Raw genomic sequence first — 53,701 nt, 5'->3', positions numbered from 1 at the left:
TGCGCTGTTCGACACCCTCGCGCAGGACGGAGACTTCCTTGGCACCGAGCTCGAGCAGGGCACGCAGGGCGGCACCGGCGCGTCGCTTGGAGCGTGCTTCGAAGTAGCGGCCGGCGAGGATGAAGGTGGTGACTCCGGCTGCGGCCTCGAGGTAGATGTTGCCGGCCCCGTCGGAGCGGGAGATGGTCAGCTCGAACGGGTGTGTCATGCCGGCCGTTCCGGCGGTGCCCCAGAACAGGGCATACAACGACCACCCCAGTGCTGCGATGGTGCCCATCGAGATCAGGGTGTCCATCGTTGAGGTGGCGTGCCGCAGATTGGTGAAGGCGGCCTTGTGGAACGGCCATGCCCCCCACACCACCACGGGTGCGGCGAGGGTCAAGGAAAGCCACTGCCAGTTGGTGAACTGCAGTACCGGAACCATAGCCATCGCGATCACCGGCACGCTGAGCACCAGCGATATGAGCAGGCGTTGGCGCAGCGAGGCGGTGGGGTCGATCTCGGCTGGCCCGGCCGCGTCGGGGTCGGTGGAGGAGGCGGCGGGCGCGGGGACCGTGGCGGTGTAGCCGGCCTGCTCGACGGTGCCCACGAGATCCTCGGTCGAGACATCACCGACGTAGTCGACGCGTGCTTTTTCGGTGGCGTAGTTCACCGTCGCGGTGACACCGTCGAGCTTGTTGAGCTTTTTCTCGATCCGGTTCGCGCAGGAGGCGCAGGTCATACCACCGATGTCGAGTTCGACCCGGCCGTCGGCGGTGGGGTGGTGCGTGACGGGATTCATCGTCGCTCCTCTCGGGGTGTGGTGGTGTGTCAGTGTCCGTGCCCGGCGGGCATCGGCTCCGAGGCGGCGGGCACCGCGGCGTATCTGCTGTCGGTGACCATCAATCCTCCAGGTCTCTGATTGGCGACGGGCCCGCCCGCAGTGGACACCGCGGCGGCGTCGTGAGTCGAGGTGTCGTGTGTGTCGGGTGGTGCGGCACCTTCGGGGCCGAAGGCGTCCCCGGCTCCGAAGGCGAGCCCGAAGACCGCGGCTAGGGCGATGGTGAATCCGACGAACTTCGATGATGCGTTCATCGTGCGAATCTCCTGTCCGGGTCTGGTGTCGATCAGGAGGCGAGCTGGTAGCCGGCCTCGTCGACTGCGTGGGCGATGGCCGTCTGCTCGATCGGGGTGTCCGAGTCGATATCGACTCGGCCGCTCGCGAGGTCGACATTCACGGCGGTCACACCGGGGATGCCGCTGATCTCCTCTCGGACCGAGGAGACGCAGTGCCCGCAGGTCATTCCGGTGACGGTGACGGTGGTGTTCATCGATGCCCTTCTTTCTTCGATTCGGAATGTGATCGAGGTCGTCGCGACCCACTTACAGATTTACCATACCCCCCTACGGTATGCAACGAGATGTGCCGCACCGGTGCTACGGCATGACCCTGGGCACTGACCGGAACACCGCCCTCGGATGCGGGAGCGGCACCCAGAATCGAACGTCGCACCAGAGCCTGCATCGGCGGGCGTCCTCGACTCCGGCTACTACGAACGCGGATTACGCGCGCGCAGAGATGCCCACAATCTTCTCGATGATGTCGCTTCCGTCCTTGCCGACGTCGAATCTCGTGCGGACAGAGTGTTCTTTGGGTGATGATCATCGTCATCGCCATACTGGCCACGATCATGCTCTTCGCATACGAGCGTTCGGCCATCACACCGGTAGTCGGTGCGCAGGCAATCCATCGGCGTTCTGTCCTGGCTGCGGTCGGCGTCGCCGCGTTGACCGTACTGGCTTTCGACCTCGGGATGGGTGGTTGGATGCTGCTGCTGCACTACACCGAGACCATGCCACCGGCCACCGATGCTGCGTTCTGGATGCTCATGCAAATCGGTATCGTCCTCGGGGTGGTCACGGGTTACCCCGTCGTCCGTCGCCTCCAACGTCACCGCAGTACCCCCGCCTGAGGTGTGGGTGGCCCGCATTCGCGTGAATGCGGGCCACCGGTCGGTGGATAGACGTGAACGGTGCCGCGTCGATACCCTCGTGTTCGGCAATCATCGTCGAGGTCTTGGGTGTGGGCAGTGCATGGGTGTGGGCAGTGCAGGCCATTTCCCGGCGTGCACTGCCGCTAGCCGGTGGCCGGTACCTCGCCGCTTTCGGTCACCGTGGTCTCGGTGGGGGGTGGGGTGAGCCGGTCGGATCGATCGAGCGCATAGAGAGCGGCCACAGATGCCGCCCCGACCAGGGTCAGTATCGCCCAGATCAGTGCACCCAGATGCGCGTCGCTGAGAAGCCCGAAGACGGCACCTGTACCCAGATTACCGAGCAGGATGCCGACCCCGACGATGGTGTTGTAGAACCCGTAATGGGTGGCCACCAGCTTCCCGCCCGACAGGGTCACCACCGTGTCCATCTCGAACGGAAACACCGCGGCGGTGCCGACCGCCAACAGTGCAGCGGTGAACACCAGGGCGCCGGCGGCGGCCCACCCGCCCAGCGCGGCCGGGCTCGGCAGCACGATCAGCGGGAGGAACGCCAGCGCCATGATTGCCATACCGACCACCACGCTTCGCCCCGAACCCCACCTGCGGGACAACCAGGACGTGATCCGGAACTGCCCGGCGATCGCGACCACGCCGGAGACCACGAACAACGAGGTCACCAGAGCGGTGTCGGACCTGCCGTCACCGACTACTACCGCCGCCTGCAGCGGCAGCGCAAGATAGATCTGGAACGAAAGCACGTAGGATCCGATCATCGCCAGCGCGAACAGCACGAAGGGTCGGTTGGACATCACCACCCGCCAGTCCTCGAGTACCGATGTCGTGGCCCCGGCAGTTTCGGCCCGGTGCGCGGGGAGCGTCCAGATCTGCACGATCGTCAGCACAGCAAAAATCGCGGCCGCGGCCAGTGAGGTGACTCGGAAGTCGAGGGTGGTCAGCGCGAGACCGATCAACGGGCCCAGCAGAATCCCGGCCTGATAGAACACGTTGAACACCGCGAACGCCTCGACCCGCCGTGGACCGGCGTCGGCGGCCAGATACGCCCGCACGGCCGGGTTGAACAGCGCACCGGCGAACCCGGTTGCGGCCGAGGCGAGCAGGATCGCCGGCAGCGATTCCGCGGCCGCGAGCAGTACGAAACCGGCGACCCGCAGCAGGCAGCCGGCGACGATCAAGGGTTTGTATCCGAGGCGGTCGGCGAGGGTGCCGCCGAGCAGGAACATCCCTTGCTGGGAGAAGTTGCGCATCCCCAGCACCAGCCCGACCGCCCACGCCGCCAGGCCCAGGGGACCGGCCAGATACCCGGCCAGGTACGGCATCAGCATGTAGAAACCGACGTTGATGGAGAACTGGTTGACCATCAACACCTGGCTGGGCCGGTCGAAGCTACGGAACTTGGTCAGAAAAGTTTTCATCGAACGCTTTCGGTGGGATCGACGACGGTGGGATCGACGACGGTGGGATCGACGACGGTGGCGCACCGCGTCCACGACGTCACAGTCTCATCGGTGGGGTGGGCGATGGTCGTCGGCTCGGTCGGCGGGTCAACGTCGAGCAGGCCATGCTCGGTGCAGTAGTCGTCGTTGTAGATGGTGTCGAAGTAGCGCTGCGGTCCGTCGGGGAAGACCGCCGCGACCCGGGTCTCCGGCGGGCTGGTGCGAGCGATCCAGCCGGCCGCGAGGGCCACGGCCCCGACGCTCCAGCCGCCGCTGGCGTGGTGCGTCGCCGCCAGGGTGCGGCACGACCACACCGCTTCGTGCGGGGCCACCCAGTGCACCTCGTCGAAGGCGGGATAGTCGATATTGTCGGGATAGATGCTCGAACCCAACCCGCGCATGAGCCGAGCGCTGGCGGGTTGCCCGAAGATCGTCGATCCGATGGTGTCGACACCGACCAGTTTCAGGTCGGGGCAGAACTGCCGGAGCACCCGGGCCACCCCGGCGGAGTGCCCTCCGGTACCCACCGAGCAAACCAAGGTGTCGACGCGGCCGAGCTGGGCGATGAGTTCGTGAGCGAGCGACTCGTACGCCTCGACATTGTCCGGGTTGGTGTACTGATCCGGGCACCACGACCCTGGATGTGTATCGAGGAGCTCACGGACCTTCTCACGCCGGGCCTGCTGCCAGCCGCCGTCGGGGTGCGGTGTGGTGACCAGTTCGACGCGGGCACCGTACGCGGCGAGCATCCGGTGCACGATCGGTTCCAGTCCCGGGTCGGTGACGAGGGTGACGGGGTGGTGATGGGTGATCCCGGCCAGGGCCAAACCCAGGCCGAGGGTGCCGCTGGTGGATTCGATGATCATCGAACCGGGAGCGAGGTCGCCGCGGGCCTTTGCTTTCTCGACCATGTGCAGCGCGGGGCGGTCTTTCATCCCGCCGGGATTGCTGCCTTCGAGTTTCGCCCAGAAACCGCGGCCGGAGTCCGCGAACGGTTCACCGATCCACAGAACAGGAGTGTTGCCGACCATCGTGCTCGGTTCCGGGCAGTTCTTGGCGGTCGCCAACATGTGGCCGGCGGAGGACGGTGGCACGAGTGTGGAGCGAACAGCACTGTTCATGAGTAATCCCTGTATGTGACCTGCGAGGGCGCAGTAAGTGAGTGATGGGCAGCACGAACTGGGCCATGAGAAGAGGAGTCCTCGGATGGCCCGCGGGCTGCTGATCAGCACCTGTTGATACAGAGTTCGTTCAAGACGGTTCGGCCGTGCCGGATCGGAATGGGTAGATCCGGTGGGGCTCGCGGGTTGCGCGGGGCAGACATCGCCACCAACACCACATCGAAGGCCATCGCGGCGACCGCGGCGATGGTCGATGGGCGGGGCGGGTTGTCGGATCGGGGCATTGCGATGACGGTGTTCGTATCGTGCGCCATGTGGGGCGATCCGACGTCGATGTGCGCGTGGTTCGGGGAGAGTTCCGCGGCGGCCTGAGACGAGGACGAAACGATGTGTACGCCGTCGCTGTGATGGTCCTGTTCCCAGGCGATGCCGCATTGAGCGATGGTGTGAGCCAACAAATACAGGACAGCGGCGACTGCGATAACCGTCCGCAGGCGCGGCGGGCCCAGCGCAGAGATTCTCACAACGCCTCGACGGTAGCAGCCGGAAACTGGGTTGGCCCAAACCCATTCAGGGTGCCCCTGATGTGCCGCCGCCGAATCGGGCGGTCACACCGCCCGCCCGCAGGCACCACATGTTTCTGGTCACGTCGAACACGGCCAGGACGATCGGGGCGGTGATCATGATGGCCGCCAGAGCAGATGCACCCGCATATGTCGGCGTGCTGCGGCGCGGTAGAAGCCAGTCTCCATCCCGGGGTCCAGCACGCATCTTGTGCGAGCCGAGGGTGGTCCGTGCACCGGTCGATGCCCGGCCACGAAGGGCACCGCGAAGGACAAAGGGCACAGCGAAGGTGCGCGGTCGATATCCCGGGGTATGCATCGACGTCGCAGAGGCGCGGTGTCGGCGGGGGAGCCGGTCCGGGCTCACCGCTGTTACTACTATCGTGCATAGTAGCAACCGAGGGTGGTCAGGTGGCGCTATGCCGTACATGAGAAAAGAGCCATGCAGGCATGCTCGATATCGAGTCCAGCGCAACAACAATGAACCGTCACCGACGAACCCGACGTCGTGCGTTCACCGCGATAGCAGGCAGGTCATCGTCCGCGGTATCTGCTGGTGTGCTGTTGTACGCGGGCTTTCCACCTCGGTCGCTGTGGTTCCTCGCGCCGCTGGGTATCGGGGTTCTTGTTCTCGTCATCCGCGGCCGTTCCATCCGGGCGGCATTCTTCTACGGGTATCTGTCGGGGCTTGCGTTCTTTCTGCCCCTTCTGCCCTGGGTGGGCGTCTACGTCGGCGCCCCGCCGTGGCTGGCGCTCGCGGCGATCCAAGCGATAGCAGTGGCACTGTTCTGCGCTGCAGCGGCCGCAGTGTCCGGGTTGCGCTTCGAAGCGCTGTGGATCGCCGCGATCTGGACCGCCACCGAAGGTCTGCGCGCACGGATTCCGTTCGGGGGATTTCCGTGGGGGAGATTAGCTTTCGCCCAAGCAGACGGCCCTCTGCTCTCGCTTGCCGCGTTCGCCGGTGCGCCCGGTGTATCTTTCGCAGTCGCAGTGATCGGCGCGGCACTGGCAAGTGTGGTCCGCCAGGTACGCTCGCCGACGTCGCGATTCGCAGTCGGATCGGTGGCCACTGTAGTGATCGTGCCAGCTCTGGCTTTCGCGCTCACTCCCGCTGGCGACGCAGGCGCAGCGCGTGCGACGGTCGCCGTTGTGCAAGGCAACGTTCCGCGGTTGGGTCTGGACTTCAACTCGCAACGTCGAGCAGTTCTCGACAATCACATCGAGCGAACAAGGCAACTCGGGGACGACATCACCGTCGGCAGTGTGCCCGCTCCCGACCTGGTGATCTGGCCGGAGAATGCATCCGATATCGATCCGCTGCGCAATGCCGACGCCACTGCCGGGATCGACGCTGCAGCGCGGTCGGTCGGGGTGCCGATTCTGGTCGGTGCGGTCCTTGGCAACGACGACGGCACCTCGACGAATACCTCGATCGTGTGGGATCCGGTACTCGGACCGGGGGAGCGACACGACAAACGCAAACTTGTTCCTTTCGGAGAGTATCTCCCGATGCGATCTGTGATGACGGCGTTGTCCTCGTACGCCTCGCAGGCCGGTAACTTCGTTCCCGGGTCGGGCGACGGTGTCGTCGATATCGCCGGAATTCCGACGGCCGTCGCCACGTGTTACGAGGTCGCGTTCGATGACCTGGTCACCGAGTCCGTGCGTGCGGGGGCGCAGCTGATCACGGTCCCCACCAACAATGCGACGTTCGGGCGCACCGACATGACCTACCAGCAGTTGGCGATGTCGCGGCTGCGGGCGGTCGAGCACAACAGGACTGTTCTCGTTGCGGCGACCAGTGGGGTCAGTGCCGTCATCGACCCACAGGGGAAGGTCGCAGATCGTTCGGGCTTGTTCACTGCGCAGACGTTGGTCGCTGATGTTGCCCTGGAAACGAGATCGACGTGGGCGACAAAGCTGGGACCGCTTCCGGAGTACGCCGCGGTCGTTCTTGCTGTCGTGGGGTGTGCTCTCGCATGGAGAAGGCAGCGTTCGCCGGCCGATGGTCTCCGACCGTCGACGTCCGGTGCTACCGCGCTGTGAGGCACGAAACCACTGCGGGGGACATCGAACTACTAACCATGATAGTAATTACCCCACTCGTCGTGTATCTTTTCGTTATCGCGTCGTGATCCGTTCGATACATCAGTGAGGTGCGCACGTCGATGATTACGCCTCGCTCCATTCGATTACCGAGGACTCTGCTGTGGCACAACACCGTATGACCCGCATGACCGACCGACGTCGACAGTTGATGGACTGTGACGTGCAGGGAGTGGCGGTGACGCCGAGAGGGCGGCATCGCGCTCGGGCGCGCGCCACCGAGCGCCGCGGCAGTGTCGCTGTCGGTATTGCGGTGGCAGCGGGCGCTCTGGTCACGGCGGGTGCCCAATATGCGAGTCCCGCACAGGCGCAGGCAGTCCCCGTGCACGAAGCGACACCGATGCAGGACCCGGTGGCCGAATACTTGCCTCAGATCCTCGCCATACCGGAGATCTCCAATATCAACGATGCGATCGAGCAGTTGGCGAAGGGGCAACGAAGGGCAGAGGAGAGCGCTGCGCGTGATGCAGCGGCGCTGCGACCACTCGTCGTTCGTCCGGTCGCCGGGACCCTGACCTCGGATTTCGGTCCACGATGGGGGACTACGCACACCGGGCTCGACATCGCCAACGCTATCGGAACTCCCGTCTACGCGGCAGCCGACGCTACCGTGCTCGACTCCGGTCCTGCAGACGGATTCGGCCTCTGGGTACGTCTTCAACATGACGATGGAACGACAACGGTCTACGGGCACATCGATCAAACCTTGGTGACAGTGGGGCAACGAGTACAAGCCGGTGAGCAGATCGCCACCGTCGGCAATCGTGGCCAATCGACCGGGCCTCACCTGCATTTCGAGGTCGTCGACGCGGCGGGGAGCAAGGTCGATCCTCAGGAGTGGCTCGCCTCTCGGGGTGTCGCGCTGTCCGACGCGGCTGTTCGGTCGTAGGCCCCCGTTTCACCTCTCGGGCTCGCAGTAGGTACGGCGAACTTACCGGAATGCGGGCGATCGTACTGCGCTCCCGCCGAACATGTCGAGGCACCGAGGGTTCAGGTCCGATGGTGAAAACGAGACCGCAGAGACGCATCCGAAGTCAGTGCAACAGTGCGGAATTCGTTCCCATCGGCGGGCCGTGCGGTCGAGGCTCGGCTACGAGTCACGATCCGAACCGGTGATGGTGGCTCCGCGTTCCGCGAGCCAGGGTCTGGGGTCGACCTTGTTGCCGGCGGGTGTGTCGACCTCGAAGTGCAGATGTGGACCGGTGGAGATACCCCGGTTTCCTACCGTCGCAATTTCTTCACCAGCAGTGACGCGTTGACCTACGGTCACGAGGTTGTCGTTGTTGTGCCCGTAGGTCGTTACGGTGCCGTCATCGTGGCGTATACGCACCCAGAGTCCGAAGCCCTGGGCCGGTCCCGCGCTGATCACCTCGCCGTCCGCAACGGCGACGATCGGTGTACCGGTGGAGTTGGCGATGTCGATTCCTTGATGGGCGCGACCGTCGCCGAAGGTCGAGGTCAACGTTCCTGTTGTCGGCGCACGATACTTTCCGTTGCTCGACCCTGTTGTGCCGGTAGGGGATTGCGGGGCGGCCGACGGATGATCGCCCGCCTCGGGTGTCGTGGTTTCGGGTGTCGTTGTTTCAGATGACGTGCCGGGTGCCGACGTTTCAGGCACAGTGGCGTCGGGTTCGAGCGCGGGCAGTTCGGGCGTCGACGGGTCGGCGGCCGACTCGGGGTCCTGAGTGTCCTGAGTGTCCTGAGTGTCCTGGGTGCCTTGGGCGGTCGGTTGTTCGGTCGAGGGCTCGGCGTTCGACCTGCCGGGTGGGACCGCCGCATGTCCGCGCGACGAGGTGTGCGGGGTGGCCGGATCGTGGGGAGTCTCGGCGGCCGCGAGTGTGGATGCAAGTGTGGCGACGTCCATCGACGACACCAGTCGGGGGAGAACTGTGGGGTCGATGTCGTCGATCGGCGCGAGACAGGGGATCAGTCGCGAAAGGGCTCCCGTTGGTCCGTCAGCTGTATCGGTGGCTCCGATCGTGCCCACGAGGCAGGAGACGATGCGGCTCTGTGGGCCGGCCAGGTCGTCGAGAGCGCCGTTGGCGCGAATCTCGCGTAGTGCGCCGACGACGAGATCGAGGACCTCCTGTTGGACGTGCGGGTCCGATTGGGCCTGCGCGGGGAAGGCAGGCGGCGGCGCAGCCGGATCGGCGTCCGGGGCTGCAGACGCCGTGGGTGCCAGCGCGAGGATGCCTCCCACGAACGCGGTACCGACGAGGATGCGAGTACCCCACCGAGTTCGGTGCGCCATGTACGAGGACGAGGGCAGAGGTCTCATGTCGGTGGTCCTCCTGGACGGCAACTGCATACCTGGCAGTAATTCAGGTCGCCTTCGAGTCAAGGCGACACGCCGCATCACTATTACACTCTTTCCGCACAAGCACCATCAGTCACAGTGAATTACATCGGTAACATTCGCACCCTGCGACCCATTTCGATCGTCGGGTTGTTTCTCGGGAGCCGGGGTTCATGTACGTAATATCTTCTGCGCCAGAAGGACTCGGCGTCGATGGACGGCCTTCATCGTGCGCCTCGATGGGGACGGTCGTCTTCGGCGAACGGCCGGAGAGCTGTGTGCTGGCACTGTGAGGCCCGAGGGTGAAGGGGACCGCGAAAGCGTTGACGGCGTGCAGGATCCACGTTGCTACTATCGAAGATAGTAGATCGTGTAGTATGACGCTGACAGACCGGAAGGCATCGTCGAGGTGAACGAGACAGAGGTGCAGGGTGCAGCGGGTGACGACACGCTGGTCCCTACTTGCGATCATCGTCATCGTGACAGTTGTTGTAGCGCTGGCATTGTGGTCTCGAGATCCCTCGACCCAGTCGGTGGGGCCCGCAGGATCGGCACCTCACGTCGAGGACGAGGATCTCCCGTCGGCAGTGATCGCTACCCGTGCTGCCCTCGAGCCGTGCCCGACCTCGTCGCCGGTTCCGTCCCCCGTAACTGGCGAGCTCGTCGGTACGTCCGCACGATGCTTGGGAACGTCGGACTTATCCGATCTGGGGACCTCCCTGGCTGGGCAACCCACATTGCTCAATGTCTGGGCGTCGTGGTGCGGTCCGTGTAGACAGGAGATTCCGGTTCTGGCCCAGTACGCCGCAGAACCGGATGCGGTTCGGGTCGTCGGTCTCAACGTCCAAGACGATGCCGATGCGGCATTGAGCCTGCTCACCGAGCTGGGAGTGCACTATCCCTCGTTCGATCAGGCCGACGCGGCGTTGCAGACACTTGACGCGCCCCCTGTCCTGCCCCTGAGTTTCTTGGTCCAGAGCGATGGAACGATCGAGCGCATCACCTCGACGCCGGTGTTCTACAACCCGAGTCAGGTGCGGGAGGCGGTAACAGCGCTTGTGCGCTGATCTCAGCACGAGCACCAGCACCAGCAACGCGGCGAGGATCGAACGCCCGCCGGCGGACGGACTTCTACAGAATTGGGAGATGTGTATGACCGGGCAGCGGGCAGGTGCGTTCTCGCTCACGCGCCGCAACTTTCTCGCGCTGAGCGCGGCCGGAACGAGTGCCGTCGTGTTGGGGGCATGCGGCAATGGCTCGTCCGCAACAGCAGTCGTCGGACCGGACTCCGATGTGGTGGGACAGGCCGAGAACGCGCGCCGCTCGGCTACCGGCAGACAAGTCGATATTTCCTTGAGTGCTCAGCCCAGCACGATCGACCTCGGCGGAGTGCAGGTACAGACCTGGACTTTCGGCGACAGACTCCCCGGTGCCGAGATTCGCCTGAGCCGAGGTGATGTGTTGCGCGCACAGCTCGACAACCGCCTCGAGCAGGAGACGACGATCCATTGGCACGGAATCGCCTTGCGCAACGACATGGACGGAGTGCCGGGCCTGACTCAGCCGGCTGTGGCTTCCGGTGACTCGTTCGGCTACGACTTCACCGTGCCCGACGCGGGCACGTACTTCTTTCACCCTCACGTCGGTACCCAACTCGACAGAGGACTGTATGCACCGCTGATCGTCGAGGACCCCGCCGACGGCTCGGACTACGACCTCGAAGCCGTCCTGGTCCTCGACGACTGGCTCGACGGGGTAGCCGGCGACCCCGATCGAGAACTCGAACGGCTGCGCAGCGAGGGCATGTCGATGGGCGGCATGTCGATGAGCGCGCCCACCGCCCAGTCGCCTCTCGGTGGCGACACCGGCGACGTGAGCTACCCGTACTACCTGATCAACGGCAAGATCGGGGCCGATCCCATCGTGCTCGGCGGACGGCCGGGCCAGCGGCTGCGCCTGCGCATCATCAACGCAGCTGCCGACACGGCCTTCCGTTTCGCAGTGGGGGGTCATCCTCTCACTGTTACTCACAGCGACGGATTTCCGGTTCAGCCCGAGCAGGCGCAATGCTTGTTGATAGGGATGGGAGAGCGTTACGACGCAATCATCACCTTGCAGGACGGGGCGTTTCCGATTGTCGCCGCCGCGGAAGGTAAGGACGGGAGCGGGTTCGCTGTGTTGCGTACCGGGCCAGGCGCCGCGCCGCAGTCCTCAGTCCGGCCTGCCGAACTCTCTGCAGCCCCGGTGATGGCTGATCGACTGAGGTCGCTCGATACGGTCCGCTTGTCCGCACGCGAGCCGGATCGCACGTACGACATCGCTCTCGGGATGGAGATGGGCGGGTACACCTGGACGCTCAACGGTGAGACGTACGAGCAGCACACCCCCCTCGACGTTCGCGAAGGCGAAAGAGTACGACTTCGCTTCGTCAACGCCACCACGATGTTTCATCCCATGCATCTGCACGGACACACCTTCGAGGTTGTCAACGGTGCCGGATCAGGCCCCCGGAAGGACACCTCGCTGGTCTTGCCGAACCAAACTGTCGAAGTCGACTTCGACACCGACAATCCCGGCCAGTGGCTTCTGCACTGCCACAACCTCTATCACGGGGAAGCGGGAATGATGACATCGGTGTCCTACCTGGCGTGAGCCTACGGCCGCATTCGTGTTCGAGGCATGCAACGCTCTCGGACCAGGGTGCTCGCTACCGAAGGATCACGTAGCTGGCTCGTTCGACGGGATAGAGTGAACACGCGCCTAGGAGGCACTCATGCAGGGTTTGGGAGAGCTCGAAGCTCTGGTGATGGACGTGGTGTGGAATACCAGCGCCGCAGTCCGGGTTCGTGATGTCATCGATCAACTCGAGGACGGTCGAGAACCGGCGTACACCACGATTCAGACGGTGCTCGACAATTTGCACCGTAAAGGCTGGGTACACCGACAACGCAACGGACGGGCATATTGGTACGAAGCCACCCGAAGCAGGGAAGAAGCAGCCTCCGACGCCTTGCGAATACTTCTCGAATCGACCGGCGACCCGACGAGCGTGCTGCTGCACTTCGCCCGCGGCGCTTCCGATGACGAATCGAAGGTGCTCACCCGCGGTCTGAAAGAGCGTAAGAGGTGACTGCCGTACTCCTGTGGGCCCTCGGTGGGCTGTTGGTTGCGGCTGCCGCGCCATTGCTGATGAGGTCGATGATCGACAGAGGTATCGATGCGCACGTCACGCTCCTGACGTGGTCGGCGCTCGTTGTGGGCACCTTGGTCAGCATTGCGGTACCGGTCGTGCTCAGCGCGATCCCCAGCCACGGGGGCGTGACGACCCTGGTCGACATCGCACACCAATGCTGGCTCGCCCTTCAGGGCGACATACCTGCCCGCGTCGAGGCCATCGTCGGGGTTGTCGGGATTGCGATGTTGGGCTGCGGCGCAGTCCGCTGGATCATTCACCTGAGGCGCGCAGTGTGTGAGCGACGGCGAGTGTACGAGCGGCACATCGATCTGCTGCGCATCATCGCTGGAGGCGTCGGGTTTTCCGGTTCGAATCAACCCGCGTCGACCTTGTGGCTTCCGTTGGACAGTCCTCTCGCGTACAGCGTCGCGGGACGACCGGCGATGGTCGTGGCCAGCGAGGGGCTACGTACGCAGTTGACGCCTGCTGAAGTCGAGGCGGTCCTCGCACACGAACGTGCACACATCGATGGCCGGCATCATCTGCTCGTAGGCATTGCCGAGTCGGTGGCCTATGCGTTTCCGTGGCTACCGATCATGCGAGCGTCACCTTCGCTCGTGCGCGCTCTGGTCGAACTCGACGCGGACGCCCGCGCAGCCCGCTCGCACGGACGAGACCCCGTGCGGCGCGCTCTGACTTCGCTGCGCCCGCACCCTGTTCCTCTGCCCGCCCTCGGTATGGTTTCCGATGCCACCGTTGTGCGGCTCGATCGTCTCGCCGTGGACCGAGTGATCCCGCATGCTCCCCTCCGGTGGGCGCGGGCGTTCGTCGCGTGCACCGCCGTTGCCCTGCCTGCGTTACCAGTAGTGGCCCTGCTGGGGGCCATGACGTTGGCATCCTGCGCGGTGGGATGAAATGCCCCGCGCGGCACTACAGATCACGGGAGCGAGTCCGCAATACTCGCCCCTCGGCTTTCGGGTGCGGGAAGCGATCATCATGAGACCGACGAGCGCGAGGACCATCGCCATCGGATAGCCGACCGCGAGATCCTGCCATCCGGCGCTCGGAAGTGACCCGAAGCTGCCCGAGATGAATTACGACGTGGGTCGCACCGATCACGACACCCGCCATCAGGACCACCCAACCCCGACCTTGACGGCGGCGCTCACGCTTGTACTCCTCGGTGTAGAGCGCCCGCGTCCTCCGGCGGCCGCCGTCTCGTTTTTGGCCTGTCATCGCGCGCCTGCACGTCCACACGCTATTGCTCGTGAGCGAGTTGGCCGACGGAGCCGAAGCACCGCCGAGAAGGCATTCCGCAAGCGGCGGCATCCCTGCGCTGGTAGCGCTGAGCGGGACAGCATGCGCGAGAGGTTCTGATTCGGCGGTACGGGGAGGGGGCCCGTTCGACTCCGTTGCGCCCGGTGGCAAACCGATATCGACTACTTCCCGGCAGTAGCGGGACCATCGGCGAATTGTCCGGTCCCGACCTGGTAAACCCTGACCAAGACGATCTCGGCATTCGATTTCATCGGACACGTTCTGGTGATCAACCTCCGGGGTCGGCACTGCGGAAGGTGATTGATCATTCTTCGATGGTTCGTCCGGTGTGTCGCCACGCGAGCATGCCGCCTTGTAGTTCGACGACATCGGTGTAGCCGAGAGCGGCCAGGTCTTTCGCCGCGGTGGCGCTCATTGTCCCGGTACGGCAGTAGATCGCCAGCGGTGTGGTCCGGTCGGGCGGCAACGTCGCGGCCTGTTGTCGGATCTGGTCGAAGGGAAGGCTCGAGTCGGTTCCAGGGAGCTGGCCCTCGTTGGGGGTATGGACGTTGATCGTGACTCGGCCGGGATCGGCGATTGCGGCGGCGAAGTCAGCGGGATCGAGCAGTTCTGCCCGTGTAGCAACGGGCATTGACGCGGTGGGCTCAGTGGCCTCGCCGCCGGTACATCCAGCGAGTGCAAGGACGAGGACAGTCAGTATCGATGCCGGACTACGGAGCGTCGATCGGGACACCGAATGCGGTGCCATCGCATCGAGGTGATCACCGAAAGGCACACGCATAAAAATACGTTCGGTGATCACGAGAGCACCTGCGACGCTGCGAGGACGCCGATGAGGACCGCGCAGCAGATGAGCGAGACAGTGAGTCGGCCTCGACGAGTGTGCGCGTCCACTCGAAACAGAAACAGGCCTTGCCGGACCAATGTGTATGCGGCAATACTCCCCAGGAAGACCAGCCCTCCGACGGGAAGGTCGACCTGAAGTACCGCGGCGAGCGCAACTCCCGCGATCAACAGGGCTGCAGCGGCCTCGTAGAGCTGAACCGGAATCCTCCTCGTCGCCAGGGTGCGATCGGACGAAAACAGGCCCCACCGAGATCGAGTCGGACGCCCCGAACAGCAGCCCGCCAAGAAGCATCCCGGACGACCGATCGCCATGCCGAGAAACAATCCCGGGGTGGTTGCATCCAGGACTGCGCCGACGTCCATACCCCCGAGTGCTCCGCCGATGACCAAGGTGCCGAGCGAAACGAGGAGGAAGCCTTGTATGCACGCTCCTGCGCGGATGAAAGTAGATATCGGTCGACGGTGCAAGATCAAGTACCAAACCTTGGCACCGATATATCCCAAAACGCAACTCAGAGCTGAAATTGCAACAGCAGCAGCAACATTGGCATCCATGCGTGAGAGCAGGAATCCCTGAACAATCAATGCAACCACCGCTCCCGCGGCTACCAACGCCGGCCAACTCCACACCCGCACAGCGGGACCGTATGTCAGTAGCGCAGTGCGCGCGGTGAGCACAGAGTTCTGCTGCCGTTCGCTACTGTCTGCGCCCCCGTCGATGCGTCGCGCACTCACCTCCCACTCCCCGCTGGCAATGCCCTGAATACGGGTGGTCGCGGCGAACCGGCCTCCAGCGGCAGGACGTGATTTCACGACCAGAGTCCGATCGAAACCGACCTTCTCGGTCGATGCATGGCCCTCGACTTCCACCCGCGATCCAGTGAAGCGAATCGCCACGTCGTGGCTGGGCTCGGCATCGGCCCCGCCGACACCCCAGTACGTCACCGCAAGCCCCAGCGGCTCGACCTGGGAAATCTCATCGGTACAACTGGTGGCTGGTGAGCGCTTGGGTGCGTAACTCTGCGGTGCGGGCGCAACAGCTTCAGGCGTGCGGGCACGTGGGCGCTCCGGCGGCGCTGCAGTATCGATCGTCGGTTCTGCGGCCTGGGCCGACGCTCGCGGTGGGGTAGTGGAGGCCGGCGCGAAAGCCCGGGCGACAGTGGGATGGAGTGCACCGCTGCCGGGCGAGTGGCCCCTGCTTCGAAGATAATCGGCGGCGGCGACGCTGACCGCAGAATGTGGGGCCACCGCTGAGAGGGGATGCCTTGGCTGGGGCTCAGTACGTATGGCACCGGGGTGGGGAGCCGGTGGGCCGCCCCCGGATCGTGTCGCCGTGGTTCGTCGTTTGTGCGCTTTCGATCGCGACTTGCTGGATTTCTTTCCCACAGGTTGCCTCCATCATCGCCTGTCCGGGCGACGGCGTCTCGACAGCAGTCAACTACTATGCTCGATAGTAGCTGAACTACTAAGCGTTATAGTAGGAGCTGCGGGATGACCACACTCCGCAGGTCAGCAGGTGGCTGGTGCGAGAGTGAGGAGCAGCAATGATGAATATGGGCACCATGAGTGGCGGATGGACGATGATGGCAGGAATGGCCGCGTTCTGGCTGGTCGTGATCGCTCTGTTGATCTGGGGTGCGGTTCGGCTGATGTCCGCTCGCCCGCAATCGGGGGAGGACGCGCAGGAAATCCTCGATCGTAGATTCGCGGCCGGGGAGATAGATCGAGATTTCTATCGCGCAGCGGTCGCAGAATTGGCGACCGCTGCGCTGCGCAAGCGTGCCGACACTCGGTAAAGAGCAACTGCGGTGTGACGGGCAGGCATTTTCACCGCATGTGACCGAGTTTGCGGACTGGATATGTCGGTGCGCACCGGCTGGCCGGTAGGGCAGGGCTCGCCCGGGGCCGGTGAGCGGCAACTGTCGGCGCGTTCGAAGGCGCACCGAAACGATCAGATCGAAAGTGGAACCGAACGTGAGTGATACACCCATCTACGACTTACTCAACGCTACATCGGCGTCGCCGCAGCCCCATGGTGAACGAGACAGTATCGCTCCACCGTCCGATCTGCGGCGTCAGCGATCGACCGAACGAGCAGTTCCGCGATCTTCGAGAGTCGACACGCGGGCTCGCCATGCGCGCCGTGACATGGCGTAATTCGCCCTGCCCTGCCTCCAGTCGGTGAGAAGACTCGTAACGGAAATCGCAGCGAACGCCGATGATCCACGCGCGTGTGCAGGTACGCCCGTCGCTGTAAGGCTCAGCTGTGCCGCGGATGCATGCGCCCCTTGACCGAATCGGTATCGACATCCATGCCCGTCCGTGAGCATGACAGCGACCGCGGGTGCACCTGGTGGCCAGCCGACTGGCGCTCACGCGTTGACAACACCCTGACGGTTCTTCCCAATGAGATCAGGAAGGGGTATGGTTCGACTTGATCGACATATACCCCTATGGGGTATATGTTGTCCGAGATGTCGAAAGCTACGCATGATCATCACGCACTGTCAGTTACGCCGGTATCGATGTACGGCCACTGTGAGTCGTCGGTCCGCAACGACGTCAACGCCGTGATCGGAATGGACACTGTCGCGTTATCGGCGGCGGCAGGGACATTCACGGTCACCAGTGCAGCCGCGCTCGTCCAGGCGCAGATCATTGTCGCCCTCGACGCCGAATACACAGCCGAACCAGAACCCACGAGTTCATGGGATGAATGGATATCGAACTCGATGGATGAGAGGACTGCACGATGAACGATCACACACACTCCGACGTCGACTCCGCGCGGACGGATCCGCCGAACAGACTGCAGCACAGCGGGCATGAAGAAGGACCCGAAATGCACACGGACGGGGCAGAGAAGGCGACTCCGCAGTCGGACCACGACACCGGCGGGCACAACGCAGAGCACGGCGGGCACACCGGTCACGGTGATCACGTCGGTATGTTTCGTCGCCTGTTCTGGGTCATGCTGGTCCTTGCCGTTCCGGTGATCGTTGCCTCGAACATGTTCGCGATGCTCCTCGGCTACTCATTGCCCGACGCAGCGTGGATTGCCTGGGTCTCTCCGGTGTTCGGAACGGTGATGTACGCCTGGGGCGGGTCTCCGTTCCTCTCCGGAGCAGTCAGCGAAATCCGTTCCCGTGCACCGGGAATGATGCTGCTCATCGCCCTCGCGATCACCGTCGCATTCATTGCGTCGATGGGAGCGAGCCTCGGCCTGCTCGATCATCAGCTCGACTTCTGGTGGGAACTGGCCCTGCTGATCGTGATCATGCTGCTCGGGCACTGGATCGAGATGAGATCACTCGCCCAGACCACCTCCGCTCTGGACTCGTTGGCGGCGTTGCTCCCGGATGTCGCCGAACGCGTCGAGGGCGACGATGTGGTGCCGGTGCCCCCGTCCGAGCTGCAGCTCGGTGATGTCGTTGTCGTCCGCCCCGGCGGCCGCGTACCGGCGGACGGCACCATCGTCTCCGGATCGGCGAGCATGGACGAATCGATGATCACCGGGGAATCACGCACCGTCCGCCGCAGCGACGGCGATCAAGTCGTCGCCGGCACTGTCGCCACCGACTCAGGTCTGCGCGTCCAGGTCACTGCAGTAGGGGAGGACACCGCCCTCGCCGGCATCGGCCGCTTGGTCGCCGACGCCCAGAACTCGACCTCGCGCGCTCAGCGCATCGCGGACACCGCCGCTGGCTGGCTGTTCTGGTTCGCTCTCGGTGCCGCGATCATCACCGCTGCGGTGTGGACTCTGGTCGGGATGCCCGACGACGCCGTCATCCGCACCATCACCGTGTTGGTCATCGCCTGCCCGCACGCACTCGGACTCGCGATCCCGCTGGTGGTCTCCATCGCCACCGAACGTGCCGCCCGCGGCGGGGTTCTGGTCAAGGACCGGCTCGCACTCGAAACCATGCGCACGGTGGACACCGTGCTGTTCGACAAGACCGGGACCCTCACCAAGGGTGAACCCACCGTCACCGCAGTCGAGGTGACCGGCGGGCGCACCGCCGACAACGTTCTCGCGCTGGCCGCTGCCGCAGAAGCAGATTCCGAACATCCACTCGCCCGTGCCATCGTCGAGGCCGCACGCGCGCGGAACCTGACGGTCCCGGCTGCAGCCGGCTTTCAGTCGTCCCCCGCCGTCGGGGTCGCAGCCGACGTCGACGGCGTCCGGATCCAGGTCGGCGGGCCGGCACTGCTCGAGCAGGAACACGGATCCGAACTCGCTGTCGCCGACCGGTGGCGCGGGGACGGGGCGATCATCCTGCACGTCCTCGCCGACGGGGCCGTGATCGGTGCCCTCGCGCTCGCCGATGAGATCCGGTCCGAGTCACGCACTGCGGTAGACGCGCTGCACGCGCGAGGAATCGCGGTCGTGATGATCACCGGTGATGCCGACGCCGTCGCGAAGTCCGTCGCCACCGAGCTCGGTGTGGACCGCTACTTCGCCGGGGTGAAACCGGAAGACAAGTCGCACAACGTCGCTGAACTCCAGAGCGAAGGCCGTACGGTGGCGATGGTCGGCGACGGAGTCAACGACGCCCCGGCTCTGGCGCAGGCCGATGTCGGTATCGCGATCGGGGCCGGCACCGACGTCGCAATCGCATCGGCCGGAGTGATCCTCGCCAGCGACGACCCGAGGTCGGTGTTGTCGGTGATCGAACTCTCGCGCGCCTCGTACCGAAAGATGAAGCAAAACCTCTGGTGGGCAGCGGGATACAACCTCATCTCGGTTCCGCTCGCGGCAGGAGTGCTCGCGCCGGTCGGGTTCGTGCTGCCGATGTCGATCGGCGCGATCCTGATGTCGCTGTCGACGATCATCGTCGCTGCGAACGCACAATTACTGCGTCGACTCGACCTCACACCCGACACCATCACCGGAGCGGTGAACGAGGGGAGTTCCAACCCTCCGTCGCAGCGCACACCGTCACTGTGAGAGCTGATCTCGTACCGGGAACGCAGCCCTGACAATTGTGGAACGTTGATGGCCGCACCTTCTCCGCCGGAGAGGATGCGGCCATCGTTGTCTATAGCGGGCCGGGTCAGCCGAGCAGCCGCTGCATGGTGTCGATTTCCTGCTGCTGGGTGGCGACGATGGTGCGGGCCATCTCCAGGGCGTCAGGATTGGAACCGTCTGCGATTTCGGTGTTGGCCATCTCGATGGCGCCGGTGTGGTGGGCGATCATCATCGTCAACCACTGGCGGTCGAATTCCGGTCCCGACGCTGCCATCAACGCGTCCATGTCCTGAGCGGTCATCATGCCGCTGCCGGAGCTGTGGTCCATCCCGCCCATGTCACCCATGTCACCCATGTCACCCCTGTCCATGTCGGGCATGGGCTGGCCCCACTCGGTGAGCCAGGTGGTCATCTGGTCCATCTCGGGCTGTTGCGCGGCGGCGATCGCCGATGCCAGCGACAGCACCTCCGGGTTGTCGGTGCGGCCGTTCGCCATGTCGGCCATCTCGACTGCTTGGGCGTGATGCGGGTACATCATCTGCGCGAACATCACGTCGGCATCGTTGAACTCTGCGGACGCGCTTGCTTGGGCCGAGGACATCGGTGCCGAGGACATCGATCCCATCGCATGGCCGTCCATCGACGAATCGGCCGCGTTGTCGCTACAGCCGACGACGAGGAACGCGCTCGCGGCGGCAGCAGCGATCGAGGCAATGACTTTGGTACGCATGAGGAAACTCCTTGCAAGAGTGGGTAGTGCAGAGAATTGGATGTCGTTCGATCCGCCGACAGACACGCGTCTGCCGGGCTCCCTGTCACACTCGCAAGGTCACCGATCTGTCCAACTCCCATAACGTCCACGGCGGCGCACGCTCAAGCGTGGAGTCGGCCCGTCCAATGATCCGGTTCACCGATGTCGGCGCCAGGTCGAGGGCTGCGCTCATCGCCGGGACCGTCAGCGCGGGCCACGACACCGTCGTGCCGACGCAGGGATGCATCATCTGGTGCCCCGACGGGCAGTCATGTTCCCCGGTCATCACCGGAACCGTGGCGTCCGTGTGGGACGGTGCTGCGAACGAGGCATGGCCGCCGCTCATCGATGTGGACATCGAGCCGGTCACGGGCATCGACATCGGTGTCACCGAATGCATCAACAGGACACCGAACACCGTCAGTGCAATCAGTAAAGCTGCCGTCGGAGCTGTGCCCCGTCGACCGTGCCGATTCACTGAGTGCATGCGGCCGATGATACCAACATATACCCCCTGGGGGTACGCCTGTCTCGTCGCGTTCGGTCGTCGAAGCATTTCGTCATGTCTTCGAGGTGTCGAGTCCGAGATCTGTTGCGCGGTTGTAGTCGTCGTCGATGAGCACCACGCTGCGATGTTCCCGGTCGAGTAGTGAGGCCGCGATCGAGGCGCGATAGCCGGAGGCGCAGTGCACCCACACTTTGCCGTCGGGAACTTCTGCGAGTCGGTGCGGCAGTTCGTGGAGGGGAATGTTGATCGCACCGGGGATGTGGCCGTCCGCGTATTCGGACTGTTGACGGGTGTCGAGCACTGCAATGTCCGAGTCCTCTGCGGCGAGTCCGGCGAAGTCGGACACTTCGTAGGACCGTACGCGCCCGTCGCTGGCGAGCGAATGAATCTCTCCGACAGCGGAGCCGGAGGGGTGGTCGATGCCGATACGTGCCAACTCCCTTGTGGCCTCGTCGATTTGATCGGATGTGTCGCCGATCAAGGTCAGCGGCGCACCCCACTGGTAGAGCCAGCCGAGGTAGGTGACGAATGTCGTCGACAGCTCGAAGCCGAGGGAACCGTCGAGATGTCCGGCAGCGAAGGCGGTGCGTGCGCGGAGGTCGACGACCCATTGTCCGTCGTCGATGCGGCGGCGTAGTTCGTCGGGGTCGACGGGTTCTGGGGTGGACAGGTCGATCGGTGCGGGGCCTTCGGTGTTGATGACGCCCATGTGGGCGTAGTACGCGGGGTAGGCCGACAGTCCTGCGATCAACTCGTCGACGTAGGTTTGTTCGTCCTGGGTCAGCGCGGGATTGGACTGTTGCTGTTCACCGATGGTCGACGAGTCGCCGCTGGTGGGGGTCGCGGAGCAGAAGCTACCGAATCCGTGGGTGGGGTAGACCTCGACGTCGGCGGGGAGTTCGGCGGCGATTCGACGGACCGAGTGGAACTGGGCATGGGTGAGCTCGTCGGTGTGTTCGGAGCCGAGTAGGTCGGTGCGGCCGGTGGATCCGTAGAGCATCGAGCCGCCGGTGAAGATCGCGATCGGTTCGTCTCCGAGTTGCAGTACGTAGCTGACGTGATGATGTGTATGGCCCGGGGTGTGCATGACCTGAAACGTCGCCGATCCCGCGTCGACGACATCGCCGTCCCCCACTGCCCGTCGCTCGAATTCGACCGGGTCACCCTCGGGCACAACGTATTCGGCTCCGGTGGCGCGTGCGAGTTCGAGTCCGCCGGTGACGTAGTCGTTGTGGATGTGGGTTTCGAGTACGTGGGTGATGGTGGCGTTCTTCTCCGTGGCCAGTGCCAGGACGCGGTCGATGTCACGTTGGGGATCGATCACGACGGCGATGCCGTCGTGGCTGATCAGGTAGCTGCGGTCGCCGAGGCTCGACGTTTCGATGATGGCGATGTCTGGATCGGTGGTGCTCACGGGGTACTCCTACGGTGTAATCGGGTCGGCCTCGTTTCTGACGTGAAACGTCCTCGTTCAGGCCAGTGCGAGGAAGAGCTTTTCCAGTTCTGCTTCGGTCATGGGCTCTTTGTTGTCTGCGGTGTCGCCGGTCATGCATTCACGAAGGCCGGTGGCCACGATCTTGAATCCGGCTTTGTCGAGGGCGCGGGAGACGGCGGCGAGTTGAGTGACGACGTCTTTGCAGTCGCGTCCGTTCTCGATCATGCCGATCACACCGGCGAGTTGGCCGTGTGCGCGGCGCAGACGGTTGAGTACCAATGCGATGCTGTCTTCGTCGCCGATCATTGCGGTCTCCTGAGGGTGTGTGATGGTGGTAGTCCTTCCAGATTACCCCCGGGGGCATCGGTTCGGTGTGTGCAGTCGGTCATGAAAGAACGAGGGTGTCGACAAGTACATAGCCCGCGACGGCGAACACCAGGTAGGCGAACCACGTGCGCAGCTTGTCGGTGTCGATGCGTGTGCTCAGTTTTCCGGCGACCAGCGAGCCTGCGATCGCCGCACCGGCGAACGCGGCTGTCAGTGGCCAGTTCCCGCCGAGCCCGTCGGCCTGAGCGATCAGTCCGGCGGCGGAGTTGGCGACGATGACCACCAGCGACGTTCCGACAGCGACACTCATCTCGATTCCCAGCAACAGCACCAGAGCGGGGATGATCAGAAATCCTCCGCCGACGCCGAACAGTCCGGTGAGGACACCGACCCCGAACCCGGTCGGTATGGACCGTGGTGCGCATCGCCGCCAATCGATCCCGGAACTTCCTGTCTTGCAAGCGGTTCCGACATCGTCGGTGCTGCGCAGCATCCGCGCCCCGGCGATGATCATGACGATCGCGAAGCCGATCATCACTGCGGCCTCGGGCAGATGCCTGCCCAGGACGCTGCCGACCAGCGTGCCGACGATACCGGTGGCCGCGAAGATCGCCGCCAGTCGCCATTCGACGAGCTTCGCCCGCACCTTGGGGATGGCCCCGGTCGCCGAGGCGACACCGATCACCAGCAACGATGTCGGTATCGCCTCCGACAGGTCCATTCCCAGGGCGTAGACGAGAACCGGGACGGCGACGATCGACCCACCGCCGCCGAGGAGACCGAGCAGGATGCCGACGGCGACGCCGAGGACCAGGGCCAGCGTCAGGGTCATCAGCTGTGTGCTGTGTCCTGGCCACCGAGTGCGTCGATGGCGGCCTGGAGCTTGGTGGTGGCCTCCGCCGCGACGTCGGAGAGTGCTGGTTCGCCTGTCGCTTGTACCATGATGTCGGGGTTCATGGCTTCGACGATGATCGATCCGGGTGCGCTCGTGTCGGCGCGGACGACGACATTGCACGGCAGCAGCAACCCGATCTGGCGCATGACTCCGACGGCGCGGTGCGCGAGGGTGGGATTGCAGGCACCGAGGATCAGATACTGCTCCATGTCCTCGTCGAGTTTGGCCTTCAACGTGGCCTGCATGTCGATTTCGGTGAGAACACCGAATCCCTGATCTGCGAGGGAGGCTTTGACGGCGTCGACTGCGGTGTCGAAGTCGGTGTCGGTCAGAGTGGTCGAGAGTGCGATGTTCATAAGGGAAGTTCCTTTCGGTCGTCGAACTGCGGTGATCTGGGCCTACCCGATTCGGGGCTGGCGAATACTCGGCACGCCCACCCTGGTGAGAAGCGCGCTGGCCGGGCACCAGCCGACCGCTGCGTAAAGGGCGAGGTTCGCGGCAGCGAACGCGCTGAGCAGTCGCCACTGCGGTGCGTGGAGTTCGCCGAGGGCCAGGCCGGTGGCGGTGACGCCGGCGGCGAGGGCGGGGACGATACGTTCGATCGGCCAGCCCGCGAACGCGGACGAGCGAGTGGTGTTCGGATCGATCATGATTGCTCCGTTCGGGTTGTAAGGGTGGTCAGTGCGAGAAGCTGATCGAGGGCAACACCTTGCGCAGCCAGGCCGGTGACCACCATGCGGCGTGTCCGCTCAAACGCAGCAGGACCGGCAGCAGGATCAGCCTGATCAAGAAGGCGTCGAGCAGTACCGCGACGCCGAGGATGATGCCCATCTCCTTCGGTGGGAGCGGATCGGAGAGTGCGAAGGTGAAGAACACTGCGACCATGACCGCGGCGGCGGCGAAGATGACCCGGCCGGAGTGGGCGAGGCCGTCGACCTGAGCGGCTTTCGGGTCCCCGGTCTTCTCGTAGTGCTCTTTCGCGGTGGCGAGCAGGAACACGGTGTAGTCCATGGCGATGGCGAAGATCATCGCGAAGAAGAACACCGGACCCCAGCCGTCGAGGAAGCCTTGCGGGGTGAATCCGAGCAGTGATGCGCCGTGCCCGTCCTGGAAGATCAGTTTCGCGACCCCGAACGCTGCGGCGGTCGAGAGCAGACTGACGGCGGTGCCGAGGATCGCGATCAGGGGTGCTTGGAGTGCGACGAGCAGCAGGATGAAACCGAGCGCCAGAATGATGCCGATCACCAGCGGTAGGTAGTCGTTCAGTGCTTGCTGTAGATCGAGGTTCTCCGCTGGGGCACCGCCGACCAACGCCGACTCCGGGAGTTCGGCGCGCAGGTCACCGAGGATGGTGCCCATTCTCTCGTCCGAGGGGTCAACGGTGGGAAGTGCTTGTAGCAGTGAGTAGTTTGAGCCGTCCGCGGCAGGCTGGGGCGGGGTGACCATCGAGATTCCGTCGACGGTAGTGGCTGCGGTGGCGGTCGCGGCGGCATCCGCGGACGGGACGACGATCTGCAGTGCGCCGGGTGCGCCGTCACCGAACTGGGCCTGGACGAGCTCGTAGCCCTGGCGAACCGGTGCGTCTTCGGGGACGACGGAGATCGAGGGCATTGCCACTTTCAGTCCGAGGACCGGAAGGGCCAGCGCAATGAGGATGCCGACGGACACCAGAGCGAACGGCCAGGGGTGCTTGTGGAGCAGTTCACCCCAGGCTGCGAATTTCGGGGAGCGGTGCTGCTGACGCTTGGCGTAGGGCAAGGATGCGGCGTTGACCTTGGAGCCGAGTGCACCCAGGGTTGCGGGGAGCAGGGTCATGGTGGCGATCAGCACGAACGTCACTGCGAGCATGATGCCGACGGCCATGGTGCGCACCGCCGGTGCGGGAACGAGCAGGACGGCCGAGAGGCTCACCAGGACGGTCAGTCCGGACAGGACCACGGCTTTGCCTGCGGTGTCCATGGTTTCGGCGACCGCGGCACGCGGATCGGCGTTGCGCAGTGCGTCGCGGAACCTGGCGACGATGAACAGGGCGTAGTCGATTCCGAGGGCGAGGGCGAACATCATCGCGAAGTTCATCGCCCACACCGAGATCGGCGTGACGCCGTTGAGCAGAACAAGTCCGCCTGCGGATGCGACCAGGCCGGCGACGGTGAGTAGCAGCGGCAATCCCGCGGCGACGAGAGAGCCGAACGCGAGCACCATGATCGCCAAAGTGACCGGCCAGGAGAACAATTCGGCCTGGATCATGGCGTCGTGGTTGGCTTTGTTGAAGTCCGACCACAGTGCTGACGACCCGGTGGGGTAGATCTCGATACCGTTGCCGGACAGTGCGGTCAGCTCGCCTTTGACCTCGTCGACGGCTTTGACCATGTCGTCGGTACTCGTGTCTGCGCCGGCGATGAGGATGCCGGTGTGACGGTCGGGGCTGATGGTCATGCCCGGCTGGGGGGCGACGATCTCGCCGAAGCGGGTGTCGCTGTCGAACACAGCCGCGACGTCGGTGAGTGTCTGCTGCATCGCCGGGTCTTCGATCGAGGCGGTGTCGGAGTGAACGACGACCTGCACTGCTGCAGAGGAGTTGCCGCCGAAATGCTGCTGGGCGAGTTCGCGTACCTGGACGGATTCGGATCCGTTGGCCTGCCAGCCGGCCCCGGCCAACGACGAAAACACCGTTGGTGCAGCTGATCCAAGGGCGATTAGGGTGATCAGCCAGATACCGAACACCCAGCGGCGACGCGTGACCATCGCGCTCCCCAGGCGGCCGAGTGCGCCAGGTGCAGGTGGCCGGTCACGGTCGTGTCGGTCGGTAGCCGCCGCGGTAGCGGGCACGGACATAGCATTCTCCTAAATACGGGTGGGGGTATATGACAAGGCCACGAAGGCCCAAAAGCTTCCTCGAAGACTTAAAGGTGAGGTGTCAGCGATGAAACAGGGAGTGAAAAAAGCCGGTGCGCCTAGCTGGATCGGGTGCCTCGCTCGACGAGCAGGTGCACTGCTGCGGCCGTTGGACATTCTTCATGACGCTGTCGATGTGGCGCCCGCAGCCGGCCCAGGTGGTCTTACCGCATGTCGGGCATGCGACGGGGTAGCACATGGCAATCCTTCCTGGCGGGGTGTACCTACTGTTGCACATACCTAGGGGGGTATGCAAGTACCCCTAGGGGTATAAATCATCGATGCGAGGGTGATGAATGGGAAGGTTCACCGCCGCGGGCGAAAGGGGAACGTTCGCATTTCGTGTAGGAAGACCGCGACTGCTCGAGACGGACTACAGGTGTCAGTTTCAGAAGTAGGCTGCACGATTTGCTGGGATTTTACCCGTGATTGCAGTCGTCTTCTGACATTCTGAGTGCAGAAGTGAACTGCACAAGCGGCACCACAGGTCGGGGTGTTCAAGGCTGTGGTGGGGGTGGGCGGCCGATGTGCGGACGGGTCGATACGTCGACCAGAATCATCGGTATGACGGAAGAGCGGTCGGCAGAGACTTTTGTGGGGTTCGCGGTGCGCTGGGAACCCTATGGAGGTGCCGATGACGAAGACATCTTCGTGGCGTTCGGGATTTCGGGTGCGGAGTATCGGCGCCGGTTGTGGTGGGCCTTGAATCTGCCCAGTGGCCCAGACCTGGACGCCGATGTCCGTGATCGACTCCGTGAGTACGCCATGCGTACCACGCGCCTACGCCGTCGTCGGGGCGGTAGCGAAGTTCGCGATGCACTCAGTGGCGTGTGGAAATGGGGTGATTCCTACGGTGATCGCGACGTGAATCGACTTCCCACCAGCGAGGGCGATCAACGCGAGGATCAGTAGTGTCGATGACGTTTGTCAGTGTCAGAAGTTGGCTGCACTTCGTGCTGACGCCGGGTGTTGGCCTGGGGAACCTTTGGTGCGGTTTCGCAGCGCCCGCGTGATGTCGATGATCGTCATGGCCAGCAGGACTGGTATGGCAATGCTTAGTACGGCCGCGGACCCGATGACCGAGGCAACCAGAATTGAGTAGATGTCCACCGGTCAGGTCTTGTCGCTGATGTCGTTCGGTGTTGTCGGTGCTGTCGTCGACGGTTCGGATTTGTGGTGCTCGATGATGTCGGCGTCGTCGGCGAAGATCAGCGTTCCGTCTTCCGACGCGATGGCCCATCGATGGGGCATGGCCCAGTCTCGGCCGGCGGCGGGGACGGTCAGCAAGTAGTCGGCGAAGTCCTCGACTACGGTCCCGGTAGCGGTGCCGCCCTCTAGGCGTCGCACTTGGAGTGTGTCACCAATGGTGGGTGGTGTCGTTGTGATCTCTACCGGTTCGGTCATGACGGAATTGAAGCAGACGAATTCTCGTGGCTGATCATGCGTCCATCGATTTTCAAAGTCGTCGATGTGCCCGAGACCCCCACGGTGGCAGCTTCGGAAGTTGACTCGCATCGGCCCGGCGGGCCATGTGCGAGAAACGGCGATTGGCGGTGGGCTATTTCAAGTGCCGGTACAGCGTCGATCGCGACACTCCGAGCACTTCTCGGATGTCGGTGAGTGACATTCCGCCGGTGCGCATTCGCTTCGCTTGTTTGATTTGCGTCCCGGACATCGCCGGTGGTCGGCCACCGAGTCGCCCTTGGGCGCGTGCCACCGCCAGTCCGAGGTTGGTGCGTTCGCGGATGAGGTTGCGTTCGAATTCCGCCAACGCTCCGAAGATGGAGTAGATCAGCTTTCCGCCGGAGGTGGTCGTGTCGATCGCTTCGGTCAGCGAGCGGAATCCGACGCCATCGACGTCGAGCTGCTCGACCGTTTCGAGGAGATGGGGGAGTGATCGCCCGAGACGGTCGAGTCGCCACACGACCAACGTGTCGCCGCGCCGCAGATGCGAGAACAGATCCGACAGCTGCGGCCGAGACGTCGTCGCACCCGACGCAGTTTCCGTCCACACTCTCGAACACCCGGCAGCGCTCAAAGCTTCGCTCTGCGCGTCGGCGCTCTGATCGGTCGTCGACACCCTCGCGTAGCCCAGAAGTTCTCCCACAGGGTCGAGTGTGTCACAACTCGTCGTAGGGACACGTTTCGGCGTGTCGGTTTTGAACATGAGTTCTGACACACACGCTCATCGTCCTTGCCGTGTCAAATCCAGGGCGTGTCTAAAACGAAGGTTAAAGACACGTAGTCATAAGTGAGCGCCTAGGTTCGGACGATCGGGCAGTCAAAGCACCAAAGGAGCAATCTAGCGTTTTCGCTAGATTACTTGAGAGGTGTCAAGTGCAGCGCACTTCTGAACTCGTGCACTCGTCTTCTGAAACTGACAACAGGTCTACCTTTAACAGTGGCTGTATGACACCCACTTCTGAACAAGTGCAGCTGACTTCTGAAACTGACAGTCGGGTAGGTGCTCGACCAGCCTGTCGGTGTCCTGGTAGATAGTCCTGCAAGAAAGTCCAGTTTGATGGCGGGTTTCGAGATGGAGGGCTTCAGGTGGACGAAAACCTGATCGGGTACGCGCGATGCTCCACACGCGGACAGGATCTGCGAGCGCAGCGCACAGCCCTCCGCAAGCTCGGCGTCGACACCGGCAACATCTACACCGACCGCGGCTATACCGGACGCAACAGAGAACGACCTGGTCTGAACGAAGCCCTTTCCGCAGTGGGGGAGGGGGACACTCTGGTCGTCACCAAACTCGACCGACTCGGCCGCTCAGTCACCGACCTCCACGCCATCGTCACGGAACTCGACAGCAAGGGTGCTCGCCTGATCTACGGTGGCCAGGTCTACAGCCCCGGCGACCCGGCGAGCAAAATGTTCTTCACCGTCCTCGGCGCGATGGCCGAATTCGAGGCCGACTTGACGCGCGCACGCACCCGTGAAGGTGTGGCCATCGCCAAAGAGCAGGGCCGGATGACCGGTCGTAAACCCAAACTCACTGCGTTGCAACACGAACGCATCCTCGAAGACTACGAGTCCGGACGATTCGGTGCAGCTTCCCTCATGGACCTGTACGGCCTCAGTCGCTCTGCTGTTTACGCCTCGCTTGCTCGTGCGCGCCACCAACGCGATACCAGCTCACCCCGCACCGCAACGACCAGAAATTAGCTCGCCAGCAACCGCGCCACCACACACCAGCCGACACAGAGGCCCCGGTAGTGCTCCACACACCACCGGGGCCGGTCGATCACAGAACGGACCTGCGATCAATGAGCAACGCTAATGCCCTCGACCTCGACGCAACCAGCGAGGACACCCTCGACATCCACCCACGCGTACTGACCGGCGCACTGATCACCGGCCTGACCATTGCCATCATCGTCGGCGCGGCCTCGTTCAAGCTCTCTTTCTCCACCCTGCTCGACCTCGCCGTCATGGCCGGCATCGACCCGGCTGACGCCTGGGTCATCCCCGTCGCCCTTGACGGCCCTATCCTCGCGGCCGCCGTCATCCGGATCGCCCTCTCTCAACACACCGACGCTGCCACCAGGCGAGGCCGGCGACTCGTCGTCGCAGTGCTGACCGTTTCGGCGATCTTGTCCATCGCAGGCAACGCCTATCACGCAGTCTTGACCGCCACCGTCCTCAACGCTGCCGTCGCAGCTGCAATAGCAGCATTAGCGCCCGCGATGGTCCTCACGATGAGCGAGGTCGTCGCGGTCGTCCTACGCGCACCACGCCGACGCCGGTCCACGACCAAGATCGACACTGCTGGCACTCCCGCCCAAGTGGCCGCACCAGCCCGGACCGACGACCCCACCACCCGCATCGAGGTCGAACAGGACACTGCCGCCACGGCATCGGGCATTGCCGGTATAGACGAAGATCTCGACAACGGACTGCTCAAACCTGCCGTGTGGACCAGCGTCGACCTCTACCTCGCGCATCCCGACTGGTCGCTGAGCGATATCGCACGCCACCTCGAACTGCACACTTCGACGGTCTCGCGGCACATCAAGACCTGGACTCAGGTGCAGCAGAACATCGCCGCCGAACGCAGCACCGCAGCCCCCATCCTGGCCAACCAGGCACACGCCGCCGATCCCAGCAACGACCAATACTCCGGCCACGACCACGACCACGACGGCGGCGACGCGCAGACGAGTTCGGACTACCGCGTCGACGACTACGCCCCGGTGGGCAGCAGCGATCGTGACTACGCGCATGCGGCGCGCTGATTCAACAGTGATCTGTCAGCGCGCGCCCTATTAGCCGGAGCTGCAACGCAATTCGCCCGATACGGTTGTACAGTTCGACTCATCACAACCGCTATAGAAGGACGGAAAAGACATAATCGGCGAGAAGGCGCGGAACCATGCAAGTTCTGCCAGGCTGCGAGCTACAGCAGAAAGGTGCGATTCGCCCAGGTCCCGCTGGAGATCACCGTGGGCGCACCTGTCGAGTTCATACCGAGGCAAGACACGAGGATCGATCCCGTACGATCTGCCGCCGCAGCCTATGAGCGTCTACTTCCCGGTCACGCTTGAGAACATATCGCCTGACTCAACCATGCCGGGTTCGGTCCTTGCAGGTGTTGCCTTTCCGAAAGGGAGGTCTAGTCTTACTCACGGTCCTTGCCGTGCCGGTTGGGATTGAGCGGGATGCCGGGTTTGCCGCCTGCCAACGCGCAAGCCCGGCACCCCCTCGACTACCCGTTCGACTGCTTGCGTTCGCTGGCAGTCCGTATCGCTGTCGCGAGACTGGCGGTAGCTATGAAGACCTGCCCGGCGGTAGTCCAACTATCGAGAATGCCGAATGGCATAGCCGCCAGACCGCACACAACAGTCCATCGAACCAAAGCCCCAACAGGGGCGGCACCTGCGCCGGATCCGTTGCGCCGGCCACTTCCATCATCTTCCTGTGTCACGCTGACTCCTTGATTCCGTGCCGGTTGGGTGTGGGTTCTGTCCAGCACGTCGGTGCTCCTTGCTGCCAAACAAGGTCTCTACGAAAGAGGTGTGAGTACCGACGTCCTGGATAGGAACTGAATGTATCGCCGAACAATTGCGAATGTACTACGCGACTCGCTGGCTGCCCACAGATTCTATGGATCGCAACGCTTATAATTACTATGCATGTTCAACGTACGATCGCACCGTTTAGATTTTTAAAGGTTGAGTCTTAATCGCAATTTACAGGTGTCATTTTGTTAGGATTGAGGCCTGGATAGCACCTTGCCGATTATGATCGCATCACTTAACTAACCACAAAGCATCGTTTAAAATTGCAATGAAACAGTTAGCAGCTCTTCGCGTCATTTAAGACTAGAGCAACACATATGTGGTAAGCTCAGGCATGAGCAGAGGCCTCGGGTCTGTCGAAGTGGCTATATTGGCCGCGCTCGCGAAGAGGACAAAGGGTGGGCCATGGCCCAGTTCGTGGAGCCCCCTTTATACCCCGGAGCGCGATTATATTCCGATTTCAAAGCAACCCGCCGGTAGATATTCGTTATATTCAGCGGGCTTACCGGATATAGAAGAGATGGTGCAAAAAGCCAGTAATGCCAGGTCCAAGAAAGTCGCAATTCGACGTGCCGCACGTTCGTTGAAAGCTAAAGGCTTGATTGACGTATTCGTCTGTGGCGCTTCATATTTGGTGGACGTCGAATCGGGTGAAATGATGTCACACCCTCTAACTTGTGTTCGATTCTCCAGCGAGGGTCAGTATGGTCGCGCTAAGGAAGTCCTTGGCCAGTATGCACAGCAGAAGCAGAATGTTGAGAGAGCGAATGCCTTCAGGGAAAAGACACGGAAGGCCCTTCTGGAGAAAGCTGCAAAGAAGCGGGCCTTAGAAGATGATGACGATCTAGAGGAATGGAAGGACCGATATTCCTCTTCACGGAATCGTGCGCAGGATAGAAAGCACTGAGTTATTTTTCTATTGAGCGCGTGTATCCTTGACCCAAGCCTATAGGGCCGCATCTTCAGTGTCTCAAAATACTCCTGCCCGGAGTTCCGACCGTGGTACTCTGGAACGTTTACGGTTTGCCAGTTTCGTACGATCGGCTGACTCATCTGACATGCCGCGCCCATCTACCAGCGTGAAAGCCCCGACGCTTGCACCAGATGGAGGAGTGCGACATCGCCGCATCCTTTCGGCCGACCACCTCAGCCGATGTGGAAGCAAATAACGTCTAGTTGACTTGACTAGAAAGTGTCCAGTCGACTAGACTAAAGTCATGGTTACCGAGCAGCCCACACGAAAAGTGGTCAAGGCCCTCAAAGCGGCCGGGTTCACCTCGGTACGCACGGTCGGATCGCACAGCACGTGGGTCTCGGCCGACGGCGCGGTGAAAGTGACCGTGCCCGACGGGCACCGGACGATCTCGCCCGGCGTCTACCGCAAGATCCTCGCAGCGATGAAGGAGTCTCAGCAGTGAGCAAGACTTATACGGTGTCGGTCACCCGCGACGGCAAGTGGTGGATGATCGCTGTCCCCGAACTCGACGCCCTCACCCAGGCCCGTCGCGTCGACGATGTCCCCACCGCGGCGAAAGAACTCATCGCCCTCGAAACCGGTGTCGCTCTCGCCGACGTCGAGATCGAGCAACATATCGAACTCGAACCCGGGGGAGAGGATCTGGCAGTCCGTATCGCCGAGATCGCGACACAGCGAGCACGCTTGGCTGAGGACGAAGCCCGCGTCAGAGCGAGTACCGAGGCCTTCGCGAAGAAGCTCGCCGACGCCCAGGTGCCGGTCCGCGACATCGGAGCGCTTCTCGGAGTGACGTTTCAGCGAGCCAGCCAACTCGTCAACAGCTGACCGCCCGACCTCGCGGGCGCAACGGGGACTGCCATCCTGCTCGGGTCCGGTCGGTATGCCTACCTACCGGATCAGCGTCCGGATGATCCGGTAGGTAGGCATACCGACCCGGTGCAATCCGGCGTCGACGGTGTTTCGGGCGGAACCGATTCACCGACCACGATTCTGGAGGTCTGCGCTGTGACTTCGAAGCGTTCCTGCTGGATTCCTGGCGTGCCCCACCCCATGACCGATAGGTTGCCCCCTCCTCTTGGGTCTGGTTGAGCACATACCCATTCGACGAAGTATTCCTGGCCGACAGGCAAGTTTTCGATGGTCTCGCCTGCGGTTGTGCCCGCGGGGACCCATATTTGGGTGTCACTGATGAAGGCTCTGCCTTGCTCGATGAGTTCGTCCGGATACTGCTTGTCGCGGACGAACGGCTCATACATGCCAAGAAACATGCAGACGATGTCTTGGTCTCGAGTGTTGGTGAAACTGCCCGTGACGGTGTTACCGGCAGTGCTGAAGCTGGCAGTGACGGATGTGTCGGCAGCGGCAGCGGGTGTCGCCATCGCCAGGCAAACAGGTATCGCCGCGGCTAGGGCGAAGACGGCTGTTGCAGCTTTACGCATTGCTGAGGGCTACTTCCATTTTGTCCGGTCCCGACCGTTCGGTTCGATGTTGCCATAGTCGGTTGACCGGGGCGGAAGGGATACTGCTTCTATGACCAGTGACCGCAGTTTCGATCCGGATCCCGATCATGGACAGGACGGGTGGGTGACTCTGCCGAGCGGCAGCGGGCCTATCGCTACGAGGGATCGGACGACTTGATCTACGACGCGGGAACCGCACCCGACGCCGACGCGTCGAAATAGGCATGGACCCAGACGAACGCGCCGCCATCGTCGACGAGGGCTACGACCCCGACGACCCGACCGTGCGCGCCGACCTCGAGCGCGTCACCCGTGTTCTCGCCGAACATCGCCACCTGACAGCCGACCCCGAACTCACGCTCGACCACCTCGTGAACGCCTCCAGGGTTCACGAAACAAGACCAGCGTCGGGCGTATGCAGGTAGTTCGACATCGAACGTATGTTCCCATAGATTGAGGGGACTGATCCGTTCGGCGAAAGGTCGCACTCATGGCCGGTATCGCCGACTCGATCCCTGACCTGACCAACCTGGACAAGGCTGCGCAGCTCGCCGCCCTTCGCCGCAGCATGGCCGCGATTCCCGGCCGCCGCGACCACGCACCCACCGGCTCCGACGACTCGCCCGCATTCGCCCCAGCGCAGCCGACGGCGGAGGTTGTCGCGACCGAAGGCAATGAACGAGCCTCGAGCGGCCCTGTGCGCTCGCGAACCCTCAGAACCCTGCCGGTGCCCATGCCGCTGTCGGAACTGCTCCCACGCGGTGCACTGGCCCGCGGAACGGCCCTGTCGATTACCGGTGCAGGATCGATTCTCGTAGGACTCGTCGCCACCGCCACCGCGGCCGGCCACCACGTCGCCCTGATCGGGCAACCCAAGTTCGGGCTCCTTGCCGTCCACGAACACGGCGGCGATCTGTCGAAGATCGCCCTGATCGACCCCGGTCAGGCAGACCCTCTCGATGCCGCCAATATCTGCATTGATGGGATCGATCTGGTCATCAGTACCGTCCACGGTCGCGACGTTCCGCCGACCCGCGCGCGGGCTCTGTTGGCCCGAAACCGCACTCACGCAGGGATATTCGCGATCACGGACGGTCGAATGCCCGGCCTGGACGTGACGATTTCCTCCCGCCCCGTCGGCTACGGCGGCATCGAGCAGGGGAGGGGTCGTATCCGTTCGATCACCCTCGAGACCACCGTCCATGGACGCGGAATCGCCCAGCGCACAGGCCGCTTCACCCTCACTGCACCTACGTTCGGCGAGCACGGCGTGCGTTGGGCCCTGGCGGGTGCCGATGCAACTCCCGTTCACCGGCCGCACCGACTGGCGGTCGCGCAATGAACGGTGATCTGTACGAGAACTGGCCTGTGACCTTCGATCCCCCCACGCGCCGCATCGTCGATCCACCCCAGCGAGTCCTCGTCAACGTGGCGCTCACCGTGGCAGGCTCGTCCGGAGGCGGATCATTCCGCGACGGGACGCCGCTCAAGGTCCGCTCCGAAGGTCTCTCGATGGACGTCAAAGCCCCCGGTCTGCTCCATGCGTGGGTGAAAACATCACGTGGACAGTGGCTTTGCTGCCTCAGCTTCCAGATACCGATCGGAAACGGCAAGGGCTTCCTTCGCCTGGAACAGCAGTGGTGCCCTGCCGAAGCGGCGACCCCGGTCGCCTGACCGAAGCACCTAACGTCAAGATATCTTGACGAATCGTAAGCGTCAAGATATCTTGACGTTATGGAATCCGAGAAGGTCCTCACCCCGACCGAGCTGACCGAGCTCTACGTCCGATACAACGACGCTCTCGTCGATGTCGACCTCGCGCAGATGGTCCGCGAGCAAGGAAGCAAGGATGCCGCGACATGGGAGGCGAACGCCGAGCGAGGTTTGGCCGCAGCCATTTCTGACGTCGACGCACTGGAGATCAATGCCTTCCTGGTTTCGATGATGACCTCTGATCGGTACGCCATCATCAAACGACTTCGGGGTCGGGAGCGGCCTGTGCCGTGGTCGAAGATCGGCGAGATCCTCGGCATGAGCAAGCAAGCCGCGCAGCAGTGGTACGACACCTACAACCTGCGCCCTCGCATCGAAAACCCCACCCGCAAAGCGGGTCCGTCCTGAGCGCAGGCATGGTTCGCCCTGCGATGCGAAACGGGTCCGGCGGCAATACGGACCTTGGTGTCGAGCGTTGAGTAGTTTCCACGAGAAGTGTTGCAGCACTTGACCTTACAGCGCAACGCTGTAAGGTTGAGGTATGGAAGAAACAAGGCGGAATCTGACCGCGATTACCTCCGAATTCGGAGACGAACGAGCCGATGGCCGGGTGGGGGTGACGATCCGCGGCATTGACGGTGATATCGATTTCCTTTTGGCAACAACCGATTCGGAGTCCTGGACCCGTGCCGCGTCGGTCGAATTGTTGACCGCTCACGGCTACGAGGTGATCGGGGACTGGTCCGACATCGGCACAGACGATCCCATCTGGGAGGCCACCGTGACTCGGACCGGACCGCAGGCCGACGTCGCGACTGACATCTTCGGCGAATTCCCGGCAGTCGAGTGGCTGTTCGGCATCGAATGCGACGACGACTGCCCGGAGTGCAACCCAGCGTGACCGACCGGCCCGAATCGACGAGGCACCGGGCAGCTGGAATCTGCCCGGTGCCCCACCGCATCACATCACATCAGGGGAGAGAGAAACCAATGACCATCACCACGCCCGCACCGACCTCCACCGGCTACACCCTCGTCGACGCCGATCCGAACGAGCTCGACATCACCGCCAACGTCCGCACGGGTGTCGACATCACCGCTGCACCCGAGTTCATCGCCTCCATCACCGAACTCGGCGTCCGCCAGGCTGTGTTGGCAGTGCGCCGCGCCGATGGGACCCTCGCGGTTCGCGACGGGCAACGCCGCGTCCTCGCCGCCCGAGAAGCCGGCCTCGCCTCGATCCCGGTGATGGTGCGTGATCAGACGACCGACGAGCGGGCAGCAGGCATCGAGCGCATCACCGAGCAGATCAACCTCAACGATCAGCGCGAAGCCCTCACCAGGGGCCAACACGCCGCTGGCGTCGCCGAGCTGCGCGATCTGGGGCTGAGCGTGCAGAAGGTCGCGACCGCACTGCACGTCCCCAAGGCGTACGTCGAGAAGGCCGGTCGCGCAGGACGATCTGAGCGTGCTCGCCAGCAGCTCGACGACCGTCAGCTCACCCTCGAAGGGGCTGCGATTCTGGCCGATCTCGAAGACGCAGCCGAGATCGAGCCGTGGGTCACCGACGCTGTGGAGAGAGTCTTCGAGTTCGGCTACGGCATCGAGAACCGTCTCGCTACCATCAAGCGCCGAGTCGACGAACGAGCAGCCACGCGAGTTGCCGCCGCCGACCACATCGCACGCGGATTCACCCTGCTCCACGACGAGCCGTCCACCAGCGAGGGGGAGTGGTTCTCCCTCGCCGACCTACGTACCGCCGACGGTGGCGCGGTCCCGGCCGACGCGACCGAGAGGGCACCGCACCTGTGGCATATCCACGTCCACGCGACCGGTGCCATCTGGGTCGACAAGGTTACCCGCGACGAAGTAGCCGAAGACGACATCGACTTCGACACCGAGGACGACGACAACGCCGAACCCGACGGCGACCGGCGGCACGCCAACACGGTCGAGAAAGTGCCCGGCTGGAGCTACGAGTTCTTCCTCCGTCACGACAACCGCGCTGCGGCCGGCCTCGAACTCGCACCCGAGCGAATCGCCGCCAACGGCCCATCCGATGACGATGCTCAGGACGGGCTGACCCCGGCCCAACGCAAGGCAGCGCGCGCCGAAGCCGAACGCATCGAGAAAGAGCGGGCCGAACGCCGAAAGGTCAAGGCACTCAACCGTGCCGGAGCGACCGCGACCGAAGCCCGTCGAACATTCCTCACCGGCCTGCTTTCACGCAAGGACGTCCCGAAGAACGCCACCAAGTGGATGGTGAGGGTCCTGGCCACCCACGGTGATGTGTTCACCGAATCCAAATGCGGGGAGCGCTACGCCGACATCATGGGCTCCCCCCTACGCGAGGTACCGCAGAAAGCCGACAGCGCCACCGTTGCGCGCGCCGAGGTGCTGCTCCTCGCCCGTGTGCTCACCGCGTTCGAGGCCCGACTCACCGGGCCCCAGGATGCCAAGGACTACTGGCGGTTCTCCGCCAAGCACTACCGAGGCATGGTCGGCATCGACAGCTACCTGACCTTCCTCGCCGACAGCGGACACACCCTGACCCCTGTCGAACAGGCCGCAATCGGCAACATCACCGTCGACGACGCCTACGCCGCCGTCGACGACGACGCTTGACCGAAACCGCCCCGACAGACGGGCCCCGACCATCACCCGATGGCCGGGGCCCCTCGCGTTCGTCAAGATATGTTGACGATTGGTGCGGGTGACGTCACCCGCGCAGGTCTGTTCGCGCGCCGCTGCCGGGCCGGTCGGTGATCCATTGCTCGATATCGTCGCGCGAGTACAGCGGGGCATTGCCGATGCGACGGGTGGGCTTGGGGGCCTGACCCCGTGCGACGTAGGACCGCCACGTCGACGATGTAATCGCTTTGCCAGTCCTGCGTTCGATCACTGCCAGAACGTCGGCGAGGGACAGTTCGTCGGCAGCCATCACTGCCTCGTGGATACGCATAGTAGTGCGGTGCTCGACATGCCTGCACCTTACAGCGATCCGCTGTAGAAACTTCGCCGAACCCCTTGCAACCTTACAGCGAAACGCTGTAAGGTTGGGGTATGTCCTCGACCCGCACCGAACCGCGCCAATCCGATTGGCAGTCAACGCTGTTCGATGACTGCGCGCCACCTGGGTGTGCTGTTCCGGTTGTCGTGCCGGGAGATGTGTGCCAGTCCTGCCGCGTGGCTTTCGGGGACATGCTGAATGTGCGGACCGATGGACCGTCCCGCGATCCGGAGCAGGTCCGCGCCGACCTCGCTGCCCGTGACGCGAGCACCCGCGACCACTACCGGGCGCAGGCCGCCACCGTGGCTGCGGCGCAGCAGGTTTCGCCCCGCAAGCGCAACCAGAGCTGCTGGCTCTGCGAAGAACGACGGACCTGCACCTCGACCGCCGGTCGTTGGGAATGCGCCGACTGCCAGAGTCTGCCGTCCTGAACACCTGCGCAGAGCCCGCGACCGTCGTCGCTCACCTCTTTCTCCGCCCGACCTGGGGAGCACCCATGACCGCCACCCTCACCGCGCCCGCGCGCCGCCTCACAGGAGTTGGAATGAAACTGATTTCGCTCGACACCCAGTTCGACGGAACGATCATCGACATTCTCGGATACCGCACCGCGCCCGCAGGCCGCGTCGAGGTCACCGCCATCCTCGACGCACCCGGCACCTGGTACAGCCGCACCCACCCCGTCGTCCTCGACGCCAGCGACGTACGACTCTCGCTCGCCCTGCAGTCCCTCACCCGTACCGAGCTGGGCGTGCGGTGATGACCGAGACCGCAGGCCAGATCGACATCTTCGAGGTGCTCGCCGCCGCCGAAGCCGATGAACAGGAACTGCACGTCCAGCGGCACGGCATCCCGGTCCTGTTCGCCAGCCCCACCCGAGGAGTGGCAGCTCGCATCTCCGAATTCGAGACCTGGGAGACCACCTGGGGGCAACACAGCTCGAGCGCCGCCTCCCGCGCGTTCCGCCCGGGAATCTGCGACCCGTCCACACCCACAGACACCTGCCAACCCACCTGCATTGCAGCGGACCTCGACTGCTGCTGCCCGGACACGAGCAGGGACACCGCCTGCCAGTGCGTCGGCGGCGACGTCTACCGCGGCGCGTGCACCGGCTGCCCATGGGAAGGCGAGAACCGCGCCGACGAACACGAAGCAGTCAGCGACGCCCTCGATCACGCCCACCCCGGCTGGATCGACGACCTCCCGATCGTGATCCCCGAACGCGCACCGTCGCAGAAGGACCAGGCGTGGGCAGCGAAGGTCATCGAGCTCGTCGGTGAGCGACCCACCGGATGGCCCGTCATCACCCGACGCGGCGTCACCATCGGCCTTCGCTCGGTCCCGAACCGCTCACCGTGGGGCGGCTACGACGTCGCCGCCGCCTCAGCCGACGCACACCTCGCCCGCCAACCGTGATCTTCCTGCCCCACCCGAACCGGAAAGGCCCATCACCGATGAACAACCCGATACCCCAACCGACGCTCGCCTATACCGCCGACCTCGAAATGTTCCTGTCGTACGTCCTGTGGGGATGCACCGTGCTCGGTCTCCTCGGCATGGCCTACGGCGCAGCCATGGTCTTTCGACCTCAGTATCCAGGTGGTGGCGTCAGTAAGGCCCTACCGATCTGCGGGGGAGGGCTCCTCATCGCCATCGCCGCCACTGCAGTCCGAGTGGTGCTCTTGCCGGTGTCTACCGAGGAGGCGACGGACCTGCCGTCCGCCGACGCGCCCGCGATTCCGGCAGCCCCGGCACCGCCGACGGTCGATGCCGCCCCCGACGTTCCGATGGACTGGACTCCGCTGGTCTGGATCGTCATAGCGGTGCTTGCCCTCGTGCTGGCCGCGTACCTGATCGTTCGGACCCGCAGCCATGTCGTCGACCGCCGCAACGCCAAGAAGGCACTCGAAGCCGACTACGCCGCCGCCCACGCCGTCTACAGCGAGGTCGCGGACGTCTACGCCGCCTACCTGGCCGACCCCTACTCCATCTTCATCAGGCCCCTGCTCGACGACCTCACCGAGCCTCGCACCGCAGCATTCATCGACGCCTTCGCCGCCATGAACGATGTTCGGACAGAACAGTGCCCCGACACACCCGAACGCGTGCAGGCCTTCGCCGTCGCCGCACAGAAAGCACGCACCGCCTGGCGCAGCGCCGACGGCTACGCCCGCACCATGGGCCTACGCGTGACCAGCGTCGACGGCCAACGAACCGTTCGCCGGATCCGCAGCGCACTCGGTATCGCCCTCGACACCTCGTCCACCGGGCAGGAACGCGAGACAGCGCTACGCACCGTCGAGGAACTCGCGGCCGGCATCGTCACCATCCCCGACCGTATCTACGACAACGTCAAGATCGCCATAGAAACCACCACACGCAAACAGCTCACCAGCTGACCCAACCCGGCCCCGGTGGTGTCGACACCCAGCAGTGTGTCGGCACCACCTGGCAACATGACCCATCAACGACACAACAACGGACACAACTGTCGATCACGGCAGAACTCGAGTCGACACAATGCGAGGGGGCAGACCACATGCTCATCACCGCCGGAATAGCGATCGTCTTCGCCGCAGCAGTCGCCAATCTCGCTTTTCGTACCAAGGGGAAGGCCACACTGGCGAACTGGGCGTTCCTGCTCATGATCGTCGGCACCATCGTCACCATCGCAGGGCTCTGGACCCAGCTCGACGATCCCCACAACGTAGTGCACTGGATCATGAAAATCGGCGGCACCGCAGCAGTGGCCATCATCGCCGCCGCAGGAGTCCACGCGCTCCGCCTCACCGGCCCCGCCGCCTTGATCGGCCCACAACGGAACAGCGCCGTCGACCGGACCTCAGGAGTAGGACAGTGAACGTTCAGACCTCGCCTACCGAACTGATAGATCTGTTCAGCACCGCCGAACTGATCTTCGGCGCAGGTGCCCTAGCGCTGTTCGTGGGCTTCGCGATGATTCTCACTGGTCGTAACAGTGCCGCAGTGGCAGGAGCCGCAGCCGCAGCGATCGGAATCGTGACCATCGCAGTCGGCATGACCTGGTCCGTCGTCGACTCCTTCGACGACATCATCAAAATATTCTTCGGTGGTGACCCGGCCCCCGAGTTTCCGGTGCTCGGTCTCGTCTCGGCCATCCTCCTTGGTGCCCTCGTATTCGCGGTCTGCGGAGTCGTACTGCTCTTCGCTATCGCCGTGTCCGTATCGGTCGTTCGACGCCGCATCCGCGGAGACGAGCTCGCCACAGCCATGAATGGAGAACGCCCTTGAATCTCGTCAACCTCATCGCCGGGGTCGTAGCCATCGCCTGCCTCGTGACCTCCTTCACGTGCATGGCCGTCTACGCCCTGCAGCCGAACCGAACAAGTCTGCGCAGTAACGCGATCGCGCTGTTGATCCCCGCAGTGACCGCCGCTCTCGTCGTTGTCGCCACTGCGCCCTACTCATGGGGATGGCGGGTCCTCGCGGCTGCTGTGTGCATGACCGTCATCTACACCTACATCCGAAGTGAAAGTCAGAAGCAGCCCACCGGGAATGGAGCACGCCCATGAACTTCGTCAACACCACTGCCTTAATCGTGTTCGTCGCACTCGTCACCGGGGCCTACGCCGTCGGCACCCTCTACATACGCACGCCGTCTCGAACTGCACTGCACAGCAACGCCCTCGCCCTCATCGGCCTCGCCGTAGTCGCTGGAAGTGTCTTCGCCATCACTTACCCGGACGTTGCCTGGGGATGGAAAGTCGCCCTCATCGCGGTCTCCATCCTGTTCGGCTACCTCAGTGCACGACAGTTCAACAGCACCCGCGACGAGTACGAAGCCGACCAGAAACGCAGCTTCACCCAAGCCACCGTCGAAGACGACAGGAACAACCGATGAACCCTCTCACCACCTTCCGTGACCACGCCAAGATCCGCCACGAGTTCCTGTTCGACGACAGCGAAGAGAATGCGGCCCGTTACTTCGAGTCAGCGGACGCCGTGGATCGGATTCGTATCGGGCTCAACAGATTTGCTGCTGTTGCGGTCGGCATCCTCGGGATCGCCGCTGCCGCGTACAACGTCAAGATGGGATCCGGCGCCGCCAGCATCATCGAACTCGCATTTCCCGCTGTTGCAGCGGCATTGGTGTTCGCTCTTGTCCGTATCGGCAACGAACTGGGCTCGAAAGGCACGAAAGAGGTCGTCGCTACCGCGAACAGGGCCAAGTCCATCGGCGACCAACGTCGCAACACCGCGTCCGACCACTGACGCCGACCGACATCGACACAGGAAGCGAGACACCATGGATATCGCCACTGCTTCGGCCGACCACAACAAGGCCCTCGATCTCTTGTCGGCGGAACCGACGCCCGACCATCTCGAGCATTACGACGCTGCAGTGGAACCTATATGGGCTTCCTTCGCCGCCGAATCGACACCTACCTACGGGTCTGCATCGCTGGGACCGTGGTTCTCGTAGCGTTGTACATGTACGTGTACGGCTGGTTCGCCAAAGCAACCGGACGCTGGCCCTACGACGTTCCCCCGCTCGGTGTCAAAACGCTTCGCACCAGGCACGGCGACGAAGTCCCCATCGAATACGACCCCCGGACCGGAACCAGTACCGCCTATCATCCTAACGGCGATGTACTGCAACGAATCCAACACGATGCCGACCGGTACAACGGGACTCCCCACAACGACGACCACTGACGAGCAGCGCGCCGTCCTTCCCTCGCCCCCACACGTTCCCGCCAGCCGTTCCACGCACCGCCGCCGCCGAGCATTCTTGCTCCGGCGGCGTTCTGCTTTTTTGGACGTGCTTGTCCGAGCCGTCGCTGGAATCGGTTCTACGTTGCCATAAGGAAATTGGAATTGGGGATGCTTCTCTTTCCTTGAATCGATATCGGTAATTCGAAATTCGATCCTATGTAATGTCAGGGAAGCGCTGATGTAAACGATTGTCCCGCAACGAATTATCCGAATTGTGACTGTCCTTTTCTGTGGCAAATTCGAGGGAATTGATATAGAATTGAGGCTACCGAATCAGTTCTCTCGAGGAGTTATTCATGTCGATCACCGTGTACACGAAGCCGGAATGCAACAACTGTGATCAAACGAAGCGACGGCTGGACAAGCGTGGCATCGAATACGTGACCGTCGATGTCACCGAAGATCCGGAAGCACGCGAGTTCGTCACCGATCGGCTCGGCTACCGGCAGATGCCCGTCGTGTTCGTCGACGAGAACACCCACTGGAGCGGTTTCCGGATCGACGCCCTCGACAAGCTCGCCGCCGCCTGACCGAAACGCCCCTACCGCCTGCTCGAACCCGCCAGCGAAACGAGCCCATTCGATGACGCCCCTGAGTGCAGTTCCCTCACCCGCCGACGATCCCTCTCGTGGCCCCGTGCGGGCACTGGCGTCCGTAGACGACGACTTCACTGCCGTCGACGACTGGAGCGCAGCGCACCAACCCTCGACCGACCCCGAGGCCCTGCTGCTGTCGGCATTGATGTGGAGCAATCATCCAGACGGTCCGACCGCCGAAACTCAGCGCATCGTCGCCACCGTCACCGCCGCCGATTTCGACACAGCCGCCTACGCGCGCCTGTACGAGGTCATCGCCGCCCTCGTCGCGGCCGGCGAACAGCACGACCCGGCCAGCGTCACCCACGCCCTCGCCCGCGCCGGATCCGGCGGACCCGCAGGCGACTCGCTCCGACACCGCCTCACCGGCGTGGCCACCGCCGGAGGGCACGCCGCCGCTGCGGCCCACTACGCCGACATGGTGCTCGCCCAGGCGTACCGACGCAGCTACCGCACCGTCGGCGAATCCATCACCCAGGCAGCCGACGAGCTCCCCGAGGAATACCTGTTCGAACATATGATCGAGCACGGCCGCGCCCAACGCGCATTGTGGAACCGGCTCAACGCATTTCGCGGTGCACGATGACCACCCCCAGCGTATCGACGCAGGGGGCGCCGGTAGACCGATCGTCAACACATCTTGACGTGTCGAGTAGCGGAGTTCGTGCCGCTCACCCCACGTCCGGGACCGTGCTGCGTCCCCCGTTCGCGTACTACGGCGGAAAGACCCGCCTGGCCCCCTCGATCGCCGCCGCACTGCCCGCCCACACCCAGTACGTCGAACCGTACGCAGGATCGCTCGCGGTGTTGTTCGCCAAGACCCCGGCTCGGTTGGAGACCGTCAACGACCTCGACGGCGACATCGTCCACTTCTGGCGAGTGCTGCGAGAGCGCCCCGACGATCTTGTGCGTGCCTGCACACTGACCCCGCACGCGCGCACCGAACGCACAGCAGCACTCGCGCGACCCGCCGACCTCGACGACGTCGAACGTGCCCGCCGAATCTGGGTGTGCCTGACCGCCGGTCGCACCGGCACCCTGCGTAACACCGGCTGGCGATACGACACCTCCGACTCCGCGTCGACGTCCATGCCGCGCCGACTGGCCGGTTACGTCGCTCGCATCGAGGCAGTCGCCGACCGCCTGCGCAGCGTCTCACTCGAACACCGTGACGCCCTCGACGTGATCGAGGCCTACGGGACCGGCCGACGAACCGTCATCTACGCCGACCCGCCCTACGTCGGTGAGGTCCGCACACGCAACTACCGCACCGAAATGACCAGTGCGACAGACCATCACGCTCTCGCCGAACGACTGCACGCCTGCCAGGCGAGCGTGGTGCTCTCCGGCTACGCCTGCGATCTCTACGACCGAGATCTCTACCGCGACTGGTACCGCACCGAGCTACGCGCACACACCAGCCAGAGCGGAACGTGGGAGCACCGCACCGAAGTGCTCTGGTCCAACCGGCCGCTGCACATCGACACCGAGACGGCCTGTAACGAAACTCCCACCGCGACCGCCGAATGTAACGAAACTCGCTGCCAGGCAGCCGACTGCGCGAAGGTGCTCACCCAGCCCGCCACCGGTCGACCGAGACGCTTCTGCTCACCAGCCTGCCGAGTCCGCGCCCACCGCCACGACGCCGCCCATCCGCACCGACGACCCGCATCTTCGACAACCGATCCGAGCGAGGAACCATGACCATTCAGCGACCCGTCGTCGACGACACGATCCCGGCGTGCAGCGTCGACCCGTCGTCCTGGGATCTCGACGCCTCGACGAAAGATCGGTTGAAGATCGCCGTCCGAACCTGCCGGTTCGAATGCCCGGTCTACCAGGCGTGCCGGGACGCGCTCGCGGCCGGCGCAGTGACACCCAGGTCGATGGTCGTGGCCGGGATCGCCTACGACTACAACGGCGACGTCGTCGACCTCGACAGTCCCCAGGTGCGCACCGGGCCTCGCAACGAACGCGACACCCGGTGGGTCGACGAACAGGGGCACTCCTACAACGGGCACACCGGACGCTGGGAACCACCGGTGAGCGCCACCGAACAACACCGCCGCCGAATCGCCTGACCGAAGACGGTGGATACCCCTGCCTTGCAACAGATTCCGCAGTCTACACCCTATTTTAGGGTGTAGACTGAACGGGTAGGCCAGGGGAGAGCCCCAGGCCACCCCGAAGGGACAGGGCGATGATCAGCACAACACCGATGACCAGTGGGCTCCTGCAGTCCATCCGCGAGAGCCTCGGATTCACCGGCGACGACCTCGCCGCAGCGCTGAAGGTCAACCCCCGCACCGCGCGATCGTGGGAAGGCGGTCGTGATCCGATCCCGGAGCGACTCGGTGCCGAGATCGCCGAGCTGATCGCCGAACGAGACCGCCGCGTCGACGAGCTCGCTCAGCAACTGCGCGACGACATCGCCCACGGGCGTGAACCAGTGGTGCGCGTCTTTCGCATCGACGGCCACATGCGCGGAATCCGCCCGGACCTGGGCGAGCGTCCGGCGCGATGGTGGCGGCACATCGCAGTCCGAGCCTGCGAACAGGTCGACGGTGCGACGATCGTGTCGGAACGAACGGTCATCATCACGTTGACCGACACCCAGTCCGGAGCGCAGGGCCGATGGATGACCGACATGCGTGACGGAAGGAGCATTCCGGATGCCGCGATCGCTACCTGGCTGAGCGAACACGCATCGGGCAGAGATGAGGCCGACGCCGACACTGCATCGGCCGTGGTGCGCGGAATCATCCGCGCGGCCCGCGTCGAGGTATTCGATCAATCCACGATGTGCGCGCCGGGACTGAACGACGAGGAAGCAAGCGGACTCGCAGCATTCGGTGCCGAACTCGACCTGTGGACGACGCTGTAGCCCACACAGAACGCGGGGACAGTCGTCCCGGCATCAGGACACACCCGCAGTCAGCGCAGCACCTGCGCCAACGAGGCCAAAAGGAGAGATGATGTGCGAGACCGCGATCGCAGCCGATGACGCCCTCTCACCACCTGCGGACTATTTCGTGTGGTGCACGGAGGTCGGTGCCGATCCTTTCGACGTCGAGGCGCTCCAGGAGTGGGACTACCTGCGCGCCGACGAGATGACCGAAGCCGAGCAACACATCATGACCGCATGGGCCGTCGGGCTCGACCTCTACAGTGCTGCCTGAGGCCTAGACGTCCTCGGCGACGAGCCCGCTCAGCGAAGAAGGCACCCGCACGAGCTGTGCAGGTGCCTTCTTGTCGTTCCAGAGGTTCGGTGGCCATGCCGTGCGGTGGGGGAGGTCTACCGGTCACGCACGTCTACGTCGACGTTTTCGTTCCAGTCGATCTCGTAGTCCACGAAATGTGGGGCGTCGTCCACGCCGCTGCTCTCGAACGTCGGGTACGCGCCTTTCTGTTGGTCGGTTTGCAGCACCGCGATGTGAATCTCGTCCGCCGAGATGCGTATCTGCCTGAGCTCGCCGGTCATCGCTGTGTCGTTCCAGCGCAGTGGCACGAACGTCACCTGGCAGCCGATGTCGCCGCCGTGCAGTCGATGAGCGGGCTTGGTCTCTATCTCGGGTTCGGATCGCATCCGGTGCCGTCCGTAGCCCATGGCCGGTGCTCATCCGAGTCCGTGATCGACCACGCGCGATGTCGCTGCGGTATGCGCCGCGGGCGGTGGTGTGCGCGGCGTGGAAGAGGTAGCTCGCGCCGATCCGGTCGAGCGTGCAGGCGGGGGAGTGACCAACCCGCGCGGGCGCGTCGATGCACGCTCGACGTCGACCGAGCCGGACGGGGCTGTCGCGGAGATCGACGTAGCCGCAGAGTTGTCGGCAGGTGCGGCCGGCCTCGACCGTGCTTGCAGCTCCTCGAGGTCTGCGGCGAGTGCGGTGATGTGTTCGGCGTCGGCGACCGGGTCGAGGACGGAGATGTTCGCCCGCAGGTTCTGCAGCTGTGTGTAGCGGTCGACGGCGATGCGATCGGTGTCGGAGACATCCGCGTCGTGGGTCACCCGCAGCACGGTGTCGTTGCGCATCGGTTCGATGGTGCCGCCGAGATCCGCGGCGAGCTGCTCGGCAACACGGCGGGCGTCATCGGGTGCGTATGCGCCGACGTCGGTCCGTGAGTTGGGGATCGGGCCCGGGCGGGTGGAGTACACCTGCACGTCGAGAACCGCGACAGCGTCGGGACCCTCGACCGCCGAATCGGGAAGCGGTGGTGACGATTCGACGATGGCGGCTACTGCTGCGGTGACGTCGCGGGGTGCAGGGATCACGGTGCGCAGGACACCGTTCTTGTAGGCCGGGAGTGCGGTCAGGTCGGCCGCGAGCTCGCCGGGGCTGCCGATGAACTCGACATCACGGCGCGAGGTTCCCTCGGCGACCGAGTCGATGACGACCGAGACGGTGCCGAGCTCGTAGGTGTCCGCCAGTGCCGCTGCTTGGGTGAGCGCGAACTGTCCAGCAGAGCGGGAGGTGTAGAACGAGCCGCGGGCGAGCACGAAACCGGGGTCGCCGTACTGATCGATGTTGGCTACTTCGACGTTGAATTCGGGCTGGGGCATGTCGATGGTCCTTCGGAAGGTGTGGGTGTGCACCGCCGCGCGGGCGGATACCGGAGCAAAGAGCAGGAGTGCGCAGGCCCGGGAGCGTGTCCAGGCCCGCGGTGAAGCGTCGATCAGGGCACGGGCGGTGACGGCTGCGGCGAGGCCTGCGTATCGGCTGCTGGTGCGCTGCTGGACTGCGAGTGTTCGGCGGGGGAGTGTTCGGCACCGACGCGGCGACGCGGCGTACTGCGACCGGACGCGCGCTTGGAGGTCTTGGATGTCTTCTTGCCCACCGGTGCCGGTGCGGGCAACGGCAGGGCGGTGAGTTCGGCGGCCGTCCAGCCGGCCTTGATCGCGTCCTTGTAGGCGGCGGCGTGCTCGGTGTTCGCACGGTCGGCCGCGCGGGTCGCTTCGGCGACTTTTTCGCGTGCATCGGCGGCGGCCTGGGCGGCGTCGAAGAGCGACTCGATGTATTTGGTGCGGTTCTCGATTGCGGCGCGGGCCTGAGCGAGAGCGGTGTCTTTGTCGACCGTGGGTGAGATGGACATCAGATGTGAGGGCCTTCCAATTTCGGTGCGCGGAAATCCCCACCGGACAGGCACCGATCGCTCGCAGAGCTGTACAGGCGCACAGTGCGGACAACGCAATGCGTCGTGAATCGGTACGGGTGGGGCGCGCTCGAACGTGACCCTCATCGACGCTCGAACTTGGTGCAGAGCCTAATGCAGATTGGTGTCGCCCGCTACGAACACACGATGGTTCATCTCGGTTGCGTCAGCGCGTTCGCACTCGACGAGCGGAAGCTCAATCAGTCGGAGAAGGGCTCCATTCAAGACTGGGACCGTGGCATGGCCGTCCTTGCCAGGTCTTCCAGAACCGAACAATCGAACGTCCCACCGACTGCGAATAATTCTTGGTCTGACGCCGCTACCCAGACCTCGTTGACCGTGATCTCTTCCTGTTCGGGACTAGCAAAAACAGGGACGGTGGAGTGCCAACAATGGGCGCTTCGTCCTAGGTCGTCGATCTGAGCGCTGACAACAACATTCGGATCCTGTTGATGCGTCTCGAAGAACGCAACTGAGTCCTTGCCGATCGAGCTGCTCACAACGAGATTACCGAAAAGCGATTGGCCACGACCAAAATCCCAGACGCACTGTATGTGCATCCCTGGAGTGCTTGATTCGAGGTTGTTGGTAGGTGCCTCGTTCGTTGCGTTCTTGATTTCGTCCGGGGTCAGCCAGGCACAAGCATCTACGCGGCTGACGTTCTCCATGCTGCCCGCATCGTGCAAGGTGTCGTCAAGGCCAGTGGCCCCCGAAGTTGCAATCGCGCCAGGCACAGAGCCTTCGGAATCTGCTGCTGTGCTCTCAGAATTATCCGCACCGCAAGCGATAGTGGCTCCGGTAGCGACTATGCAGACCAGCGCCAGGAGCCGAACCGACGTAGACCTTGGTGCGCGCATACTCGGTAACCTTCAGGTAGTCATAAAGATGATGCAAGTCGTTCGATCGACTGATGTCGCGAGGTCGGGGTTGGCCGCGTACGAGTGTTGGCGACGTCACGATTGTCGGTGTCTACTGACATTCTGCTGAACATGACTGACGATGCCGCCATCGAGATGCTGGCTCTCGTTCGAGTGCGGGCGGTGCTCGACGGCGAGGTCCCCAACGGGACGCACGTCGCCGTGCACGGCACCCTCGATGAAGTCACGGTGAAGACGAATCAGCAGACAGGTCAGTGGGCGATGGGCCGACTCGTCGACTCAGACGATTCGATCGACTTCTGGATGTTCCCGCGCGCGTTCGCACGCACCGGCCGATCGTGCGTCGATACGGCGGGCCCGATCGCTGTGACCGCATGTGTGTCCGGCCCGCCGGAGCGCACCGCGCTGATCATCAACAGCATGGAGCGCATCGAACCGCACCCAGAACCCGACGTCGACACCACTGATGTCTGACACGATCGACCGCTATGAGCGTCACTCTCCCACCGCCCCTGATCGTCGACTCCGCCGACACCGCAGTCGATCTGCTGCGGTGGTACTACGGGAGCACCTACCTCGATGCCGGGTGCTACACCGGCGCGTACTTCGACAGTTGGGCACCACAGAGCCGCGACACCGACGTCGACCGATTCACCGCCGACGATCTCGTCGCCATCACCTTCCTGTCGGTCAACGTCACCGCGAGCGCGGCACGTGAACTGCTCGTCACCCGCGCCGCACGGTTCGCAGAATTGCTCGACGCCGTTGGCCCGGACCGCGACCTCGCCGACGAAGCTGAGCCGCTGGATTCGAACACCCCGATCCTCCTATTGGAAGACGAACTCCGAAGCGTGGGGGACATCGGCCGCACCATCGCCACCAAGTTGATGGCGCGCAAACGCCCCCGCCTGGTCCCGATCTACGACACGGTCGTCGGGCGCGTTCTGAACACGAACACCGTTCACCGCGACCCGATCAGGGAAGCGTTGCGCGCCAACGGTGGAGCGCTCGACGAACGGCTACGGTCGATCCGCTCGAAGGCGGGGCTACCGGACGAGATCAGTGCGCTGCGAGTCCTCGACGTCATCGCATGGATGTACGGCAAGGCGGGATAGACAACACGTGCACCGGACGCCGCGTAGCGTCGCGTGCACTCGCGCACCCGACGCTGAAGGCATCACGCACGGTGCCGTTGCATCGCGCACACCCGGTGTTGCATTGCTCGATTGCAGCAGGGTGCGCAGCGCCTGTGTATGCGGGTGTGCGGTCAGTAGTAGTCGTTGCCGTAGGGGTCTCGGTGGTACCCGCGCCGACGTCTGCGATCGGCGACACCGCTGGCACCGCCGAGTGCGAACAGAGGAAGCATGAACACCAGAACGGCGATGAGCCCGACCATCGCTGCCATGAACACCGAGAACACAACGGCGAGACCGACGAGGAACGCGATACCGAACACGATGCGCAGGATGTTGGCGATGAATCCCTTCCACCCGGGGTCGGTCTCGCCGAGGTACGGCACGTACCAGATCAGGAATCCGACACCGGCGACAGCGAGTAGGGGGAGCGGGCCGACGTCGTCGGTGAAGAGCGAAGAGAGCGTCATCTCGTAAGTCCTTCTCGTGTGAGGACTGCTCTCACCTGTGCGGTGCAGCGGCCCGAAGCCTGATGGATCTATCCCTACCGCGCGCCACCGACACTTCTCGGGGCGCACGCCTCAGAACAGGGTCGGTGGTGCTTGCGCGTCGAAGCTGTGGCCGGCGAACGCAGCTCGCAGTCTCGGTTCGTCGTAGCCGTCTTTAAGTGCGTCGCGGATCGCGACGGCGCGTCCGTAGCGTCCGCGCGGATCCCCGCCTGCCGGTGTCGGTCCGATGTGCCGACCGACGGCGACAGCGTGCGCGAGGTTCGCCGACTGGGTGCCGCACTTGAGGTGACCGTCGGCCACTCGCACGCACAGTGTTTCGTCGCAGTCGTGCTCACCGACGATCCCGTCGCCGAGGTCGCCGTATTCGAGCAACAACGCGAACCGGTGCGCCGACAACGTGCGTGGTGCGTCGCCGTCGGTGAAGGTGAACCTGCCATAGCCATCCGGAAAGCTCACCGACCCGTTGAAGAAAAAACACGTCGGAGTGCGGACGACCTTCTGCCAGAATCGCGCCACGGTCTTCGCGGTCAACGGCTGCTGCAACGGCCGCCACACCCGCCGAACCGGCTGAGGTGACGCGGCGGCGGTGTCGTCACCGAACAACGCCAGTTGCATCACCGGAGCGGTCACCGCCTACCCCTGACCCGTCGCAGGCACGACGTCCGTGACGCTGTCGCGGGTCACGGCCTTGCTCGTTGTTGCATCGCCTGTCGACGTCGAGTCACTCGTCTCGTTCAAGGCCGATCCATCACGCGATTGTGTGCCTGCATCCGCGTCGGAGTCCAAGGTGTCGTCGCCGGTGTCCGTGCTCGCCGACGTCGCTTCGGCGGCGGCGATCACGGCAAGGAGTTTGCGTGCTTCTCCGGTCGTGATCCCCGCGAGTGTCGCGGCCGCGCCGAGTGTTCCTTCGCGGGCCCGGATGTCGTCGAGAGCGCGCGCCATCGCCAGCGTCGCGGCGTCGATCTGCTCGGCGGCGGTGAAGAACGCCGTCAACGACCCCATGTTCGCCTCGTCCCGGCGCTTGCGGTCCGCGAGCACTTTCTGCTGCGCCGCCCGCGCCCGAGCACGCGCAGTCATCCGAGCCTGAGTCGACGCCATGCCGCCCACCCTAACCCCAACCACCCTCGAATTCACAGATCCTGACACAACCTCCCGCCACATCACCGATCCACCACCAACGAAACCCCAGTTCACAACCACCCGAACCCAACATCAGTGATTACCAATCCAGAGCCAAACCCAACCCACACACCTCATGCACTATGGAGCTACGCGTGTTTTCGCTGGTACAGTCCGCGTTTGTGATGGGTCTGCACAAGCTGACCGCTGGGGACGGGTACGAGTACCTGACCCGGCAGGTTGCGGCTGCCGATTCCACCGAGCGTGGGGCCTCTTCGCTGGCCGATTACTACTCCGAAAAAGGCGAGTCACCCGGCCGTTGGGCCGGGGCCGGCCTCGCTGGTCTGGGGTCGGTCGCGGCCGGCCAGCAGGTGTCCGAGGCGCAGATGAAGGCCCTGTTCGGTGAAGGCCTGCACCCGAACGCGGACCTGATGTTCGAGCTGGCGCTCGCCCAAGGGGCGTCTCAGGCCGACGCCGCCCGGTCGGCGAAACTGGGTCGGGCGTTCAAGATCGACTCCGGAGCGACCGCGTATCGGGTGGCGTGCGCGGAGGCGTTCGTGGCGCACAATCTCGCACGCGGGCAGAAGTGGAACGCGGCGATCGACGACGCCGACCGCGCGCGGATCCGCACCGATGTCGGATCGAAAATGTTCGCGAAGGAGTACGGACGCGCTCCGGCGGACGAACGGGAACTGTCGGGCTGGGTGGCCAAGGTAGGCCGGCAGAAGACCACCGCTGTAGCCGGTTTCGACTTGACGTTCACACCGGTGAAATCGGTGTCGGCATTGTGG

The 53,701-nt window shown here is 63.9% G+C and carries 68 protein-coding genes (2 of these 68 only partly in view); 38 read left to right on the top strand and 30 right to left on the bottom strand.

Translation table 11 applies throughout. The features are described 5' to 3' along the window. The 3 genes in view from R4P47_RS16105 to R4P47_RS16095 are tightly spaced (at most 32 nt apart) and all read right to left on the bottom strand, a layout consistent with a single transcriptional unit that may run on beyond the window. Window positions 1-781 carry the 5' portion of a heavy metal translocating P-type ATPase gene (locus R4P47_RS16105; RefSeq protein ID WP_094686191.1) on the bottom strand. 1,484 nt of this gene lie to the left of the window's left edge, so 781 of the gene's 2,265 nt are visible here — the first part of the coding sequence; the start codon lies at window positions 779-781; its stop codon lies off the left edge, out of view. A gap of 29 nt (window positions 782-810) precedes the next feature. Next, window positions 811-1,074: a hypothetical protein gene (locus tag R4P47_RS16100; RefSeq protein ID WP_032375704.1), complete on the bottom strand. Its 264-nt coding sequence runs from the start codon at window positions 1,072-1,074 to the stop codon at window positions 811-813. Between the two features lie 32 nt (window positions 1,075-1,106). Continuing rightward, window positions 1,107-1,310 carry a heavy-metal-associated domain-containing protein gene (locus R4P47_RS16095; protein WP_032375705.1) on the bottom strand — a complete coding sequence of 68 codons (204 nt, stop codon included), beginning with the start codon at window positions 1,308-1,310 and terminating at the stop codon, window positions 1,107-1,109. A gap of 327 nt (window positions 1,311-1,637) precedes the next feature. Here R4P47_RS16095 and R4P47_RS16090 point away from each other — a divergent pair, with 327 nt between their 5' ends. Further along, window positions 1,638-1,952, top strand: coding sequence for a DUF4396 domain-containing protein (locus tag R4P47_RS16090; protein WP_094686192.1), 315 nt, complete (start codon window positions 1,638-1,640; stop codon window positions 1,950-1,952). A gap of 164 nt (window positions 1,953-2,116) precedes the next feature. Here R4P47_RS16090 and R4P47_RS16085 read toward each other — a convergent pair whose 3' ends face one another. The 4 genes from R4P47_RS16085 to R4P47_RS16070 all read right to left on the bottom strand — a co-directional run bounded on the left by R4P47_RS16085 (window position 2,117) and on the right by R4P47_RS16070 (window position 5,319). Beyond that, the gene (locus R4P47_RS16085) at window positions 2,117-3,406 is read right to left on the bottom strand and encodes an MFS transporter (protein ID WP_317785188.1); all 1,290 of its coding nucleotides are present in this window, start codon (window positions 3,404-3,406) and stop codon (window positions 2,117-2,119) included. Beyond that, window positions 3,403-4,548, bottom strand: a complete 1,146-nt coding sequence (locus tag R4P47_RS16080; protein ID WP_411567342.1) for a PLP-dependent cysteine synthase family protein — start codon at window positions 4,546-4,548, stop codon at window positions 3,403-3,405. The genes R4P47_RS16085 and R4P47_RS16080 overlap by 4 nt, the downstream gene beginning before the upstream one ends. Before the next feature lie 104 nt (window positions 4,549-4,652). After that, on the bottom strand, window positions 4,653-5,072 hold the full coding sequence (locus R4P47_RS16075; RefSeq protein WP_255032414.1) for a hypothetical protein: 420 nt from the start codon (window positions 5,070-5,072) through the stop codon (window positions 4,653-4,655). A 46-nt stretch (window positions 5,073-5,118) separates the two neighbouring features. Then, complete coding sequence (locus R4P47_RS16070) at window positions 5,119-5,319, bottom strand: hypothetical protein (protein ID WP_141215005.1); 201 nt, start codon at window positions 5,317-5,319, stop codon at window positions 5,119-5,121. A 272-nt stretch (window positions 5,320-5,591) separates the two neighbouring features. Here R4P47_RS16070 and lnt point away from each other — a divergent pair, with 272 nt between their 5' ends. Together lnt and R4P47_RS16060 are read left to right on the top strand one after the other, a co-directional pair. After that, a complete protein-coding gene (lnt, locus tag R4P47_RS16065) occupies window positions 5,592-7,157 on the top strand; it encodes an apolipoprotein N-acyltransferase (protein ID WP_094642697.1) in 1,566 nt (521 codons plus the stop codon). Window positions 7,158-7,320: 163 nt separating this feature from the next. Beyond that, window positions 7,321-8,106, top strand: a complete 786-nt coding sequence (locus R4P47_RS16060) for a M23 family metallopeptidase (RefSeq protein ID WP_243597146.1) — start codon at window positions 7,321-7,323, stop codon at window positions 8,104-8,106. A 201-nt stretch (window positions 8,107-8,307) separates the two neighbouring features. Here R4P47_RS16060 and R4P47_RS16055 read toward each other — a convergent pair whose 3' ends face one another. Continuing rightward, complete coding sequence (locus tag R4P47_RS16055) at window positions 8,308-9,495, bottom strand: peptidoglycan DD-metalloendopeptidase family protein (protein ID WP_255032415.1); 1,188 nt, start codon at window positions 9,493-9,495, stop codon at window positions 8,308-8,310. Window positions 9,496-9,953: 458 nt separating this feature from the next. On the opposite strand from R4P47_RS16055, the gene R4P47_RS16050 reads away from it, so the two are divergent. The 4 genes from R4P47_RS16050 (at window position 9,954) to R4P47_RS16035 (ending at window position 13,602) form a co-directional block, all read left to right on the top strand. Beyond that, a complete protein-coding gene (locus R4P47_RS16050) occupies window positions 9,954-10,580 on the top strand; it encodes a TlpA disulfide reductase family protein (protein ID WP_317785187.1) in 627 nt (208 codons plus the stop codon). An 85-nt stretch (window positions 10,581-10,665) separates the two neighbouring features. Continuing rightward, on the top strand, window positions 10,666-12,165 hold the full coding sequence (locus R4P47_RS16045) for a multicopper oxidase family protein (RefSeq protein WP_094642695.1): 1,500 nt from the start codon (window positions 10,666-10,668) through the stop codon (window positions 12,163-12,165). Window positions 12,166-12,286: 121 nt separating this feature from the next. After that, window positions 12,287-12,643: a BlaI/MecI/CopY family transcriptional regulator gene (locus R4P47_RS16040; protein ID WP_094610783.1), complete on the top strand. Its 357-nt coding sequence runs from the start codon at window positions 12,287-12,289 to the stop codon at window positions 12,641-12,643. Continuing rightward, window positions 12,640-13,602, top strand: a complete 963-nt coding sequence (locus R4P47_RS16035; protein ID WP_094610784.1) for a M56 family metallopeptidase — start codon at window positions 12,640-12,642, stop codon at window positions 13,600-13,602. Before R4P47_RS16040 ends, R4P47_RS16035 begins: the two co-directional genes overlap by 4 nt. Before the next feature lie 668 nt (window positions 13,603-14,270). On the opposite strand, the gene R4P47_RS16030 is transcribed toward R4P47_RS16035, so the two are convergent. Together R4P47_RS16030 and R4P47_RS16025 are read right to left on the bottom strand one after the other, a co-directional pair. Then, entirely contained in the window at window positions 14,271-14,597 is a 327-nt protein-coding gene (locus tag R4P47_RS16030; RefSeq protein ID WP_243597149.1) for a rhodanese-like domain-containing protein, read from the bottom strand. A 167-nt stretch (window positions 14,598-14,764) separates the two neighbouring features. Next, window positions 14,765-16,060, bottom strand: a complete 1,296-nt coding sequence (locus tag R4P47_RS16025; protein WP_243597150.1) for a prolipoprotein diacylglyceryl transferase family protein — start codon at window positions 16,058-16,060, stop codon at window positions 14,765-14,767. Window positions 16,061-16,356: 296 nt separating this feature from the next. Here R4P47_RS16025 and R4P47_RS16020 point away from each other — a divergent pair, with 296 nt between their 5' ends. Beyond that, window positions 16,357-16,608: a hypothetical protein gene (locus tag R4P47_RS16020; RefSeq protein ID WP_032401334.1), complete on the top strand. Its 252-nt coding sequence runs from the start codon at window positions 16,357-16,359 to the stop codon at window positions 16,606-16,608. Window positions 16,609-17,564: 956 nt separating this feature from the next. Continuing rightward, window positions 17,565-19,760, top strand: a complete 2,196-nt coding sequence (locus R4P47_RS16015) for a heavy metal translocating P-type ATPase (RefSeq protein WP_032401336.1) — start codon at window positions 17,565-17,567, stop codon at window positions 19,758-19,760. Window positions 19,761-19,866: 106 nt separating this feature from the next. On the opposite strand, the gene R4P47_RS16010 is transcribed toward R4P47_RS16015, so the two are convergent. From R4P47_RS16010 to R4P47_RS15975, 8 genes are all read right to left on the bottom strand, one after another. Further along, window positions 19,867-20,511: a DUF305 domain-containing protein gene (locus R4P47_RS16010; protein ID WP_008720034.1), complete on the bottom strand. Its 645-nt coding sequence runs from the start codon at window positions 20,509-20,511 to the stop codon at window positions 19,867-19,869. Between the two features lie 85 nt (window positions 20,512-20,596). Further along, on the bottom strand, window positions 20,597-21,019 hold the full coding sequence (locus tag R4P47_RS16005; RefSeq protein WP_027494146.1) for a DUF6153 family protein: 423 nt from the start codon (window positions 21,017-21,019) through the stop codon (window positions 20,597-20,599). Between the two features lie 73 nt (window positions 21,020-21,092). Beyond that, window positions 21,093-22,454, bottom strand: coding sequence for an MBL fold metallo-hydrolase (locus R4P47_RS16000; protein ID WP_094686195.1), 1,362 nt, complete (start codon window positions 22,452-22,454; stop codon window positions 21,093-21,095). Window positions 22,455-22,511: 57 nt separating this feature from the next. Next, window positions 22,512-22,781 (bottom strand): metal-sensitive transcriptional regulator, encoded by a 270-nt coding sequence (locus R4P47_RS15995; RefSeq protein WP_027494148.1) that lies wholly within the window; start codon window positions 22,779-22,781, stop codon window positions 22,512-22,514. A gap of 79 nt (window positions 22,782-22,860) precedes the next feature. Further along, a complete protein-coding gene (locus tag R4P47_RS15990; RefSeq protein ID WP_179277853.1) occupies window positions 22,861-23,634 on the bottom strand; it encodes a sulfite exporter TauE/SafE family protein in 774 nt (257 codons plus the stop codon). After that, on the bottom strand, window positions 23,634-24,053 hold the full coding sequence (locus R4P47_RS15985) for a DUF302 domain-containing protein (RefSeq protein ID WP_094686196.1): 420 nt from the start codon (window positions 24,051-24,053) through the stop codon (window positions 23,634-23,636). The genes R4P47_RS15990 and R4P47_RS15985 overlap by 1 nt, the downstream gene beginning before the upstream one ends. A gap of 42 nt (window positions 24,054-24,095) precedes the next feature. Next, entirely contained in the window at window positions 24,096-24,347 is a 252-nt protein-coding gene (locus tag R4P47_RS15980) for a YgaP-like transmembrane domain (protein WP_027494151.1), read from the bottom strand. Between the two features lie 28 nt (window positions 24,348-24,375). Next, window positions 24,376-26,532: an MMPL family transporter gene (locus R4P47_RS15975; protein ID WP_374230349.1), complete on the bottom strand. Its 2,157-nt coding sequence runs from the start codon at window positions 26,530-26,532 to the stop codon at window positions 24,376-24,378. Window positions 26,533-27,156: 624 nt separating this feature from the next. On the opposite strand from R4P47_RS15975, the gene R4P47_RS15970 reads away from it, so the two are divergent. Continuing rightward, on the top strand, window positions 27,157-27,504 hold the full coding sequence (locus R4P47_RS15970; RefSeq protein WP_317785186.1) for a hypothetical protein: 348 nt from the start codon (window positions 27,157-27,159) through the stop codon (window positions 27,502-27,504). 201 nt (window positions 27,505-27,705) lie between these two features. On the opposite strand, the gene R4P47_RS15965 is transcribed toward R4P47_RS15970, so the two are convergent. Further along, window positions 27,706-27,996 (bottom strand): hypothetical protein, encoded by a 291-nt coding sequence (locus tag R4P47_RS15965; protein ID WP_068051213.1) that lies wholly within the window; start codon window positions 27,994-27,996, stop codon window positions 27,706-27,708. Window positions 27,997-28,150: 154 nt separating this feature from the next. Continuing rightward, window positions 28,151-28,699: a recombinase family protein gene (locus R4P47_RS15960; protein ID WP_032375677.1), complete on the bottom strand. Its 549-nt coding sequence runs from the start codon at window positions 28,697-28,699 to the stop codon at window positions 28,151-28,153. 443 nt (window positions 28,700-29,142) lie between these two features. On the opposite strand from R4P47_RS15960, the gene R4P47_RS15955 reads away from it, so the two are divergent. The 4 genes from R4P47_RS15955 to R4P47_RS15940 all read left to right on the top strand — a co-directional run bounded on the left by R4P47_RS15955 (window position 29,143) and on the right by R4P47_RS15940 (window position 33,414). Beyond that, window positions 29,143-29,760: a recombinase family protein gene (locus R4P47_RS15955; RefSeq protein WP_317785185.1), complete on the top strand. Its 618-nt coding sequence runs from the start codon at window positions 29,143-29,145 to the stop codon at window positions 29,758-29,760. Window positions 29,761-29,861: 101 nt separating this feature from the next. Next, window positions 29,862-30,830: a DUF2637 domain-containing protein gene (locus R4P47_RS15950; RefSeq protein ID WP_317785184.1), complete on the top strand. Its 969-nt coding sequence runs from the start codon at window positions 29,862-29,864 to the stop codon at window positions 30,828-30,830. Between the two features lie 2,000 nt (window positions 30,831-32,830). Next, on the top strand, window positions 32,831-33,031 hold the full coding sequence (locus R4P47_RS15945; protein WP_317785183.1) for a type II toxin-antitoxin system HicA family toxin: 201 nt from the start codon (window positions 32,831-32,833) through the stop codon (window positions 33,029-33,031). Then, window positions 33,028-33,414 carry a HicB family toxin-antitoxin system gene (locus R4P47_RS15940; RefSeq protein ID WP_317785182.1) on the top strand — a complete coding sequence of 129 codons (387 nt, stop codon included), beginning with the start codon at window positions 33,028-33,030 and terminating at the stop codon, window positions 33,412-33,414. Before R4P47_RS15945 ends, R4P47_RS15940 begins: the two co-directional genes overlap by 4 nt. A gap of 71 nt (window positions 33,415-33,485) precedes the next feature. Here the strand turns inward: R4P47_RS15940 and R4P47_RS15935 are convergent, their stop codons facing one another. Both R4P47_RS15935 and R4P47_RS15930 read right to left on the bottom strand, forming a co-directional pair. Continuing rightward, the gene (locus tag R4P47_RS15935) at window positions 33,486-34,028 is read right to left on the bottom strand and encodes a hypothetical protein (protein ID WP_317785181.1); all 543 of its coding nucleotides are present in this window, start codon (window positions 34,026-34,028) and stop codon (window positions 33,486-33,488) included. 200 nt (window positions 34,029-34,228) lie between these two features. After that, window positions 34,229-34,441 (bottom strand): hypothetical protein, encoded by a 213-nt coding sequence (locus R4P47_RS15930; protein ID WP_317785180.1) that lies wholly within the window; start codon window positions 34,439-34,441, stop codon window positions 34,229-34,231. Between the two features lie 98 nt (window positions 34,442-34,539). Here R4P47_RS15930 and R4P47_RS15925 point away from each other — a divergent pair, with 98 nt between their 5' ends. The 5 genes from R4P47_RS15925 (at window position 34,540) to R4P47_RS15905 (ending at window position 38,387) form a co-directional block, all read left to right on the top strand. Then, the gene (locus tag R4P47_RS15925; protein ID WP_317785179.1) at window positions 34,540-35,391 is read left to right on the top strand and encodes a hypothetical protein; all 852 of its coding nucleotides are present in this window, start codon (window positions 34,540-34,542) and stop codon (window positions 35,389-35,391) included. Continuing rightward, window positions 35,388-35,723 (top strand): hypothetical protein, encoded by a 336-nt coding sequence (locus R4P47_RS15920; protein ID WP_317785178.1) that lies wholly within the window; start codon window positions 35,388-35,390, stop codon window positions 35,721-35,723. The genes R4P47_RS15925 and R4P47_RS15920 overlap by 4 nt, the downstream gene beginning before the upstream one ends. Window positions 35,724-35,783: 60 nt before the next feature. Further along, on the top strand, window positions 35,784-36,170 hold the full coding sequence (locus tag R4P47_RS15915) for a hypothetical protein (protein WP_317785177.1): 387 nt from the start codon (window positions 35,784-35,786) through the stop codon (window positions 36,168-36,170). A 247-nt stretch (window positions 36,171-36,417) separates the two neighbouring features. Further along, on the top strand, window positions 36,418-36,663 hold the full coding sequence (locus tag R4P47_RS15910; RefSeq protein WP_317785176.1) for a hypothetical protein: 246 nt from the start codon (window positions 36,418-36,420) through the stop codon (window positions 36,661-36,663). A gap of 89 nt (window positions 36,664-36,752) precedes the next feature. Further along, window positions 36,753-38,387 (top strand): ParB/RepB/Spo0J family partition protein, encoded by a 1,635-nt coding sequence (locus R4P47_RS15905; RefSeq protein ID WP_317785175.1) that lies wholly within the window; start codon window positions 36,753-36,755, stop codon window positions 38,385-38,387. 94 nt (window positions 38,388-38,481) lie between these two features. Here the strand turns inward: R4P47_RS15905 and R4P47_RS15900 are convergent, their stop codons facing one another. Further along, entirely contained in the window at window positions 38,482-38,724 is a 243-nt protein-coding gene (locus tag R4P47_RS15900) for a transcriptional regulator (RefSeq protein WP_317785174.1), read from the bottom strand. Window positions 38,725-38,948: 224 nt separating this feature from the next. Between R4P47_RS15900 and R4P47_RS15895 the strand changes: the two genes are divergently transcribed. The 16 genes from R4P47_RS15895 to R4P47_RS15820 all read left to right on the top strand — a co-directional run bounded on the left by R4P47_RS15895 (window position 38,949) and on the right by R4P47_RS15820 (window position 47,302). Further along, complete coding sequence (locus R4P47_RS15895; RefSeq protein WP_317785173.1) at window positions 38,949-39,203, top strand: hypothetical protein; 255 nt, start codon at window positions 38,949-38,951, stop codon at window positions 39,201-39,203. A gap of 113 nt (window positions 39,204-39,316) precedes the next feature. Continuing rightward, the gene (locus R4P47_RS15890; RefSeq protein ID WP_317785172.1) at window positions 39,317-39,532 is read left to right on the top strand and encodes a hypothetical protein; all 216 of its coding nucleotides are present in this window, start codon (window positions 39,317-39,319) and stop codon (window positions 39,530-39,532) included. Then, window positions 39,532-40,188 carry a DUF6349 family protein gene (locus R4P47_RS15885; RefSeq protein WP_317785171.1) on the top strand — a complete coding sequence of 219 codons (657 nt, stop codon included), beginning with the start codon at window positions 39,532-39,534 and terminating at the stop codon, window positions 40,186-40,188. The genes R4P47_RS15890 and R4P47_RS15885 overlap by 1 nt, the downstream gene beginning before the upstream one ends. Window positions 40,189-40,226: 38 nt before the next feature. Beyond that, window positions 40,227-41,171 (top strand): hypothetical protein, encoded by a 945-nt coding sequence (locus tag R4P47_RS15880; RefSeq protein ID WP_317785170.1) that lies wholly within the window; start codon window positions 40,227-40,229, stop codon window positions 41,169-41,171. Between the two features lie 140 nt (window positions 41,172-41,311). Beyond that, window positions 41,312-41,632, top strand: a complete 321-nt coding sequence (locus tag R4P47_RS15875; protein ID WP_317785169.1) for a hypothetical protein — start codon at window positions 41,312-41,314, stop codon at window positions 41,630-41,632. Beyond that, on the top strand, window positions 41,629-42,042 hold the full coding sequence (locus tag R4P47_RS15870) for a hypothetical protein (RefSeq protein ID WP_317785168.1): 414 nt from the start codon (window positions 41,629-41,631) through the stop codon (window positions 42,040-42,042). The genes R4P47_RS15875 and R4P47_RS15870 overlap by 4 nt, the downstream gene beginning before the upstream one ends. After that, entirely contained in the window at window positions 42,039-42,323 is a 285-nt protein-coding gene (locus R4P47_RS15865; protein WP_317785167.1) for a hypothetical protein, read from the top strand. The genes R4P47_RS15870 and R4P47_RS15865 overlap by 4 nt, the downstream gene beginning before the upstream one ends. After that, a complete protein-coding gene (locus R4P47_RS15860; protein WP_317785166.1) occupies window positions 42,320-42,652 on the top strand; it encodes a hypothetical protein in 333 nt (110 codons plus the stop codon). The genes R4P47_RS15865 and R4P47_RS15860 overlap by 4 nt, the downstream gene beginning before the upstream one ends. Further along, the gene (locus tag R4P47_RS15855) at window positions 42,649-43,023 is read left to right on the top strand and encodes a hypothetical protein (protein WP_317785165.1); all 375 of its coding nucleotides are present in this window, start codon (window positions 42,649-42,651) and stop codon (window positions 43,021-43,023) included. The genes R4P47_RS15860 and R4P47_RS15855 overlap by 4 nt, the downstream gene beginning before the upstream one ends. 141 nt (window positions 43,024-43,164) lie before the next feature. Next, entirely contained in the window at window positions 43,165-43,467 is a 303-nt protein-coding gene (locus tag R4P47_RS15850; RefSeq protein WP_317785164.1) for a hypothetical protein, read from the top strand. Window positions 43,468-43,823: 356 nt separating this feature from the next. Beyond that, window positions 43,824-44,057 carry a glutaredoxin family protein gene (locus R4P47_RS15845; RefSeq protein ID WP_317785163.1) on the top strand — a complete coding sequence of 78 codons (234 nt, stop codon included), beginning with the start codon at window positions 43,824-43,826 and terminating at the stop codon, window positions 44,055-44,057. Between the two features lie 52 nt (window positions 44,058-44,109). Beyond that, on the top strand, window positions 44,110-44,709 hold the full coding sequence (locus R4P47_RS15840; RefSeq protein WP_317785162.1) for a DnaB-like helicase N-terminal domain-containing protein: 600 nt from the start codon (window positions 44,110-44,112) through the stop codon (window positions 44,707-44,709). Between the two features lie 59 nt (window positions 44,710-44,768). Continuing rightward, window positions 44,769-45,827 carry a DNA adenine methylase gene (locus R4P47_RS15835; protein ID WP_317785161.1) on the top strand — a complete coding sequence of 353 codons (1,059 nt, stop codon included), beginning with the start codon at window positions 44,769-44,771 and terminating at the stop codon, window positions 45,825-45,827. After that, the gene (locus tag R4P47_RS15830) at window positions 45,824-46,204 is read left to right on the top strand and encodes a hypothetical protein (RefSeq protein ID WP_317785160.1); all 381 of its coding nucleotides are present in this window, start codon (window positions 45,824-45,826) and stop codon (window positions 46,202-46,204) included. Before R4P47_RS15835 ends, R4P47_RS15830 begins: the two co-directional genes overlap by 4 nt. A 119-nt stretch (window positions 46,205-46,323) precedes the next feature. Further along, on the top strand, window positions 46,324-47,007 hold the full coding sequence (locus R4P47_RS15825) for a DUF1870 family protein (protein ID WP_317785159.1): 684 nt from the start codon (window positions 46,324-46,326) through the stop codon (window positions 47,005-47,007). 91 nt (window positions 47,008-47,098) lie between these two features. Further along, on the top strand, window positions 47,099-47,302 hold the full coding sequence (locus R4P47_RS15820; RefSeq protein WP_317785158.1) for a hypothetical protein: 204 nt from the start codon (window positions 47,099-47,101) through the stop codon (window positions 47,300-47,302). Between the two features lie 116 nt (window positions 47,303-47,418). Here the strand turns inward: R4P47_RS15820 and R4P47_RS15815 are convergent, their stop codons facing one another. The 4 genes from R4P47_RS15815 to R4P47_RS15800 form a co-directional block, all read right to left on the bottom strand. Continuing rightward, entirely contained in the window at window positions 47,419-47,709 is a 291-nt protein-coding gene (locus R4P47_RS15815) for a hypothetical protein (protein WP_317785157.1), read from the bottom strand. Window positions 47,710-47,739: 30 nt separating this feature from the next. Beyond that, on the bottom strand, window positions 47,740-48,681 hold the full coding sequence (locus tag R4P47_RS15810; protein WP_317785156.1) for a hypothetical protein: 942 nt from the start codon (window positions 48,679-48,681) through the stop codon (window positions 47,740-47,742). A 113-nt stretch (window positions 48,682-48,794) separates the two neighbouring features. Then, window positions 48,795-49,211 carry a hypothetical protein gene (locus tag R4P47_RS15805; protein ID WP_317785155.1) on the bottom strand — a complete coding sequence of 139 codons (417 nt, stop codon included), beginning with the start codon at window positions 49,209-49,211 and terminating at the stop codon, window positions 48,795-48,797. Between the two features lie 281 nt (window positions 49,212-49,492). Next, the gene (locus R4P47_RS15800; RefSeq protein ID WP_317785154.1) at window positions 49,493-49,939 is read right to left on the bottom strand and encodes a hypothetical protein; all 447 of its coding nucleotides are present in this window, start codon (window positions 49,937-49,939) and stop codon (window positions 49,493-49,495) included. 321 nt (window positions 49,940-50,260) lie between these two features. Here R4P47_RS15800 and R4P47_RS15795 point away from each other — a divergent pair, with 321 nt between their 5' ends. Further along, window positions 50,261-50,623 carry a hypothetical protein gene (locus R4P47_RS15795; RefSeq protein ID WP_317785153.1) on the top strand — a complete coding sequence of 121 codons (363 nt, stop codon included), beginning with the start codon at window positions 50,261-50,263 and terminating at the stop codon, window positions 50,621-50,623. Window positions 50,624-50,637: 14 nt separating this feature from the next. After that, entirely contained in the window at window positions 50,638-51,264 is a 627-nt protein-coding gene (locus tag R4P47_RS15790; RefSeq protein WP_317785152.1) for a DUF6308 family protein, read from the top strand. 152 nt (window positions 51,265-51,416) lie between these two features. On the opposite strand, the gene R4P47_RS15785 is transcribed toward R4P47_RS15790, so the two are convergent. The 3 genes from R4P47_RS15785 to R4P47_RS15775 all read right to left on the bottom strand — a co-directional run bounded on the left by R4P47_RS15785 (window position 51,417) and on the right by R4P47_RS15775 (window position 52,889). Then, window positions 51,417-51,752 carry a hypothetical protein gene (locus tag R4P47_RS15785; protein WP_317785151.1) on the bottom strand — a complete coding sequence of 112 codons (336 nt, stop codon included), beginning with the start codon at window positions 51,750-51,752 and terminating at the stop codon, window positions 51,417-51,419. Window positions 51,753-51,863: 111 nt separating this feature from the next. Then, window positions 51,864-52,421, bottom strand: coding sequence for a hypothetical protein (locus R4P47_RS15780; RefSeq protein ID WP_317785150.1), 558 nt, complete (start codon window positions 52,419-52,421; stop codon window positions 51,864-51,866). A 3-nt stretch (window positions 52,422-52,424) separates the two neighbouring features. Further along, window positions 52,425-52,889 (bottom strand): hypothetical protein, encoded by a 465-nt coding sequence (locus R4P47_RS15775; protein WP_317785149.1) that lies wholly within the window; start codon window positions 52,887-52,889, stop codon window positions 52,425-52,427. A 176-nt stretch (window positions 52,890-53,065) separates the two neighbouring features. On the opposite strand from R4P47_RS15775, the gene mobF reads away from it, so the two are divergent. Beyond that, window positions 53,066-53,701 carry the 5' end (the start) of a MobF family relaxase gene (gene mobF / locus R4P47_RS15770; protein ID WP_317785148.1) on the top strand. Its footprint extends 5,574 nt past the window's final position, so only the first 636 of its 6,210 coding nucleotides appear in the window; its start codon is at window positions 53,066-53,068; the stop codon falls past the right edge of the window.

Origin of the sequence: Rhodococcus sp. IEGM 1370 (genome assembly GCF_033142325.1) — a bacterium.
Classification (GTDB): domain Bacteria; phylum Actinomycetota; class Actinomycetes; order Mycobacteriales; family Mycobacteriaceae; genus Rhodococcoides.
This window is presented reverse-complemented; position numbering and strand designations above follow the sequence as displayed.

What these genes read in the sequence shown, in the direction of transcription:
- R4P47_RS16100 (WP_032375704.1), bottom strand. Translation starts at nt 1,074, where the DNA reads ATGAACGCATCATCGAAGTTCGTCGGATTCACCATCGCCCTAGCCGCG.
- R4P47_RS16095 (WP_032375705.1), bottom strand. Translation starts at nt 1,310, where the DNA reads ATGAACACCACCGTCACCGTCACCGGAATGACCTGCGGGCACTGCGTC.
- R4P47_RS16090 (WP_094686192.1), top strand. Translation starts at nt 1,638, where the DNA reads ATGATCATCGTCATCGCCATACTGGCCACGATCATGCTCTTCGCATAC.
- R4P47_RS16085 (WP_317785188.1), bottom strand. Translation starts at nt 3,406, where the DNA reads ATGAAAACTTTTCTGACCAAGTTCCGTAGCTTCGACCGGCCCAGCCAG.
- R4P47_RS16080 (WP_411567342.1), bottom strand. Translation starts at nt 4,548, where the DNA reads ATGAACAGTGCTGTTCGCTCCACACTCGTGCCACCGTCCTCCGCCGGC.
- R4P47_RS16070 (WP_141215005.1), bottom strand. Translation starts at nt 5,319, where the DNA reads ATGCGTGCTGGACCCCGGGATGGAGACTGGCTTCTACCGCGCCGCAGC.
- lnt (WP_094642697.1), top strand. Translation starts at nt 5,592, where the DNA reads ATGAACCGTCACCGACGAACCCGACGTCGTGCGTTCACCGCGATAGCA.
- R4P47_RS16055 (WP_255032415.1), bottom strand. Translation starts at nt 9,495, where the DNA reads ATGAGACCTCTGCCCTCGTCCTCGTACATGGCGCACCGAACTCGGTGG.
- R4P47_RS16045 (WP_094642695.1), top strand. Translation starts at nt 10,666, where the DNA reads ATGACCGGGCAGCGGGCAGGTGCGTTCTCGCTCACGCGCCGCAACTTT.
- R4P47_RS16040 (WP_094610783.1), top strand. Translation starts at nt 12,287, where the DNA reads ATGCAGGGTTTGGGAGAGCTCGAAGCTCTGGTGATGGACGTGGTGTGG.
- R4P47_RS16030 (WP_243597149.1), bottom strand. Translation starts at nt 14,597, where the DNA reads ATGCCCGTTGCTACACGGGCAGAACTGCTCGATCCCGCTGACTTCGCC.
- R4P47_RS16020 (WP_032401334.1), top strand. Translation starts at nt 16,357, where the DNA reads ATGATGAATATGGGCACCATGAGTGGCGGATGGACGATGATGGCAGGA.
- R4P47_RS16015 (WP_032401336.1), top strand. Translation starts at nt 17,565, where the DNA reads ATGAACGATCACACACACTCCGACGTCGACTCCGCGCGGACGGATCCG.
- R4P47_RS16010 (WP_008720034.1), bottom strand. Translation starts at nt 20,511, where the DNA reads ATGCGTACCAAAGTCATTGCCTCGATCGCTGCTGCCGCCGCGAGCGCG.
- R4P47_RS16005 (WP_027494146.1), bottom strand. Translation starts at nt 21,019, where the DNA reads ATGCACTCAGTGAATCGGCACGGTCGACGGGGCACAGCTCCGACGGCA.
- R4P47_RS15995 (WP_027494148.1), bottom strand. Translation starts at nt 22,781, where the DNA reads ATGATCGGCGACGAAGACAGCATCGCATTGGTACTCAACCGTCTGCGC.
- R4P47_RS15990 (WP_179277853.1), bottom strand. Translation starts at nt 23,634, where the DNA reads ATGACCCTGACGCTGGCCCTGGTCCTCGGCGTCGCCGTCGGCATCCTG.
- R4P47_RS15985 (WP_094686196.1), bottom strand. Translation starts at nt 24,053, where the DNA reads ATGAACATCGCACTCTCGACCACTCTGACCGACACCGACTTCGACACC.
- R4P47_RS15980 (WP_027494151.1), bottom strand. Translation starts at nt 24,347, where the DNA reads ATGATCGATCCGAACACCACTCGCTCGTCCGCGTTCGCGGGCTGGCCG.
- R4P47_RS15975 (WP_374230349.1), bottom strand. Translation starts at nt 26,532, where the DNA reads ATGTCCGTGCCCGCTACCGCGGCGGCTACCGACCGACACGACCGTGAC.
- R4P47_RS15970 (WP_317785186.1), top strand. Translation starts at nt 27,157, where the DNA reads ATGACGGAAGAGCGGTCGGCAGAGACTTTTGTGGGGTTCGCGGTGCGC.
- R4P47_RS15965 (WP_068051213.1), bottom strand. Translation starts at nt 27,996, where the DNA reads ATGACCGAACCGGTAGAGATCACAACGACACCACCCACCATTGGTGAC.
- R4P47_RS15950 (WP_317785184.1), top strand. Translation starts at nt 29,862, where the DNA reads ATGAGCAACGCTAATGCCCTCGACCTCGACGCAACCAGCGAGGACACC.
- R4P47_RS15945 (WP_317785183.1), top strand. Translation starts at nt 32,831, where the DNA reads ATGGTTACCGAGCAGCCCACACGAAAAGTGGTCAAGGCCCTCAAAGCG.
- R4P47_RS15935 (WP_317785181.1), bottom strand. Translation starts at nt 34,028, where the DNA reads ATGCGTAAAGCTGCAACAGCCGTCTTCGCCCTAGCCGCGGCGATACCT.
- R4P47_RS15925 (WP_317785179.1), top strand. Translation starts at nt 34,540, where the DNA reads ATGGCCGGTATCGCCGACTCGATCCCTGACCTGACCAACCTGGACAAG.
- R4P47_RS15920 (WP_317785178.1), top strand. Translation starts at nt 35,388, where the DNA reads ATGAACGGTGATCTGTACGAGAACTGGCCTGTGACCTTCGATCCCCCC.
- R4P47_RS15915 (WP_317785177.1), top strand. Translation starts at nt 35,784, where the DNA reads ATGGAATCCGAGAAGGTCCTCACCCCGACCGAGCTGACCGAGCTCTAC.
- R4P47_RS15905 (WP_317785175.1), top strand. Translation starts at nt 36,753, where the DNA reads ATGACCATCACCACGCCCGCACCGACCTCCACCGGCTACACCCTCGTC.
- R4P47_RS15900 (WP_317785174.1), bottom strand. Translation starts at nt 38,724, where the DNA reads ATGCGTATCCACGAGGCAGTGATGGCTGCCGACGAACTGTCCCTCGCC.
- R4P47_RS15890 (WP_317785172.1), top strand. Translation starts at nt 39,317, where the DNA reads ATGAAACTGATTTCGCTCGACACCCAGTTCGACGGAACGATCATCGAC.
- R4P47_RS15885 (WP_317785171.1), top strand. Translation starts at nt 39,532, where the DNA reads ATGACCGAGACCGCAGGCCAGATCGACATCTTCGAGGTGCTCGCCGCC.
- R4P47_RS15880 (WP_317785170.1), top strand. Translation starts at nt 40,227, where the DNA reads ATGAACAACCCGATACCCCAACCGACGCTCGCCTATACCGCCGACCTC.
- R4P47_RS15875 (WP_317785169.1), top strand. Translation starts at nt 41,312, where the DNA reads ATGCTCATCACCGCCGGAATAGCGATCGTCTTCGCCGCAGCAGTCGCC.
- R4P47_RS15860 (WP_317785166.1), top strand. Translation starts at nt 42,320, where the DNA reads ATGAACTTCGTCAACACCACTGCCTTAATCGTGTTCGTCGCACTCGTC.
- R4P47_RS15855 (WP_317785165.1), top strand. Translation starts at nt 42,649, where the DNA reads ATGAACCCTCTCACCACCTTCCGTGACCACGCCAAGATCCGCCACGAG.
- R4P47_RS15850 (WP_317785164.1), top strand. Translation starts at nt 43,165, where the DNA reads ATGGGCTTCCTTCGCCGCCGAATCGACACCTACCTACGGGTCTGCATC.
- R4P47_RS15845 (WP_317785163.1), top strand. Translation starts at nt 43,824, where the DNA reads ATGTCGATCACCGTGTACACGAAGCCGGAATGCAACAACTGTGATCAA.
- R4P47_RS15840 (WP_317785162.1), top strand. Translation starts at nt 44,110, where the DNA reads ATGACGCCCCTGAGTGCAGTTCCCTCACCCGCCGACGATCCCTCTCGT.
- R4P47_RS15830 (WP_317785160.1), top strand. Translation starts at nt 45,824, where the DNA reads ATGACCATTCAGCGACCCGTCGTCGACGACACGATCCCGGCGTGCAGC.
- R4P47_RS15825 (WP_317785159.1), top strand. Translation starts at nt 46,324, where the DNA reads ATGATCAGCACAACACCGATGACCAGTGGGCTCCTGCAGTCCATCCGC.
- R4P47_RS15820 (WP_317785158.1), top strand. Translation starts at nt 47,099, where the DNA reads ATGTGCGAGACCGCGATCGCAGCCGATGACGCCCTCTCACCACCTGCG.
- R4P47_RS15815 (WP_317785157.1), bottom strand. Translation starts at nt 47,709, where the DNA reads ATGCGATCCGAACCCGAGATAGAGACCAAGCCCGCTCATCGACTGCAC.
- R4P47_RS15810 (WP_317785156.1), bottom strand. Translation starts at nt 48,681, where the DNA reads ATGCCCCAGCCCGAATTCAACGTCGAAGTAGCCAACATCGATCAGTAC.
- R4P47_RS15805 (WP_317785155.1), bottom strand. Translation starts at nt 49,211, where the DNA reads ATGTCCATCTCACCCACGGTCGACAAAGACACCGCTCTCGCTCAGGCC.
- R4P47_RS15800 (WP_317785154.1), bottom strand. Translation starts at nt 49,939, where the DNA reads ATGGAGAACGTCAGCCGCGTAGATGCTTGTGCCTGGCTGACCCCGGAC.
- R4P47_RS15795 (WP_317785153.1), top strand. Translation starts at nt 50,261, where the DNA reads ATGACTGACGATGCCGCCATCGAGATGCTGGCTCTCGTTCGAGTGCGG.
- R4P47_RS15790 (WP_317785152.1), top strand. Translation starts at nt 50,638, where the DNA reads ATGAGCGTCACTCTCCCACCGCCCCTGATCGTCGACTCCGCCGACACC.
- R4P47_RS15785 (WP_317785151.1), bottom strand. Translation starts at nt 51,752, where the DNA reads ATGACGCTCTCTTCGCTCTTCACCGACGACGTCGGCCCGCTCCCCCTA.
- R4P47_RS15775 (WP_317785149.1), bottom strand. Translation starts at nt 52,889, where the DNA reads ATGGCGTCGACTCAGGCTCGGATGACTGCGCGTGCTCGGGCGCGGGCG.